56 protein-coding genes and 1 pseudogene (1 of these 57 running past the window's edge) are annotated in these 57,671 nt (G+C 42.7%); 26 read left to right on the top strand and 31 right to left on the bottom strand.

Annotated features, from left to right (window positions below; all coding sequences use genetic code 11):
* The 4 genes from B3D47_RS10360 to dxs form a co-directional block, all read right to left on the bottom strand.
* Nucleotides 1–539 carry the 5' portion of an ABC transporter ATP-binding protein gene (locus B3D47_RS10360; protein ID WP_004809856.1) on the bottom strand. 280 nt of this gene lie to the left of the window's left edge, so the window shows 539 of its 819 coding nt (coding positions 1–539); it begins with the start codon at nt 537–539; the stop codon falls past the left edge of the window.
* A gap of 402 nt (nt 540–941) precedes the next feature.
* Nucleotides 942–2,813 (bottom strand): DEAD/DEAH box helicase, encoded by a 1,872-nt coding sequence (locus B3D47_RS10355; protein ID WP_163170838.1) that lies wholly within the window; start codon nt 2,811–2,813, stop codon nt 942–944.
* A gap of 450 nt (nt 2,814–3,263) precedes the next feature.
* The gene (locus tag B3D47_RS10350) at nt 3,264–4,094 is read right to left on the bottom strand and encodes an inositol monophosphatase family protein (protein WP_004809859.1); all 831 of its coding nucleotides are present in this window, start codon (nt 4,092–4,094) and stop codon (nt 3,264–3,266) included.
* Nucleotides 4,095–4,214: 120 nt separating this feature from the next.
* On the bottom strand, nt 4,215–6,119 hold the full coding sequence (dxs, locus tag B3D47_RS10345) for a 1-deoxy-D-xylulose-5-phosphate synthase (protein WP_286861899.1): 1,905 nt from the start codon (nt 6,117–6,119) through the stop codon (nt 4,215–4,217).
* A gap of 310 nt (nt 6,120–6,429) precedes the next feature.
* On the opposite strand from dxs, the gene ribA reads away from it, so the two are divergent.
* Nucleotides 6,430–7,032, top strand: coding sequence for a GTP cyclohydrolase II (ribA, locus tag B3D47_RS10340; RefSeq protein ID WP_004809863.1), 603 nt, complete (start codon nt 6,430–6,432; stop codon nt 7,030–7,032).
* Nucleotides 7,033–7,170: 138 nt separating this feature from the next.
* Here the strand turns inward: ribA and hemN are convergent, their stop codons facing one another.
* Nucleotides 7,171–8,544 carry an oxygen-independent coproporphyrinogen III oxidase gene (hemN, locus tag B3D47_RS10335; protein ID WP_286861897.1) on the bottom strand — a complete coding sequence of 458 codons (1,374 nt, stop codon included), beginning with the start codon at nt 8,542–8,544 and terminating at the stop codon, nt 7,171–7,173.
* Between the two features lie 238 nt (nt 8,545–8,782).
* Here hemN and hemF point away from each other — a divergent pair, with 238 nt between their 5' ends.
* The 5 genes from hemF (at nt 8,783) to B3D47_RS10310 (ending at nt 13,876) form a co-directional block, all read left to right on the top strand.
* Nucleotides 8,783–9,727, top strand: a complete 945-nt coding sequence (hemF, locus tag B3D47_RS10330) for an oxygen-dependent coproporphyrinogen oxidase (protein WP_286861895.1) — start codon at nt 8,783–8,785, stop codon at nt 9,725–9,727.
* A 282-nt stretch (nt 9,728–10,009) separates the two neighbouring features.
* Entirely contained in the window at nt 10,010–10,216 is a 207-nt protein-coding gene (locus tag B3D47_RS10325) for a hypothetical protein (RefSeq protein WP_286861893.1), read from the top strand.
* Nucleotides 10,217–10,307: 91 nt separating this feature from the next.
* Nucleotides 10,308–11,096, top strand: coding sequence for a shikimate dehydrogenase (aroE, locus tag B3D47_RS10320; RefSeq protein WP_286861891.1), 789 nt, complete (start codon nt 10,308–10,310; stop codon nt 11,094–11,096).
* Between the two features lie 391 nt (nt 11,097–11,487).
* Nucleotides 11,488–13,311 (top strand): acyl-CoA dehydrogenase C-terminal domain-containing protein, encoded by a 1,824-nt coding sequence (locus B3D47_RS10315; RefSeq protein WP_163170833.1) that lies wholly within the window; start codon nt 11,488–11,490, stop codon nt 13,309–13,311.
* Nucleotides 13,312–13,666: 355 nt separating this feature from the next.
* Nucleotides 13,667–13,876, top strand: a complete 210-nt coding sequence (locus tag B3D47_RS10310; RefSeq protein ID WP_004786992.1) for a cold-shock protein — start codon at nt 13,667–13,669, stop codon at nt 13,874–13,876.
* A 334-nt stretch (nt 13,877–14,210) separates the two neighbouring features.
* Here B3D47_RS10310 and B3D47_RS10305 read toward each other — a convergent pair whose 3' ends face one another.
* Nucleotides 14,211–15,173, bottom strand: a complete 963-nt coding sequence (locus tag B3D47_RS10305) for an HNH endonuclease (RefSeq protein WP_286861889.1) — start codon at nt 15,171–15,173, stop codon at nt 14,211–14,213.
* A gap of 120 nt (nt 15,174–15,293) precedes the next feature.
* Nucleotides 15,294–16,448 (bottom strand): radical SAM family heme chaperone HemW, encoded by a 1,155-nt coding sequence (hemW, locus tag B3D47_RS10300; protein ID WP_286861887.1) that lies wholly within the window; start codon nt 16,446–16,448, stop codon nt 15,294–15,296.
* A 124-nt stretch (nt 16,449–16,572) separates the two neighbouring features.
* Here hemW and B3D47_RS10295 point away from each other — a divergent pair, with 124 nt between their 5' ends.
* Complete coding sequence (locus tag B3D47_RS10295; RefSeq protein WP_048881797.1) at nt 16,573–17,031, top strand: DMT family transporter; 459 nt, start codon at nt 16,573–16,575, stop codon at nt 17,029–17,031.
* Nucleotides 17,032–17,071: 40 nt separating this feature from the next.
* On the top strand, nt 17,072–18,430 hold the full coding sequence (locus B3D47_RS10290; protein ID WP_071319835.1) for an MATE family efflux transporter: 1,359 nt from the start codon (nt 17,072–17,074) through the stop codon (nt 18,428–18,430).
* A gap of 238 nt (nt 18,431–18,668) precedes the next feature.
* Here B3D47_RS10290 and B3D47_RS10285 read toward each other — a convergent pair whose 3' ends face one another.
* A complete protein-coding gene (locus B3D47_RS10285; protein WP_005223403.1) occupies nt 18,669–18,878 on the bottom strand; it encodes a DUF1737 domain-containing protein in 210 nt (69 codons plus the stop codon).
* Between the two features lie 255 nt (nt 18,879–19,133).
* On the opposite strand from B3D47_RS10285, the gene B3D47_RS10280 reads away from it, so the two are divergent.
* Nucleotides 19,134–20,432: an ABC1 kinase family protein gene (locus B3D47_RS10280; RefSeq protein ID WP_004809887.1), complete on the top strand. Its 1,299-nt coding sequence runs from the start codon at nt 19,134–19,136 to the stop codon at nt 20,430–20,432.
* A 117-nt stretch (nt 20,433–20,549) separates the two neighbouring features.
* Nucleotides 20,550–20,801, top strand: coding sequence for a type B 50S ribosomal protein L31 (locus tag B3D47_RS10275; RefSeq protein ID WP_004809889.1), 252 nt, complete (start codon nt 20,550–20,552; stop codon nt 20,799–20,801).
* Nucleotides 20,802–20,863: 62 nt separating this feature from the next.
* On the opposite strand, the gene crcB is transcribed toward B3D47_RS10275, so the two are convergent.
* Nucleotides 20,864–21,244 carry a fluoride efflux transporter CrcB gene (crcB, locus tag B3D47_RS10270; protein ID WP_286861883.1) on the bottom strand — a complete coding sequence of 127 codons (381 nt, stop codon included), beginning with the start codon at nt 21,242–21,244 and terminating at the stop codon, nt 20,864–20,866.
* Between the two features lie 167 nt (nt 21,245–21,411).
* Here crcB and B3D47_RS10265 point away from each other — a divergent pair, with 167 nt between their 5' ends.
* Complete coding sequence (locus B3D47_RS10265) at nt 21,412–21,744, top strand: HopJ type III effector protein (protein ID WP_286861881.1); 333 nt, start codon at nt 21,412–21,414, stop codon at nt 21,742–21,744.
* An 80-nt stretch (nt 21,745–21,824) separates the two neighbouring features.
* On the opposite strand, the gene B3D47_RS10260 is transcribed toward B3D47_RS10265, so the two are convergent.
* The gene (locus B3D47_RS10260) at nt 21,825–22,376 is read right to left on the bottom strand and encodes a hypothetical protein (protein ID WP_004809895.1); all 552 of its coding nucleotides are present in this window, start codon (nt 22,374–22,376) and stop codon (nt 21,825–21,827) included.
* 195 nt (nt 22,377–22,571) lie between these two features.
* On the opposite strand from B3D47_RS10260, the gene B3D47_RS10255 reads away from it, so the two are divergent.
* Nucleotides 22,572–23,210, top strand: coding sequence for a class I SAM-dependent methyltransferase (locus tag B3D47_RS10255; protein WP_286861879.1), 639 nt, complete (start codon nt 22,572–22,574; stop codon nt 23,208–23,210).
* A 2-nt stretch (nt 23,211–23,212) separates the two neighbouring features.
* Here B3D47_RS10255 and B3D47_RS10250 read toward each other — a convergent pair whose 3' ends face one another.
* Nucleotides 23,213–23,791: a hypothetical protein gene (locus tag B3D47_RS10250; protein WP_286861877.1), complete on the bottom strand. Its 579-nt coding sequence runs from the start codon at nt 23,789–23,791 to the stop codon at nt 23,213–23,215.
* Nucleotides 23,792–23,802: 11 nt separating this feature from the next.
* A complete protein-coding gene (locus B3D47_RS10245) occupies nt 23,803–24,279 on the bottom strand; it encodes a Holliday junction resolvase-like protein (RefSeq protein ID WP_034592066.1) in 477 nt (158 codons plus the stop codon).
* 123 nt (nt 24,280–24,402) lie between these two features.
* Here B3D47_RS10245 and B3D47_RS10240 point away from each other — a divergent pair, with 123 nt between their 5' ends.
* From B3D47_RS10240 to B3D47_RS10225, 4 genes are all read left to right on the top strand, one after another.
* Entirely contained in the window at nt 24,403–25,047 is a 645-nt protein-coding gene (locus tag B3D47_RS10240; protein WP_004809903.1) for a ParA family protein, read from the top strand.
* 116 nt (nt 25,048–25,163) lie between these two features.
* Nucleotides 25,164–26,303: an AI-2E family transporter gene (locus B3D47_RS10235; protein WP_004896196.1), complete on the top strand. Its 1,140-nt coding sequence runs from the start codon at nt 25,164–25,166 to the stop codon at nt 26,301–26,303.
* A 128-nt stretch (nt 26,304–26,431) separates the two neighbouring features.
* Complete coding sequence (gene sodC, locus B3D47_RS10230; protein WP_004809907.1) at nt 26,432–26,995, top strand: superoxide dismutase family protein; 564 nt, start codon at nt 26,432–26,434, stop codon at nt 26,993–26,995.
* A gap of 213 nt (nt 26,996–27,208) precedes the next feature.
* Complete coding sequence (locus tag B3D47_RS10225; protein ID WP_008303072.1) at nt 27,209–27,505, top strand: DUF3817 domain-containing protein; 297 nt, start codon at nt 27,209–27,211, stop codon at nt 27,503–27,505.
* A gap of 209 nt (nt 27,506–27,714) precedes the next feature.
* Here B3D47_RS10225 and B3D47_RS10220 read toward each other — a convergent pair whose 3' ends face one another.
* The 3 genes from B3D47_RS10220 to B3D47_RS10210 all read right to left on the bottom strand — a co-directional run bounded on the left by B3D47_RS10220 (nt 27,715) and on the right by B3D47_RS10210 (nt 31,125).
* Nucleotides 27,715–28,944 (bottom strand): MFS transporter, encoded by a 1,230-nt coding sequence (locus B3D47_RS10220; RefSeq protein WP_286861872.1) that lies wholly within the window; start codon nt 28,942–28,944, stop codon nt 27,715–27,717.
* Between the two features lie 251 nt (nt 28,945–29,195).
* The gene (locus tag B3D47_RS10215; RefSeq protein WP_004809915.1) at nt 29,196–29,573 is read right to left on the bottom strand and encodes a hypothetical protein; all 378 of its coding nucleotides are present in this window, start codon (nt 29,571–29,573) and stop codon (nt 29,196–29,198) included.
* A gap of 142 nt (nt 29,574–29,715) precedes the next feature.
* A complete protein-coding gene (locus B3D47_RS10210; RefSeq protein ID WP_286861870.1) occupies nt 29,716–31,125 on the bottom strand; it encodes an FAD-binding oxidoreductase in 1,410 nt (469 codons plus the stop codon).
* Nucleotides 31,126–31,479: 354 nt separating this feature from the next.
* On the opposite strand from B3D47_RS10210, the gene serA reads away from it, so the two are divergent.
* The 3 genes from serA (at nt 31,480) to B3D47_RS10195 (ending at nt 34,835) form a co-directional block, all read left to right on the top strand.
* Nucleotides 31,480–32,712: a phosphoglycerate dehydrogenase gene (serA, locus tag B3D47_RS10205; protein WP_004809918.1), complete on the top strand. Its 1,233-nt coding sequence runs from the start codon at nt 31,480–31,482 to the stop codon at nt 32,710–32,712.
* A 123-nt stretch (nt 32,713–32,835) separates the two neighbouring features.
* On the top strand, nt 32,836–33,711 hold the full coding sequence (locus tag B3D47_RS10200; RefSeq protein WP_286861868.1) for an EamA family transporter: 876 nt from the start codon (nt 32,836–32,838) through the stop codon (nt 33,709–33,711).
* A gap of 245 nt (nt 33,712–33,956) precedes the next feature.
* Entirely contained in the window at nt 33,957–34,835 is an 879-nt protein-coding gene (locus B3D47_RS10195) for an EamA family transporter (RefSeq protein WP_286861866.1), read from the top strand.
* 65 nt (nt 34,836–34,900) lie between these two features.
* Here the strand turns inward: B3D47_RS10195 and B3D47_RS10190 are convergent, their stop codons facing one another.
* The 3 genes from B3D47_RS10190 to truB all read right to left on the bottom strand — a co-directional run bounded on the left by B3D47_RS10190 (nt 34,901) and on the right by truB (nt 37,190).
* Nucleotides 34,901–35,368 carry a hemerythrin domain-containing protein gene (locus tag B3D47_RS10190; protein ID WP_004809925.1) on the bottom strand — a complete coding sequence of 156 codons (468 nt, stop codon included), beginning with the start codon at nt 35,366–35,368 and terminating at the stop codon, nt 34,901–34,903.
* 126 nt (nt 35,369–35,494) lie between these two features.
* Nucleotides 35,495–36,262, bottom strand: coding sequence for a sulfite exporter TauE/SafE family protein (locus B3D47_RS10185; protein ID WP_071319822.1), 768 nt, complete (start codon nt 36,260–36,262; stop codon nt 35,495–35,497).
* Between the two features lie 22 nt (nt 36,263–36,284).
* A complete protein-coding gene (gene truB / locus B3D47_RS10180) occupies nt 36,285–37,190 on the bottom strand; it encodes a tRNA pseudouridine(55) synthase TruB (RefSeq protein ID WP_286830965.1) in 906 nt (301 codons plus the stop codon).
* Between the two features lie 156 nt (nt 37,191–37,346).
* Between truB and B3D47_RS10175 the strand changes: the two genes are divergently transcribed.
* From B3D47_RS10175 to B3D47_RS10160, 4 genes and pseudogenes are all read left to right on the top strand, one after another.
* The gene (locus tag B3D47_RS10175) at nt 37,347–38,378 is read left to right on the top strand and encodes a lipase secretion chaperone (protein ID WP_286861864.1); all 1,032 of its coding nucleotides are present in this window, start codon (nt 37,347–37,349) and stop codon (nt 38,376–38,378) included.
* Between the two features lie 396 nt (nt 38,379–38,774).
* Nucleotides 38,775–39,785: a lipase family alpha/beta hydrolase gene (locus tag B3D47_RS10170; protein WP_286861863.1), complete on the top strand. Its 1,011-nt coding sequence runs from the start codon at nt 38,775–38,777 to the stop codon at nt 39,783–39,785.
* Between the two features lie 266 nt (nt 39,786–40,051).
* The gene (locus tag B3D47_RS10165; RefSeq protein WP_286861862.1) at nt 40,052–41,020 is read left to right on the top strand and encodes an esterase/lipase family protein; all 969 of its coding nucleotides are present in this window, start codon (nt 40,052–40,054) and stop codon (nt 41,018–41,020) included.
* A 69-nt stretch (nt 41,021–41,089) separates the two neighbouring features.
* A pseudogene (locus B3D47_RS10160) lies at nt 41,090–42,059 on the top strand (esterase/lipase family protein).
* A gap of 66 nt (nt 42,060–42,125) precedes the next feature.
* Here the strand turns inward: B3D47_RS10160 and rplS are convergent.
* The 12 genes from rplS to ispH form a co-directional block, all read right to left on the bottom strand.
* Nucleotides 42,126–42,497 carry a 50S ribosomal protein L19 gene (gene rplS, locus B3D47_RS10155; protein WP_004787066.1) on the bottom strand — a complete coding sequence of 124 codons (372 nt, stop codon included), beginning with the start codon at nt 42,495–42,497 and terminating at the stop codon, nt 42,126–42,128.
* A 174-nt stretch (nt 42,498–42,671) separates the two neighbouring features.
* Nucleotides 42,672–43,421: a tRNA (guanosine(37)-N1)-methyltransferase TrmD gene (gene trmD / locus B3D47_RS10150; RefSeq protein WP_004896218.1), complete on the bottom strand. Its 750-nt coding sequence runs from the start codon at nt 43,419–43,421 to the stop codon at nt 42,672–42,674.
* A gap of 26 nt (nt 43,422–43,447) precedes the next feature.
* On the bottom strand, nt 43,448–43,996 hold the full coding sequence (gene rimM / locus B3D47_RS10145) for a ribosome maturation factor RimM (RefSeq protein WP_273798414.1): 549 nt from the start codon (nt 43,994–43,996) through the stop codon (nt 43,448–43,450).
* A gap of 18 nt (nt 43,997–44,014) precedes the next feature.
* Nucleotides 44,015–44,272 carry a 30S ribosomal protein S16 gene (gene rpsP / locus B3D47_RS10140; RefSeq protein ID WP_005013161.1) on the bottom strand — a complete coding sequence of 86 codons (258 nt, stop codon included), beginning with the start codon at nt 44,270–44,272 and terminating at the stop codon, nt 44,015–44,017.
* Nucleotides 44,273–44,409: 137 nt separating this feature from the next.
* Nucleotides 44,410–44,817: a type IV pilin protein gene (locus B3D47_RS10135; protein ID WP_286861859.1), complete on the bottom strand. Its 408-nt coding sequence runs from the start codon at nt 44,815–44,817 to the stop codon at nt 44,410–44,412.
* A complete protein-coding gene (locus B3D47_RS10130; protein ID WP_286861857.1) occupies nt 44,817–45,410 on the bottom strand; it encodes a type IV pilin protein in 594 nt (197 codons plus the stop codon). The genes B3D47_RS10135 and B3D47_RS10130 overlap by 1 nt, the downstream gene beginning before the upstream one ends.
* A gap of 9 nt (nt 45,411–45,419) precedes the next feature.
* Nucleotides 45,420–49,382 carry a pilus assembly protein PilC gene (locus B3D47_RS10125; protein ID WP_286861855.1) on the bottom strand — a complete coding sequence of 1,321 codons (3,963 nt, stop codon included), beginning with the start codon at nt 49,380–49,382 and terminating at the stop codon, nt 45,420–45,422.
* Nucleotides 49,383–49,399: 17 nt separating this feature from the next.
* Nucleotides 49,400–50,101 (bottom strand): pilus assembly protein PilX, encoded by a 702-nt coding sequence (locus B3D47_RS10120; protein ID WP_286861853.1) that lies wholly within the window; start codon nt 50,099–50,101, stop codon nt 49,400–49,402.
* Nucleotides 50,101–51,063, bottom strand: coding sequence for a PilW family protein (locus tag B3D47_RS10115; protein ID WP_286861851.1), 963 nt, complete (start codon nt 51,061–51,063; stop codon nt 50,101–50,103). The genes B3D47_RS10120 and B3D47_RS10115 overlap by 1 nt, the downstream gene beginning before the upstream one ends.
* A complete protein-coding gene (pilV, locus tag B3D47_RS10110) occupies nt 51,056–51,538 on the bottom strand; it encodes a type IV pilus modification protein PilV (RefSeq protein ID WP_286861849.1) in 483 nt (160 codons plus the stop codon). Before pilV ends, B3D47_RS10115 begins: the two co-directional genes overlap by 8 nt.
* Nucleotides 51,539–51,555: 17 nt before the next feature.
* Nucleotides 51,556–51,987: a pilus assembly FimT family protein gene (locus B3D47_RS10105; protein WP_286861847.1), complete on the bottom strand. Its 432-nt coding sequence runs from the start codon at nt 51,985–51,987 to the stop codon at nt 51,556–51,558.
* A 158-nt stretch (nt 51,988–52,145) separates the two neighbouring features.
* A complete protein-coding gene (gene ispH, locus B3D47_RS10100; protein ID WP_286861845.1) occupies nt 52,146–53,096 on the bottom strand; it encodes a 4-hydroxy-3-methylbut-2-enyl diphosphate reductase in 951 nt (316 codons plus the stop codon).
* A gap of 134 nt (nt 53,097–53,230) precedes the next feature.
* Between ispH and gmk the strand changes: the two genes are divergently transcribed.
* The 3 genes from gmk to B3D47_RS10085 all read left to right on the top strand — a co-directional run bounded on the left by gmk (nt 53,231) and on the right by B3D47_RS10085 (nt 56,533).
* The gene (gmk, locus tag B3D47_RS10095; RefSeq protein ID WP_004896246.1) at nt 53,231–53,854 is read left to right on the top strand and encodes a guanylate kinase; all 624 of its coding nucleotides are present in this window, start codon (nt 53,231–53,233) and stop codon (nt 53,852–53,854) included.
* A 74-nt stretch (nt 53,855–53,928) separates the two neighbouring features.
* Nucleotides 53,929–54,210: a DNA-directed RNA polymerase subunit omega gene (rpoZ, locus tag B3D47_RS10090; RefSeq protein ID WP_004896248.1), complete on the top strand. Its 282-nt coding sequence runs from the start codon at nt 53,929–53,931 to the stop codon at nt 54,208–54,210.
* A gap of 217 nt (nt 54,211–54,427) precedes the next feature.
* The gene (locus B3D47_RS10085; protein ID WP_286861843.1) at nt 54,428–56,533 is read left to right on the top strand and encodes a RelA/SpoT family protein; all 2,106 of its coding nucleotides are present in this window, start codon (nt 54,428–54,430) and stop codon (nt 56,531–56,533) included.
* A gap of 76 nt (nt 56,534–56,609) precedes the next feature.
* On the opposite strand, the gene B3D47_RS10080 is transcribed toward B3D47_RS10085, so the two are convergent.
* The coding region (locus B3D47_RS10080; protein ID WP_286861841.1) for an RNA-guided endonuclease InsQ/TnpB family protein at nt 56,610–57,671 on the bottom strand (1,062 nt) is incomplete at its 5' end.

Below are 57,671 nucleotides of genomic sequence, written 5' to 3'. Positions count from 1 at the left end.
TCTTGCCCGGCGAATGGTTCGTCATACATGATCAGCTCTGGGTCAAGTGCAATCGCACGTGCTAGAGCCACACGACGGTTCATACCACCAGATAATTCAGAGGGCATCATCTGCTCTGCACCGCGCAGACCGACAGATTCCAGCTTGAGTGCCACGATTTCTGCGATCAAGTGCTCAGGCAATTTGGTATGTGCACGAATCGGGAAAGCGACATTTTCATAAACACTCATATCTGTGAACAAAGCACCGCTCTGGAATAACATGCCCATACGTGCACGTGCAGCAAACAGCTCACTACGTGACATGCGTGCGATATCCTTGCCATCCAGCAACACCTGTCCCTGATCTGGCGTTAGCTGTCCGCCAATAAGACGTAATAATGTAGTTTTACCGGTACCAGAAGGTCCCATAATGGCAGTGATCTGACCACGTCGAATGTTCAGGCTGACATTCTCATAAATCACACGTTCGCCTCGCTTGAAGCTCAAACCTTTCACTTCTATGAGTGATTGAGTCTCAAACGCTGTTTGATTTTTCATAGCTAAGCGTTTTCCTGCATTTTTTCAGCATGCGTACTATAAAGGATTAACTCTCTAAATGTTACCTTTTGATCGGAATGTTACAATGGCAAAAAGGCAATATCTGAATGAAAAAAATGAGAAAGCATGATCTATTTTTATAATTTTATCGTCTGCTTATATGTTCAATAATCATTCAATTATAAAAATTATAGAGAAAGAGAATGATATTAGATAAGATCAGGATCAGCGCAATATAAGGCATAACAACCTCATGGATATAACGAGCCAAGTGTGATATTTGAGGATTAGTTATCATAACCGATTCAAATTCAGGAATGGCACACACTTTACCTAAAACTTTAAAAAAATGCATCCATAAAAAAACCAGCGTTATCGCTGGTTTTTTCTGGCTAGATTCAATTAGTCATTGAATTTGCGACGTGGACGGTCTTCACCGAACGAACGCTCACCACGTGGTTTGTCATCGAAGTTACGGCGTGGACGATCACCACCGAAATCACGTTTAGGACGGTCATCACCAAATGAGCGTGCTGGACGGTCACCGAAGCCACCTTCACGACGTGGCGCCGGACGATCACCGAAATCACGTTTAGGACGATCACCAAAACCACCTTCGCGACGTGGTGCCGGACGATCACCGAAATCACGTTTAGGACGGTCACCGAAAGAGCCTTCACGACGTGGTTTGTAATCTACGCGGTTGCCACGGTTGTCATCAGAACCTTCGAAACGAGGACGGTCGCCAAAATCACGTTTTGGACGGTCATCGAAAGAACGTTGCGGACGGTCACCGAAACCACCTTCACGACGTGGAGCTGGACGATCACCGAAGTCACGTTTAGGACGATCACCGAAACCGCCTTCACGACGTGGACGATCGCTGTTGAAGTCACGACGTGGGCGATCTTCGCCACCGAACGCAGGACGTTCGCCACGAGGTTTGTCATCGAAGCTACGACGTGGACGGTCATCACCTCCATCACGACGTTTGAAGTTACCTTCACCTTCGAAACGACGACCACCGCCGAAGCCACCACGGCCGCCACGACCGCCATCACGACCACGACCACGACCAGCGCCATCACGGCTACCGCGTGCAGGAGGTGGAGATGGCTCAAGACCTTCGATTTCAGATACTTCTAAACGAGCATCCAGGTAGTCTTCAAGCGCACGGATTTTACCGCGTTCACGGTAAGTCGCTAAAGTAATCGCTTTACCAGTACGGCCCGCACGACCTGTACGACCAATACGGTGTACATAGTCCTCGTTCTTCATTGGAAGACCGAAGTTGATGACGTGAGAGATTGTTGGTACGTCTAGACCACGTGCTGCAACATCAGTTGCAACCAAGATTTTTGCACGACCTTCACGGATGCTGCGTAGACGACGGTTACGAACTGTCTGTGGCATTGCACCGTGAAGTGCTACTACTGATAGACCTGCTTCAGCAAGTTCTTCAGCCAGCATATCGGTATCTTCTTGCGTAGAAGCGAATACAACTGCCTGATCAACGTCTTCTTCGTTTAACCAGTGAGTCAGTAATTTTTTCTTGTGCTCAAAGCCATCAGTCCAGTGCAAAGTCTGAGTGATGTCAGTATTCGTAGAGTGACCAGTTTCGATCGCAATACGCTCTGGCTCATTCATCATGCGTTCAGCAAGCGTGATGATACGCGGTGCAAATGTTGCAGAGAACATCAAAGTCTGTTTACGGTTCGCAGCCAAGTCACCGATTGCCTCTAGGTCTTCAGAGAAACCAAGGTCTAACATACGGTCAGCTTCGTCGACGATTAACGCATCAACTTTGTCCAGTTTAATCTGGCGACGGTTAACAAGATCAAGTAAACGACCTGGTGTCGCAACTACAACTTGTGCACCTTTTAATTGTTGGATTTGTTTACCAAATGGCATACCACCCATGATTGCAGCAATACGAACACCTTTCATGTGACGTACAAATGCAATCGCATCCTGACAAACCTGTTGTGCAAGTTCACGTGTTGGTGAAATTACCAGGATATTCGGTTGAGTTACCGCTTTCATGCGTTCTTTGAACGGAACGAAAGTATCTTCAGTTGCAAGGCCATTCAATGTAGGGAGAAGGAAGGCTGCAGTTTTACCAGAACCAGTCTGGCTTGACACTAGAAGGTCTTTACCTTCAAGCGCCGCAGGAATAGATAGTTCCTGTACAGGTGTAGGCGCAGTAAAGCCTAGTGCTTGTAAAGCTTGTTGTAAGGATTCGTGTAGAGGAAAATCAGCAAAAGTTTTGCTCATAGAGTCTTTCACCCGGAAATTGGGTGCTCCATTAAAAATAAAGTCAAATGAACATCGACAAAAAGCGGTACAGCAATATACGCTGAAAATAAGAGATCATTCAGCGGCGATCCGAGTAACGACGATGTGATATAACGCACGCATGATTACGGCATAACCTGAAGGAATCGCTTTAGCGATTGGGGCGCGAGATATCGTCCTCTCTTTGGACCGCACGCGCATACACAATGATAAGAAGAGAAATGTTCAGGTAACGAACAGAAATTAAGTGCGTGCGCGGATTATAGCAGGATTTAAAATAATGTCATTAAGTTTTATTGTTATTTTGTATTAATCTAAAATTAGTTGATATTTTAACCATATTTAGCAGAAAAAAATATTATCCAGTCATAAAAAAGGCATCCCTTAGGATGCCTTTTTTATGTTTTAAACCAAAATATCTAAACCCGATTATTTAGCTGCCTCGCCCCATGCAGGAACAACTGCCTGCATTAAAGGTTTCAGCATTTTCATAGAGCAGGCAATGACCTGACCTTTTTCCATAGATTCGCTGCCACCACGTGCATCAACCACTGTACCGCCCGCTTCTTTCACAATCAGTTCACCAGCAGCGATATCCCAAGGTTTCAAACCAAGTTCAAAGTAACCATCTAAACGACCTGCCGCAACATAAGCCAGATCCAGCGCAGCAGAACCTGCACGGCGGTATTGAGCACCTGCTTCAGTAACGTTTAATAGTGATTCGAAATGGTTTTTCGCATAAGACACCACCTCACCGCCACGTTGAGCGCGGTAAGCATGACCAACTGCCAGGAAAGAATTCTGCAAGTTGTCTTTCACATTTACACGGATACGACGCTGGTTCAGCATCGCGCCACGACCACGACTTGCAGAGAATAGCTCGTCTTTCACAGGGTCATAGATCACACCGTGTTGGGTTACGCCTTTGTGCTGAACAGCAATAGAGATACAGAAATGCGGGAAACCGTTGATGAAGTTCAGTGTACCGTCAAGAGGATCAATCACCCAACACCATTCAGCGTCGTGACCTTTACCTTCTTGCAGACCAAACTCTTCACCAAGGAAGCTGTGGTTTTTATAACTTTTACGCAGCGTATCGATAGTCAGTTGTTCCAGGTAACGGTCAACACGCGTTACAGGACCATCAATGCCTTTTTCTTCGACTTGTAGATCGAGTTTATGACGATTTTGATGCGCTTTTAAAAGCTCTTGACCAACTAATTGAGCCGCACGCGCAGCCATCACCACCATAGGTTCCATTGAACACCCACTACAAATTTGAAGATATTGATAAAGAATAATGCATAAAAGCCCCTACATTTTAGCAAATCTAAGGGCTTTTTGGGAAAAAAATGTGTCTAAAATTTTGAAGACGTTGTTTCAGACTGGCTGGGTAAGTGAAGACCAAGCTTGATTCATTGACTTTTCAATGCCTTGAGCATCAAGTCCTGCCTGTTGCAGCATCTGTGCATGGGTCGCTTGCGCCATAAAGGTATCAGCAAGACCAAGATTTAAAATTGGTTTTACGATCTGCGCTTCAGCCAGATATTCATTGACTGCACTGCCCGCACCTGCCATCACTGCATGTTCTTCGACTGTCACGAACAGAGTGGTACTCTGCGAGATATCATCCAGCATTTGGGTATCCAGTGGTTTAATGAAACGCATATTCACTACACGTACTGCCACATCATGTTTTGCAGCAAAGGCTTGGGCTGCATCGATAGCGGCCTGCACTCGGCTACCAAATGCCAGTACAGAGATATAGTCATCATGCTGACTATTAAAGCTCGCTACGATTTCAGCCTGACCTATTGGTAATTCAACCATATCTTGCTGAATCTCGACACCCAGACCACTCCCACGCGGATAACGTACTGCTGCCGGACCTTTATAGAGATACGCAGTGTGTAGCATCTGGCGACATTCATTTTCGTCTTTTGGCGCCATGATCACCAGGTTTGGAATGGTACGCATATAAGCATAGTCATATGCTCCGGCATGGGTCGGGCCATCTTCACCAACCAGACCAGCACGATCGATAGCAAACGTTACATCCAGATTTTGTAGCGCCACATCATGTACTAACTGGTCATAACCACGTTGTAAAAACGTTGAATAGATCGCTACAACCGGCTTCAAACCTTCGCAAGCCATACCTGCTGCTAGCGTTACCGCATGCTGTTCTGCAATCGCGACATCAAAGAAACGTTCAGGATATTGCTTAGCAAATTCCACCATGCCTGAGCCTTCACACATGGCTGGGGTAATGGCCAGCAAGCGATCATCTTTCGCCGCTTCATCACACAACCACTGACCAAAGACATCAGAATATTTTGGTGCTGGATTTACAGTAGATCCTGCATTTAAACGACTAATCGCATGATATTTAATTTGTTCTGCTTCTGCTGGAGCAAAGCCTTTGCCTTTTTTGGTATAGACATGAATCAGACGTGGACCTTTACGCTTTTTCAGTGCATTAAACACATGCACCAATTGACTCAGATCATGACCATCATAAGGACCAAAATAATCAAAACCAATCGCCTTAAACAGGTTATCGGCAGCATCAGTCGCGGCACAATGCAGACGTGAGTTATACACCCATTCTGGATGCGGCTGAACGAAGGCTTCACCCTCTTCAGTAATATTCACCGACTCACCACGTTCCCACAGTGCAGCGAGATGCTTGGCAAAACCACCAGTGCTGCAGGAAATCGACATGTCATTATCATTCAACACCACCATCAGATCTGCATTGTGTGCGACGGCGTCATTCATGGCTTCAAAGGCCATACCTGCCGTCATTGCACCATCACCAATAATGGACACCACTTCACATGGATTCTTTTGATAGCGACGCGCCAAGGCCATGCCCAAGCCTGCTGAAATCGCAGTGGAAGAATGCCCTACCCCGAAAGTATCAAATTCAGATTCATCACGCGCAGGGAATGCGGCCAAGCCATCTTTAGCACGAATCGTGGTTAATTGCTCACGACGACCAGTTAAGGCTTTATGCGGATATGCCTGATGACCTACATCCCAGATCAGGCGGTCGTCTGGGGTATTGAAGCAATAGTGCAAAGCTACTGTCAGCTCAATCACTCCCAGATTGGCACCAAAATGCCCACCACTTTGTCCTGCAGCATACAAAATGTACTGACGTAACTCATCGGCCACCTGCTCAAGCTGATTTTGCTCAAGTGAACGCAATTGCTCTGGATGATCGATCGCATCAAGCAACGGTGTTACAGGGCGTTGAGTTGGTATTTCTGTATACAGCATAAATGGCAAAGCCTTCAAAAGCCTGGCAAATCCTAAGCTAGGTCTGTCTATGGGGAGTCCCGATCATATAGTCGAATTGTAGCAGCTTCAATTGACTAAAGCTGTTAACGGCGCAATATTAAACAATGAGCTTGATCAGGGTAAAATTTGCAGAATACGATTATCCTGAATAATCTTACTGTTTATCAACTATTATCGTTCGCTTTATACAAAAAAGAAAATGTTCTCCAGAAAATCATCTATGCAACCCTACTAATGTCCAATCATTACGCTATACTTTGAGCAATTTCAGGATTTAACGGGTTCAGCTGTGCCTATCGAGTTTGTCGCAACATCAAGATTACCTACCGCTCATGGTGAATTTAAAATTACTGTTTTTCAAGACCCTAAGACTGGCGAAGAACATGTCGCGTTATCTAAAGGACTGGAAGAATCGAGTGATGAACCCGTGCTGGTACGTGTACATTCTGAGTGTTTGACGGGTGATGCTTTTGCCTCACTGAAATGTGATTGTGGACCGCAACTTCAGGCGACACAAAAGCTGATTAATGAAGTCGGTCGTGGTGTGATTCTATACTTGCGTCAGGAAGGCCGCGGGATTGGTTTGACCAATAAAATCCGGGCCTATGCCCTACAGGATCAAGGTCATGACACTGTAGATGCCAACCTGATGCTGAACCTGCCAGCCGATGCACGCCAATACGATATGTGTAGCATCATGCTGGATCATTTAGGTATAAAAGCTGTACGTTTGATTACCAATAACCCTACAAAAATCAATGCACTTAAAGACTTAGGTATTAATGTGGTGGATCGTGTACCGCTGACGGTTGGTCTAAATCCATTTAATGAACAGTACCTTAAGACCAAGCATGAGCGTATGGCGCATCTGTATCGGAAGGATGATTTTTGATTTTTATTTAATCTCCCCTAACCCCTCTTTGAAAAAGAGGGGGAAACTCCTTCATTTAGTAAGAATCGGAAGCCTCCCTGAGCGAGACTTAAGTATTGCTTTAAGTCGAAGTGCAAGAAAGAGAGGTTTGGTGGGATTTTAAATCGTCATCGAAAAAATCCGGTTCTCCGGCATTTTACGTTTTAATCTCAGGTCAAAAGACATACAGATATTACGTACAAAAGGTTTCCCTTTCTCCAAAATTGTGACTGATGAGTCTGCAATTTTAATTAACTGATCCTGTGACATTTCTTTGAGCTGTTCTAGTACTTCGTCAATTTCAGCAAATTGCATGTGCTCATCTGCCCAAGAAGTGGTGAAACTGCACATCAGATTCAGGATATGCTTACGGATGATTAAATCTTCCTGACTTAATACATGCCCTTTAACTACTGGAATCTCATTCTGTTCCAGACATTCATAATATTCTTCAATAGTTTTTATATTCTGGGCAAAACTGTACCAGCTATCACTGATTGATGAAATCCCCAGTCCAATCATGACTTGGGTTTTAGATGCGGTATACCCCATAAAGTTACGGTGTAAAGAACCCTCCTTAAAAGCCTGATACATGCTGTCACTTTCTAGCGCAAAATGATCCATGCCAATTTCATGGTAACCATGTGCCAGCAGTTTCTTCTTGCCTTCTTCATAGCACTGACGCTTGATTTCATCTTTAGGCACATCGACATCTTTAAAACCACGCTGGCCATTGCCCTTGATCCACGGCACATGCGCATAGCTATATAAGGCTAAACGGTCCGGCATTAAGGTATTGGTTTGACCAATAGTATTGAGGACATCATCCAGGCTCTGAAATGGTAAGCCAAAGACCAGATCATGCGAAATCGAGGTATAACCTATTTCACGCGCCCATTCGGTGACCTGTTTAACATTTTCATAAGGCTGGATACGGTGAATGGCTTTTTGCACAGTTTCATTATAGTCCTGCACGCCATAGCTGACCCGGCGAAAACCTAAGTCATACAAGCCTTGCAAATGTTCATAAGTGGTATTGTTCGGATGGCCTTCAAAACTGAATTCATGCTCAGACGCTATTTCGGCCTTAACCAAGATACCTTTAATCAGTTGAGTTAAGTGCTCAATCGAAAAAAAAGTCGGTGTACCACCACCCAAATGGATTTCCTTGATCATTGGCTTTTCTTCCAATAATTCACAGTACAGATCCCATTCCTTCAGCACCGCCTGAATATAGGGTTGCTCAACTTCATGCCGTTTGGTGACACGTTTATGGCATCCACAGAAAGTGCACAGGCTTTCGCAAAAGGGCAGATGGATATACAGACTGATGCCTTCCGTCTGATTCGATTCAGCAAAAGAGCGCTTTAAAGTCTGTTTCCACTGTTCTAGAGAAAAGTACTGTTCTTCCCAATACGGTACAGTTGGATAACTGGTATAGCGTGGACCTGGAACATTGTATTTTTGAATGAGGGAAGTAGCATGAACCGACATAATATCCACCTATGACCATCGAAAATTCACCCACGCATGGGCCATCTAAAGCTATTGTGTGGGGCTCGGAAAAAGAATTCAACCTAGCATCTCGGTCGGATTTAATACGCTACCCTGCTTTAATTTACTGTAAACACAAAGTCTTTTTAGATCATCAGTATCGGCAAATACATCTTAATTTTTATGCCATTTTATGCTTTGATGTAGAAAGTCTTTCTTTCTCCCCATGAGGGCTTTGATGCAGCATCCAACTTCTGCGGATATTCAACGCGTACGCGAATTCCTCCTCGACTTACAGGCACGCATCTGTGCAGCTCTCGAACAACAAGAACGTGCTGGTGGTGGCTCAGCTGAGTTTATCATTGATGACTGGGAGCGACTTGAAGGTGGTGGTGGCCGTTCACGTGTGCTGCAAAATGGGACAGTGATTGAAAAAGGCGGGGTAATGTTCTCGCACATCAATATTTCTAAACTACCGGCTTCAGCCACTGAACGTCATCCACAAATTGCCGGGGCTAAGGCACAGGCGATGGGCGTCTCACTGGTGATCCATCCTAAAAATCCAAATGTGCCGACCTCACATGCCAATGTGCGCCTATTTGTTGCTGAAAAAGAAGGCCAGGATCCGATCTGGTGGTTTGGCGGTGGTTTCGACCTGACACCGTTCTATCCGAATGATGAAGATGTGCTTTCATGGCATCAGACGGCGCATGATCTATGTGCGCCATTTGGCGAAGAAGTTTATCCACAGCATAAAAAATGGTGTGATGATTATTTCTACTTAAAGCACCGTGATGAACAGCGTGGTGTCGGTGGCCTGTTCTTTGATGACCTAAACCAATGGAATTTTGAAACCTGTTTTAAATACATGCAGGCGGTGGGCAATGGTTACTTAGATGCCATCATTCCGATTTTCCAGCGCAATCAGGAAAAACCTTATAGCGAAGCACAGCGTGAGTTTCAACTGTATCGTCGTGGTCGTTATGTTGAATATAATCTGGTGTATGACCGTGGCACTTTATTTGGCTTACAGACCGGTGGTCGGATCGAATCCATTCTAGTGAGTCTGCCACCACTCACTGGCTGGTCTTATCGTCCGGAATGGGCCGAAGGTTCACCAGAGAAACAACTCACCGATTATTATCTAAAGCCACGAGATTGGCTGCAAGAGTTAAAGAAGTAGGTGTACGCTTAACCAAAATGCTCTCAGTTTGAGGGCATTTTTTATAAAACTGTTCCAATTATTTTTTGCTTACAATACCTCTAACTTTTTTCTCCTTAAAGTTCCCTGTAATTAACTCGTTCCCCAATTTACAAAACTGATTCTTCAAGACTATTAATTTGAACGAAAAATTTTCCTATAAACATTTAGAAACTTTTCTTTATATAAATAAGCAGAAATGTCCTCACTTCGTCACAAGCTCTGCTGTATAGTAAAATCTTAAAAAATATTGAGTAAAAATATATGCAGCTACGACATTTCAAAAGTCATGTGCTGATGATGTGGGTATTTCTGGCCGTTACAGTCAGTGCAATTACTACAACATTCTTAACCAAGGATCTTATCTTGGACAGTCTGGCAATCAGTGTCAGCATTATTATGATTATCGGTATTATCTTAAGTGGTGGCCTGCTTCTGACTGAACGCATTATTAAAACCTGTAATTCCTAAAATAAGCCCCTAGAATTAGACCTTTCAATACTTTAGTCCCTACCTGTTTTCACGTATATTGTTGAGCATTTCAGCACATGGACACTGTGAAATGAGCAAACAATTTGCTGTTGTTGGCAACCCGATTGAACAATCACGTTCTCCAGAATTGCATCATGCATTTGCCGCTAAAACCGGTATTGATCTCACCTATAGTAAACGTCTGGCCCCACTGGATGGCTTTGAGGCCAATATTCAGGACTTCTTTGCCCAAGGCGGTATCGGTATGAATGTCACGGTTCCGTTTAAAGAACAAGCTTATGTACAGTGTCAGGTGCTGACTGAACGCGCTCGTATTGCCGGTGCAGTAAATACACTATGGATGGAAAATGGCGTCCTGCATGGTGATAATACCGATGGTCAAGGTCTGGTTGAAGCTATTCGTGCTTTAGACTGGAACTTGGAAAATACCGATATTCTGATTATTGGCGCTGGTGGTGCGACTCGTGGGGTGATCTATCCACTGGTACAGGCAGGTGTGAAGAAAATTGTTATTGCCAATCGTACCCTCGCCCGTGCCGAACAGCTGATTGCGGATTTAAAAGATGCAGTACCACAAGCTGAACTGCAAGCGATTGCCTTGACTGATCTGGCGGGTGATTTCGATATCATTATCAATGCAACTTCTGCCAGCTTGAGTGGTGATGCCTTAATCCTGCCGGAAGCACTGCAGTTTAAACACGCATATGAAATGGCCTATGGCAAACCATCTACTTTTCTAGATCAAGCCCGTGCGCGTGGTGTTCCTAGCGCTGAAGGTTTTGGCATGCTGGTCGGTCAAGCGATTGAATCTTTCTCGATCTGGAATGGGGTCAAGCCACAGCTCAAAGATTTCCTTTAAGCCCGTTTAAGCTTTTAATATGATTCAAGAGTCTCTACGGAGGCTCTTTTGATTTTCCGACAGAAGGCAATATACAGAGCAATAAGTGGATTTAATGACAGCACTTCTGTTTATTTTCGAACAATAACATTTGTGTACAATTCACCCAAAAAATCACCTAGACAAACAGAATAATTATCTATTAAAGTCGTTTCATGTAAGTCTTTTTTATTTTTCAGCTATTTATTATTAGCCCATATCTTTAACCTGAATCACCCTAATTTTCCTATCTCCTCGATTCGCCTTTCTGACATTTTTATTTGCTTGCCTTATCAATGTATTTTTAGCCGCAATGTGAATAATCAAAGAATCGATACAGATAATCCAAAACTATTAATCAGGATTAAAACGCATGCCAGCATATAAAGCCCCGTTACGTGACATTCGCTTCCTTATGAATGAAGTGCTTGATTACCCTGCACATTACCAGACACTATCAAATGGTGAATATGCCGATGCTGATACCGTGGACATGATTCTGGAAGGTGCAGCAGATTTCTGTGAAAACGTATTGTCTCCATTGAATCAAAGTGGTGATCTGGAAGGCTGTCATTTTGAAAATGGTGAAGTCACTACGCCTAAAGGCTTCAAGGAAGCATACGAACAGTTCGTACAAGGCGGCTGGCAAGGTCTTTCTTATCCTGAAGAATTTGGCGGTCAAAACCTTCCACAATCTTTGAATCTGGTTAAGTCTGAAATGATGGGCACTGCAAACTGGTCATTCCAAATGTATCCAGGTTTAAGTGTCGGCTGTATCAATACCATCATTCAATTTGGTTCAGATGAACAAAAAAATCTATACCTGCCTCACCTGGTGGCAGGTACATGGTCTGGCACCATGTGTTTGACTGAGCCGCAATGTGGTACCGATTTGGGTCAGGTAAAAACTAAAGCTGAACCAAATGCAGATGGCACTTATGCTATTTCAGGTACCAAGATCTTCATCTCGGCGGGTGAACATGATCTGACTGAAAATATCATTCATATTGTACTTGCACGCCTGCCAGATGCACCTGCAGGCACTAAAGGTATTTCCCTGTTCATCGTACCGAAATTCATTCCGGCAGCTGATGGCGGCATTGGTGAACGCAATCCGGTCACTTGTGGTTCGATTGAACACAAAATGGGAATCCGTGCATCTGCAACAGCTGTACTGAACTTTGACAATGCGGTTGGTTACCTGATTGGTGAAAAGAATAAAGGTCTACATGCAATGTTTACCTTTATGAATACGGCACGTATCGGTACTGCAATTCAGGGTATCTGTCATGCAGAATTGTCTTTCCAAGGTGCCCTGCCTTATGCCAAAGAACGTATGTCAATGCGTGCCCTTTCTGGCAAGAAAGATCCAGAAAAAGTAGCTGATGCCATCATTCACCATGCTGATGTTCGCCGTATGTTATTGACGCAAAAAGCAATTGCTGAAGGCGGTCGTGCAATGATTTATCATGCAGCACAAATTGCAGACAAAATGAATGATGCTCTGGTTCGTGGCGATACAGCAGCTTTCGAGGCGCATGATGATCACTTAGGTTTCTATACCCCTATTCTGAAAGGTTTCCTGACTGAACTGGGCTATGAAGCAGCCAATCACGGTATGCAAGTCTTTGGTGGTCATGGCTATATCAAAGAATGGGGCATGGAACAGATCGTACGTGACTCGCGTATCTCTACTCTTTATGAAGGTACAACAGGTGTACAGGCACTAGATCTGATTGGCCGTAAAGTGCTGTTAACTTCTAAAGGCAAAGTGATTCGTGATTACACGGCAGAAATCCTGAAATTCTGTGGTCAGCATGCACGTAACAAATACATGCGTCGTTTTGCTTGGGACTTAACCAAACTTTGCGCACAATGGAATGCCTTGACGGTTCGTATCATGCTGGCTGCACGTAAGGACCGTGATATTGTTTCTTCTGCATCTGTAGATTTCCTGATGTTCTCAGGCTATGTGATGATGGCATACTTCTGGGCACAACAGGCTGCGGTAGCTTCCGCAAAACTGGCTGAGGGCAACGGTACTGAAGTTCCTGAGTTCTATAAGGCAAAAATCAAGACAGCTGATTTCTACTTTGAGCGCATGTTGCCGCGTACTCAAGGTCATGCTGAAGCCATGGTCAACCCATCTAAAACGATGACTTCACTGGCATCTGAGCACTTCAGTTTCGATTACTAAGTTTTCACTGACTTTGAAAGTCAAATAACAAAAAGAGCGCCACGGCGCTCTTTTTGTTAAAGCATATTAAGTCCTTGATTTTTAATTCTGTATAATTTTTCTACAATTTTATTTTGAGTGATATCAACTGCATAAAAAATAATAGTGATATACAGCTTGAATATCTCTGAATTCAGGGTATGATGGTTGCAACTAGAAAAATTCTTGTTTTGGTTAGTCTTCTTTAAGTATCGCAGTTTTAGTCATAAACCTCCGTTTTTATAGATCAAAAGCTCCATCCAGTCTATTTTTCCAAGTTACATCTTAGTCATCCCATAGATTGACTATAAATCAATAAAACTCAATAGGTTATATTATGTCTAATACAGTTACTGGTACAGTAAAGTGGTTCAACGAAACTAAAGGTTTTGGCTTCATTCAACAAGACAACGGTCCAGACGTTTTCGCTCACTTCAGCGAAATCCAAGGTTCAGGTTTCAAAACTTTAGCTGAAGGCCAAAAGGTTTCTTTCAGCGTTGCTCAAGGTCAAAAAGGCCCTACAGCGACTAACATCACTGCAATCTAATCGTTGCTAAGATGAAAAAGAGCACTCATTAGAGTGCTTTTTTTGTGCCATAAATAAATATTTATTTTAGATCAGCCCATTAAAGTTATATTTTTTATAAACCTTATATTTTTATTCAAAATGCTCTGTCCAATTTCTCCATCTGATTACAGTCATGTAAAAAATTACACTAAGTCATAATCATCGCAACAGCTCATATTATAAAATATCGCCTAAGCTTCGTTAATACGAATGACTTGAATGCATAGTCGAAATAGAAGAAAAAGCCTAGGTAATCCATCGGGCTTTTTTATTTTTCAAAAAATCAAAATGATATCGAAGGTTAATTTATTGCTTACTCTAACTTAAAGCTGATATCGGTACTTTGATTATCTAAAAATACATGCTGCCGATGCCAAGCTAAAAAGTTTTGATCGGGCTGATAGCTCTTTGGCACCTGTAATCTCTGCCCCTCATATTGTTTTAAATAAATATATAAAGACTGGTCGTGTAGTGCTTTATTCGCAATACAAACTTTAAACTTTTCATCAATAGTCATAAAACCAGTATCAAAAGCTTTATCTAACAGAGAAGATAGACAAATTCCATTCCGTGGGTTAATTCGTTGCGCATAATTTTCTGACCAAGGAATGATATGTGAAGCTACTAGAAAATCTTTGGTTTTGACCCCTGAAATTGCACATTGATATTGATAATTGAGCTTTACTTTTAAAGCAAATTCTCTTTGTTCAACGCCTCGTATTTTGACATTGGCACGCTTATCTTCAACAAAATAATGAGCAACTTCTTGCTCTACACGAGTTTGGGATGCATTGAATTCATAAGTATTACCTTGCACCCCAATATTCAGCAATCGCCAAAAATCATCAGCATGGATTTCATTCATACCATATTGCTGGAAAAAATATTCCCAAGTTGAGCCACGGGTCTTAAAGCTCCACTGAAAATTTTCCAAATCGGATTGCAGGATGGGATTTTCAAAGGCAATGCCTTGTTCAATAGTGGCATAGACTGGCTTTTGACGAACTTTATCGGGCCCAGATGCATTCGGAACTTCAATCATCTGACCAATGCGGCCAGCACCGTAAATATAGAATTGGTTTTTTATTTCTGAAGCTTTTTGTGGTCGAGGGTAGAGAAAGAAATCACCTGGACGCACTTTATTAAATTTTGCCTTGTCCCAATGATATTCCTCAAAATCCAAGTCACCATACACCAGATGATCACTTTTACTATCCAAAATAAAAAAGCGCGCATCACTTAATTCTACTTTACGGAAATCTAATAAAGAACTCACCCGCCCCCTCGCAATATTGTTATGTTATTCAAATGACTTAATATTTGAATAATCACAAAATTATTGAGAAATTAATAGAGGTAGATGGAATTAAACTTTATTGAATAGAAATCCACCGGCTTATAAAAACTCTTCCAGTACTGAGTTTAAAAATACATGCCCCTGCTCGGTACAAGCCAGACGTTCTGGATCCTCAACCATGAGTTTACGTTGACGCAGTGAAGTTAATAATGCATTCAGACCATCCAGACTAAGGCCAGTACGCTCTGCATACAACTTCGCTGCTACACCGTTATTTAAACGCAAGGCATTCATCATAAATTCAAACGGCATATCTTCAGCTTCAATCCGTTTAAACTGTAAATGCTCTGCTGGCACCTTCGCTAAATAGTCTTTTGGCAAACGGGTTTTCTGGAAACGATAGATCCCATCAGCTTGGGTGACTTTTCCATGCGCCCCTGCCCCAATCGACAAATAATCGCCAAACTGCCAGTAATTCAGGTTATGTGCTGACGGTAACTCTTTACGCCAAGCCGAGACTTCATAATTGATAAAGCCCTGAGCTTTTAAATAAGCCTCACCCTGTTCCTGAATATCTTCCAAGACCTCATCCACAGGTAAAATAGGCTGCGTACGGAAAAATACCGTATTGGGTTCAATGGTAAGTTGATACCAGGAAATATGAGTTGCTCCATTTTCTACAGCTAATTTCAAGTCATTTAAAGCCTGTTCTAAAGTCTGTTCTGGTAATCCATGCATCAGATCAACATTGATACGCTCAAAACCTGCCTCTTTCGCATGGGCAATCGCAGAGATCGCATCTTCATTGTTATGAATACGCCCCAGCTTTTTCAAATGCTCAGTATTAAAGCTTTGTACACCGATCGAAAGGCGGTTAATACCCGCTGCCAGGTAACCAGCAAATGGATCATGCTCTACTGTGCCTGGATTGGCTTCCAAGGTGATTTCACAGCCTTCTTCAAAAGGAAGCAGTGCTTTTAATTGACTAAATAACCACTGATAACCTTGAGCAGAAATGAGAGATGGTGTACCCCCACCAATAAATACACTATGAATCTGACGTCCGTGTGCAAAATCAAGCTGGGTCTTAAAGTCCTCAACCAAGGCATGCAAATATTCCTGCTCAAGATCCAGAGACAGCTTGCCATCTGGTACCGCATGCGAATTAAAATCACAATATGGACATTTACGTACACACCATGGCATATGAATATACAGGGACAAGGGAATAGCGACAGGATTTAAATCAGTCAAGGACAGTGCTCAGAACATCAGATGAATTTTGTTGTATTTTAGCATGACAAAAGTACCCTGCTTATGAATTCTCACCCGCTTTACAGTAGACTCAGTTTAACTTAACAAAAACAAGACCCTGAGAATGAAAATATCTTCCGAGATCCTGCTGTTTATCCCTTTGGCAATGGCAATTGGTATTGCCTTAAGTTTTCAGACTGGTATCAATACCCAGCTACGGGAATATTTATATTCTCCCTTACAAGCTGCCCTTTTCTCCTTTCTGATTGGTACAATATTGCTTGCTGTGTTGGTATTTTTTCAACAGGTGGATAAACCGAGCCTCAGTACATTTACGCAATTGCCCTGGTATTTATGGCTGGGCGGTGTCATCGGTGTCTATGCGATTAGCATGAGCATCTATAGTGCACCTAAGCTTGGGCTACTGACTTTGTCTGCTTTGGTGATTTTTGGACAGTTGGTCTCTTCCATGATCATTGATCATTTTGGCTGGTTCGACAGTGAAAAAATACAACTCAACTGGCAACGTCTTCTGGGTGGCGTGGTGATTTTTATTGGTGTGCTTCTCACTTTACAACGCTAAACCTTATATCTAAGCACATGATGAAAGATGAGTATTTTTTGTGTCGAATGTTTCGTCAGCCACAACCCTAAGCTTTGAATTAAAACGACTGTTCACCCTCATGTTGCCCATTTTGATCACCCAGTTTTCCCAAGCTGGTCTTGGTCTGATTGATACCATTATGGCGGGGCATCTGTCTGCAACTGATCTGGCAGCCATTGCGGTCGGGGTTGGGTTATGGATTCCGGTGATGTTATTATTTAGTGGCATCATGATTGCTACCACTCCTTTAGTGGCTGAAGCTTACGGTGCTCGTACTCCCGAGAAAATCTCAACGATTGCCCGTCAATCCCTTTGGGTGGCTTTAGTACTCGGTGTAATCGCAGGGCTAGTTTTGCAGATTTTGCCTCTGACCCTCCCCTTACTTGGTGTACCTGAAAGCTTGCAGCCTAAGGCTGGCCTGTTCCTGCATGCCATTGGTTTTGGTATGCCAGCCGTGACTATGTATGCAGCACTGCGTGGCTATTCCGAGGCAATCGGTTATCCACGCCCAGTCACTGTAATCAGTCTATTGGCCCTGCTGGCATTAATACCACTCAACTTTATTTTCATGTATGGTTTCGGTCCAATTCCTGCATTGGGCAGCGCTGGTTGTGGTTTTGCTACAGCGATTCTGCAATGGCTGATGCTGATTACGCTCGCGATTTATATTCTAAAAAATAAGTCTTATCAGGCAACCCAACCCTTCACTCACTGGGAAAAAATTAATACTTACTGGCTCAAGCGTATTCTCAAGCTAGGCTTACCGATTGGTCTGGCAATTTTCTTTGAAGTGAGCATTTTCAGTACGGCAGCGATTGTCCTGAGTCCGCTGGGTGAAACTATTGTCGCAGCACATCAAATTGCGATCTCCATTACATCGCAGCTATTTATGATTCCGATGTCTTTAGCAATTGCTTTGACGATCCGTGTTGGAACCTATTATGGCGAGAAAAACTGGGTCGCGATGCGTCAGGTGCAATGGCTGGGTTTAGCCACTGCTACTGTACTTGCCGTATTGACCATGCTGCTGCTGTGGTTCTTTAAGCATGAGATTGTGGCGCTGTATACCTCGGAAATGCAGGTCTCCCAGATCGCAGTGTATCTGGTGCTATTTGCTATTGCCTATCAGCTGATGGATGCCTGGCAGATCAGTGCGGCAGGTTGCTTACGTGGTATGCAAGATACCAAAGGCCCGATGTGGATCACCATGATTGCTTATTGGGTGATTGCCTTCCCGGTCGGTGTCTATCTGTCCAGATTTACGGATATGAGTGCGGCAGGTGTCTGGGTAGGGCTGATTGTCGGTCTGAGTGTGGCCTGTGTACTACTGCTGATGCGCCTTTATGGCAACAATAAACGTTTAATTCAGCAGGCTTAAAAAGAATTAAAAAGGATGAATTCTCAATCCTATATTCAATTAGCTCGCAAGCGACATGGATGTCGCCGTTGATCAGTGGTCTTGTGCCATGCTTTAAAGCAGTGCTTAAAGCGTGCTCAGGATAGAGCATCAGATTAATAAAGGGGTTTTATTACTTTTGCCGCTGTGAAAGTAAAAACTACCTACACAATGAGATAAAAATGCGAATGAAACATTGAGGGCATGATCATTCAAAACTCTAGTTTGTTTCTAAAGCTGCTTTTAAACCCTGTGGAATCTCAGACTCATCTGCTACTTCTTTAATGACGACCTGGCCTACAATCACTTCTGTCCCATTAAAAGTCATGGTTGGTGAACCATACAGTTCATAGCCTTCATTTAATGCCTTGGTGACACGGGCACAAAAATGCACATCATCCTTACCGGTAAAATAACGATAAACTTTCATGGAATAATCTTAGCTTAAATCATGCTGACTATTCTAATCTCATCAATGCATAAAAACTCAGAATTAATGGTTAACCCAATCACTCTAAATAATGAATCAAAGCGGTATTGGCACAGTTTTTGGAAGATTATTGAAGAAATTGTGAAGTATGAGATTGGGCTAGCAACACAACCTCTACAATTAGTTATAGGCATTTACGCCTTTGTCGCCTATGATCAAAGACAGCATTAAAAAGATGATTTTGAGGAATTCCGCATGGCAAAAACGGCTAGCACACCCGGTCGTCGCTTTATGAAACTTGCCGGTATGACAGCAAGTATCGCCAGCAAAACATTATCAAATTCTATTAAAAATTTAACTGCCGACGAAGAGCAGAAAAATGCAGCGCGCAGCAAACTTTTTCAGGATATTGGTGTACAGATTGCCGATACTCTTGGGGAAATGAAAGGCGCAGTGATGAAAGTCGGTCAGATCGCTTCTCAATATAAAGATATTTTTCCGCCTGAAGTCGCACGTGCAATTTCTAAACTGCAACGTCAGGCACCAGCCATGCCGTTTAATGTGATTAAAGCACAGGTTGAAAAAGAGCTTGGCAAACCGCTAGAACAGATCTTCCAGGATTTTGAACCTAAACCTTTTGCAGCTGCCTCGATTGGTCAGGTGCATAAAGCCACCTTGCCGAATGGTCAGCAAGTCGTGGTGAAAGTGCAATATCCGGGTGTGGAGGAAGCTTGTGAAAGCGACCTAAAACAGGTCCGTCTGGCGTTACGTCTGATGGGTGTATTGAAAATTGACCGTAAACTGCAAGATCAGCTGTTTAAGGAAATTCAGCACAGTCTGGACGATGAGCTGAACTATGAAATCGAAGCACAAAATTTAGAGGTTGCTCGTGCTTTCCACGAAACACTGGATAGCAAAATTGTGATTCCACAAGTCTATCCGGATTATTCGTCACGGCATATTCTGACTTTAAGTCTGGAACATGGTGAAAGTATTGAAACTGCCAGTACCTGGCCGGTAGAAATCCGTAATGATCTGGGCCGTCGCCTGTTCCGTGCCATTGGCCAGGAAATTTTCTATCTGCGTCGTTTCCACTGTGACCCGCATCCGGGTAACTTCGCCTTCCGTGAAGATGGCACGGTCATCATTTACGATTTCGGTGGTGTAAAAACTTTATCTACTGAAGTGATTGGTCATTTTAGAGAGTTAGTACATGCAGCTCGGGAACAGAATATTCCGATGATCGAGCAACAGCTAGACTCGCTTAAGTCACTTACAGAACTTGGAAAATTCCCTCAGGAACTGTATGAACAATGGCTGGAAGTACTGTTACGCCCACTAAATGGCTATTATGATTTTGAGGAAAACTCGGCGCACCATGACGGTGTAGAGCTGATCAAGCCATCCTTGAAATATTGGGACGTATTTAAACCTTCTCCAGATACGTTGATGGTAAACCGGACCATTTCAGGACAATACTGGAACCTGATTCATTTGAAAGTTAAAGATGATCTCAGTGATGTATTTGAGGAGCTGGTGCCGAAACGTGCCTAAGCTTTAACAAGAGTTACACCAGGATACACATCGTTACCGGGCTTATATTGAAAACAATATTGTTATATTATAACATAACATTAAATCTAATCATTGTTGTTCAAGCAAGGTAAAAATATGCGTCCAGATATCCATCCAGAGTATCGTGAAGTACTATTTCATGACACCAATGCCGATGTTTATTTCGTTATTGGCAGTACCATGAATTCCAGCCAGACCCGTGAATACGAAGGCAAAACTTACCCTTATGTCACTCTCGACATTTCAAGTGCGTCTCATCCCTTCTATACCGGTGAACAGCGTCAAACCAGTAATGAAGGCCGCGTAGCAAGCTTCAATAAACGTTTTGCACGCTTTAAACGCAGCTAAACCTTAATGTCTCATTTCTAAATCCTCTATTGTCAGGAAATCTCCCTAGTTTCCTGACTTTTTTATACCTGCGCTAAAGCCAGCTGAGTCAGATAGAAACCAATTCCCAGCAGCAGTACGCCGACAATCACACTGGATACGACATAACTGACAGCAATTGTTAGCGCCCCCTGTTTAAGCAGCTGAAAAGTTTCCAGACCAAAACTGGAAAAAGTAGTAAAACCACCCAAGATCCCCACCATAAATAACAGCCGTGCTTCATTCTGTAGAAAGCTGTATTTCTGGCTAAAAGCAAAGAAGATCCCCGCACACAAACAACCGATAATATTGATCCACCAGGTCGGCCAGGGAAATAACATCTGCGGCTTGAAAATCAGCATGCCTGTTGCATAACGCAGTGTCGCCCCGATTGCGCCGCCCATTGCCACCAAAAGCCAGTTCATGTCCTCTCCGTTCTCCTTCAATCCTGAATACGTCATCAGCCCTTATATTGGGCGAGAATAATGAATAACATCATGCACCTAAAATTGCACAATGAACATGGATCTTTGCCAAAAAATTGGTATATTCGACACCATTCATATTTATTTAAGTTCTAGAGGGAAACCCCATGGCTCAGGAATTACTGGCTCAATTGGCTGCTGGCGAAGCAAAATTTGCTGATGTAATTGCATTCATTGATGCACGCTATCAGCACACACCAACAGCTTTTAAAAATGGGCAACAAGCCAATGCAGCTACTGAAAACCAGGGTAGTGCAAAAGTATTCTCTTTTGCTAAATTGAATGGTCTGGATCAGGCGCAAACCTTAAGTCTGTTTGCTGAACACTATGCCGCAGTACTGGCAACGCCTGAAGCGACCGACCACCAGAATATCCGTCAGTTCATGCTCAATGGCTGGGAGGGTATTCAGTTTGAAGGCGAAGCGCTAGCTGCTAAATAAATGCTCAATCAAGCTATAAAAAAACCGCTCCTTTGAGCGGTTTTCTTTTCCTATAAATTGCCATGAATGAACTTTTATCACTAGCTACGTTGTACCTTCTCAATCCACTGAATTGAATTGACACGAAATACTTCACATGCACCATCACCTGTATCAGTCGGAGTCAATGATGAGGTCCACACCAGATCTTTATCTCGCACTTCAACCAGCTCGCCTTTCAAGCGGACCAGATCACCACGTTTGACCTGTTTAATGGCTTTAGCAATCTGCGGATTGGCAGGAATGATATGCATATTGGATACCATCTGCATGGCCTGTGCTTTAGGCACTGGAATACGATCCATTTTCCAGTTCAGATAGCGGTCATACTGGTTTACCGTGATATGCCGGGCAATTTCTGGTTCAGCAAATAGTCCCCAACTTACTGCATAATCAATTGGAGAAAACTTGGCCTGCGGATCATTATTATAAATTTTTGAACCCAAGATCCGGAAATCACCTTTAAACGGCTGCAATACCGAAATTGACTGGCCTTTTGCCACGGGTGGCAAGCCTTTGGCAATATTATGTTCTACGGATGCCTGTGACAGCACCGGTAGCATCAGACCCAGACACAGGGCAATATGCTTCATGCTTTTCAACCTCATCTTGCTTTTATCCCAACCATCTCAGTTCATCTGTTTACCAAATATCTTAGCGCGAACTTATGAAGGAAATAGTTGAAATTGGTAACAATGTGCTATGAATGAGTCGTACTAAAAATTATATTTACCGCGGAATTTTCGGTTAAGCTAAGCGCAATCCAGCAATAAATTGAACCTAAAATCATGCTGTATAAACTTTATCAAAAACACATTTTCCCGCACCTGTTAAATCAAGTCATGCAAACCGCATCACTCATGGATCTGCGCCGTGAACTGCTACTTGGGGTTTCTGGTGAAGTTCTGGAAATCGGTTTCGGTACCGGACTGAATCTACCCTTCTATCAAGGCGTCCATACCGTCTATGCTTTAGAACCTAATCCCGAAATTTTTAAATTAGGCCAAGAGCGGATTCAGGCAGCTCCTTTTGTGGTTGAGCACATTCTTGCCAGTGCTGAAGCATTACCTTTTGATCGTGATCAGCTGGAAAATGTGGTTTCGACCTGGACTCTCTGTAGCATTCCTGATCTGCATCAAAGCCTGAAGGAGATTTACCGGGTACTGATGCCAGGTGGAACTTTGCATGTAGTAGAACATGTACTGAATCGGCAGAATCTGAACGTGCAGCGTTTACAGCATTTATTGACCCCGATTCAGAAGAAAGTCGCGGATGGCTGCCATCTTGATCGGGATATTGAAACTGCTTTACTTGAAGCTGGTTTTGAACTGGATAAAGTAAAATATGTCGATGCCGCTGGTATTCCAAGTATTGGACAGCGTATGTTGCTGGCTCGGGCACGCAAACCTGTTTCAGGCATTAAATAAAATCAATTCACCTGAATAGCATGCACTTTAAGCAACTGACATTGGGCGCGATGTTTCGACCCGATCCCTGCCTGAAAAGCCTGACCTGTAGTACCCGACTGTACAGTGACAATGTCACCCTGAAGATGAACCTGCTCTCCTGATTTCAGACGGCGAATCTGATTGGCAATATTTTCATTGGCGGCAATCAGGCTAAAATGCTGTACATGGGTTTTAATGGCTTCTTGCTCCGCTGTAGTGACCGCACCTTCAATCTGGAAGCAGCGTTTTGGCTGATCGAGCTGCAGTCTGGCCTGCATAGTGGGCAAAGGCTGAGTCGCCAGCAAGACATCAATATTGCTGACATAGGCCAGATCATTAAAACTGCCCACAAAGGGACTGGCCTGATGCAAAACCCGACGGTTTGGTTTGATGAACGATTTATCCAGCACTGTATACGTTGCTGAAACAGGCTGCACCGCTTCTACCTTAAAATTCTTAAGGACGCCGCTTTCTTCCAGATGAGGGATGGCGCGAAAATACTCTGACCAGACCCAGATCCCAAATGCGAATAGTGCTGCGGTGATCAGTAATTTATCCATATGATCTTTTCCTAATCCTCGAATTCTTCAAAATCGATACGGATGGTTTCAAAGCGTACCCGTCCTTCCTGAATTGCCCGGGCAATTGCCTGTTGCCCTTTGCTCAGCCGTGCGCCACCACTCTTGATATCGATCAGCACCACTTCAATATCTTCAGCCAGACCATCACCATCACGGAAGTCGGTATAACCATCGAAAACCACATAATCTACGGGATCACCCAAGAACTTTGCATCACTGGGTAAGTATTGAAATTCAGGCATAATCGGTGCCAACTGTTCGGCCATTTTCCCCTTGAGTACAGCACGGCTGGTATTCACACTACGCTTCTGGGCCGCGGTCAGGGCCTGCTGATGTTCTAGTTCCAGCTCGGCAATGTAGTGTTCATATTCTGCCTTGATGCGGCCATTACGGCTTTGCCCCAGAATGAGTGTGGTCAGCACAATCCCGATACACGCTCCTATTAACATTGCCATCCATATGGACATTCAATCTTCCTTAATTTTCACTTAAGTTATGGTTAGATTCGACTGAAGTCGAGGTTTTCCGCCATCTGCCGATCAAAAAAGAATGATATGCTAGCAATGTACATAAATAAATCACCCCGACTCATGAAAACAATTTTAGTTGCAAATCAGAAAGGTGGTTGTGGCAAGACAATGACTGCCATCAGCCTAGCATCAGCACTGGCCCAAAAAGGTTACAAGGTTGCGCTGGCTGATGCCGATAATCAGAAATCTGCACTGCAATGGCTAAAACATCGCCCTGAAAATGCTGCACCGATTCAGAGTCTGGACTGGCGTAGTACCAAATCTATTGGTGATGCGCCCAAGAAAATCGAATACCTGATCATTGATGCGCCAGGCGCTTTAAATGGTGAGCATGCGGAACAACTGGTCAGTGAAGCACATGCCATTATTATTCCCTTACAGCCTTCATTTTTTGATATCGATTCGACTCGTCGTTTTCTGAAACATCTTCAGGAGATCAAGCGGATTCGTAAAGGTAAAGTGCAGATCCTGCTTCTGGCAAATCGTAACAGGCCGAATGCAGCATCGAATCAGGAAATTCAGCAGTTCTTTGACCGGATTGAACAGCAGCCAGTGGCATGGATTTCTGAACGTGCACCGTATGGACGTCTGGCAATGGAAGGTCTGTCGATTTTCGATAAACCACAAAAAATGTACCGGGAAATGCAGGCACAATGGCAACCTGTATTAAATGCCATTATCGATGATCCAGCCCAATGGTTCTAAACTCGCAGCGTACGATATCTTTTTTTTGATAAAAGAATCCGTATAACTTTGTCAGTGTACATTTGCGCCCGGCTTTTTTTCAGTTAATATGCCTGACAGACCTAAGGAATGAGTCATTGAATTCAGTGCAACAATACGCGCCTACATTACAAAAAGTTTTATTGTTTGGATTATTTTTTATCCTGCTTTATTTGAGTTTTAATGTACTCAAATACTTTATTGTACCTGTAGTTTGGGCAGCCATTATTGCCTATATGACTTGGCCTCTGTATCAATCTATCAAACGCTCTGTCGGTTCAAGACCGAACCTGAGTGCGATTATCATGATGATTATGGTGACGCTGGTGGTCGGTATTCCACTGACATTTGCCATCTTCCTGCTGCAACATGAAGGTCGTAGCCTGTATTACGAATTACAGAAACAGGTCTTTTCTGGTCATCTCAATGTTCCAGACTTTATTCGTAATCTGCCCCTCGTAGGTAAGGAAATTTCCCGTACCTTACGTGATATCAATAACGACCCGAACAGCATTGTTCAGAATATTTCCATCTGGATTCAGGGGCACCTGAACTACGGTAAAGTGGTATTTAATGAAATCAGCAAAAACCTGATTAAGTTAGGTTTTGCGATGCTGTCTTTGTTCTTTTTCTACCGTGATGGCGAAATCATTCTGAAACAGGTCAGCAAAGCCTTAGAAAAAGTGATTGGCCCACGTGTGCATCATTATCTGGATACCATTTCTGATACCACGCGTGCCGTGGTCTATGGTGTCGGACTGACTGCAATTGCACAGGCCCTCCTTGCGGGTGTGAGTTACTTTGTCGCAGGTGTGCCAAACCCGATGGTTCTGACCATTATTACCTTTATTTTTGCCCTGATTCCATTTGGCCCACCTATGGCATATGGTGCAGTATCCCTCTGGCTATTTTCACAAGGTCAAACCATCGAAGCGATTGGCGTGATGGCATGGGGCGTCTGTATCGTCAGCACGGCCGATAACGTGATTCGTCCATTGGTCATTTCCGGCGCAACCCAGATTCCATTCCTGCTGATCATGTTTGGTGTACTTGGTGGTATTGCCAGCTTCGGTCTGATTGGGGTATTTATCGGTCCAGTGATTCTAGCTGTATTACTGGCGATCTGGCGTGAATGGCTGCATGAAAATGGCCAGAATGAACCGCTGATGATGCCGAAAGCCACGCTGGCCTATGATCTGGAAGAAGAAAAGAAAGATCCACCAACATCGTCACTTTAAGTGGTGTTGGCAGCGCTTATATCGCATTACAAAGCTAAAACATTTAAGTGCTTAATCCATATAGAATTGTCATAAATTCTCTGTTTCAATGAGGACACAAAATCAAAATAAGTATGGGATGCCATATCATGTCTGCATTGTTTAAGTCATCAATGTTCAAGTTATCTGCGCTGGGTATCATCAGTGCGGCCCTGTTCACTGGTTGTGCAACCTCTTCGACTCAACCAAGTATCGACAATATGAAAGCGGTTACGGTAAATGCTGTATCTCCACAAGGTGTGGGTCAGTCGATTGGTATGGTTTACCTGGCTGATAGTCCAGCGGGTCTGGTGATTCGTACCAATTTAAGCAACTTACCTGCGGGTGAACGTGGTTTCCATATCCATGAAAATGGTTCATGTGCTCCTGCTGAAAAAGACGGTAAAGTCGGCGCTGCAATTGCTGCGGGCGGTCACCTGAATACCAATCAGGCACCGAATCACGGTACGCCAATGAGTGGTCACCTCGGTGACTTGCCAGCGCTGAAAGTAGCTGCTGATGGTACTGCGAAAGTGACTGTGGTTGCACCACGCTTAAAGCTGGCTGATGTTCAAGGCCGTGCCATCATGGTTCATGCCGGTGGTGATAACTACTCTGATTCACCTAAACCACTTGGCGGTGGCGGTGACCGTATTGCCTGTGGCGTGATCTAATTCATTGACTACAGCAAAGCACCTTCCCGGAGGTGCTTTTTTATATCTTATAAATCATACAGATCATTTTACCAATATAAAAATATAGCTAAAACCAACTATACAACTCTGAATTATTTATTTTAAATACAATTACTTATAATTATAAAGCCTATTTATTCTGCTCTTTATATCGACTACACTCGTAGAGTTTCCAAATATTCTGACTTGCTTATGAACATCAAAACCCTACGCCTTGTTGGTCTGATTGAAGGTATTTCTTTCCTGCTGTTGTTATTTATTGCTATGCCAGTGAAGTACATGATGGACAATCCTGTTTTGGTGAAATATATCGGCATGGGGCATGGCGTGTTATTTATTCTTTTTCTGGTAGTACTGTTTGCGGTATGTGAAAAACAGAAATGGTCACTCAGTATGTTTATTATGGGCCTGATCGCTTCAATTCTGCCATTTGGGCCATTTATCTTTGATATGAAATTGAAGAAGCTAGAACAGCCAGCTAAAGCTTAATTTTGGGATTGCAATCATTATCAAATGGTAATGGACATTCCCACTCCTTTTAGGAGATGAGCAGCACTGCAGCGCAAGGGTGAGGTTATTTTATTAATATTACCCTCTCTCTAACTCTCTCGCAGAGGGAGAGAGAACATTCAATACATTTTATCAAAGGGATATAAAGTAAATACCTTCATTTATATGAAAATTTAAAAAGGAGGAGCTTAAAACTCCCCTCTTTCCTTTCTTTCTGCCATCAGTGTTTTTAAACATGCTCTTGGAATGCCAAACCACAGTGTAATCAGCACAGCACAAGAAATACTATAACCCCAAATAGCATAGGCTTCATAAATCACCCGAACCAGCTCAATCACAACGAAGAAGCTCAGCATCATCAGTACAGATAATGCAGCCGCTACGGTGCCCTTAGACACTTCAGAAGACATCAAAGCAAAACGGTAAATAACCGAAAAACTCAAGCCTTCACCGAAACTGATTAGAGTCATGCCAAGAATCAAGCAGTGTACAAAATAGTCTGGAATAAACAGCCCCATGACGATGACCAATGTCCCAATAAACATCAGCGGGACGGCACGCATGACGGTATGACCTAATGGCATTTTGTCGATGATTTTCAGCAAGACCAGATTACCTGCAATCAGGCCGCCCAAAACTGGAATCTGGGCCAAACCATACTGCATACTGGTCAGGCCCAAATGCTCGACCAGCATGACTGGGGATAATGCAATCCACAGCATTAACGGCATGCAAATGGTAGGCAATGACATGGCTAATGTCACAAAGCGCTTATTCTTCAGTACTTCTTTGAAGTCATCCCAGATATAACTCAGCGGCTGTTTAGCCCGACTGATTTGAGGGTCAGGCATTTTCGCTTTAAGACCAAACCAGCTCAAAAAAGCCAAGAAGGCTATGCCGATAAAGCCCCAATGCCAGGATACATGCTCAATCATAAAGGCACCGAGCACAGGCCCCAACAATGGTGCGAGCAAAGACACATTTGCCATGAGTGCCATGACTTTAATGGCATCACGTTCTTCAAAGGTTTCCTGAATTGCGGCATAGCCTACTGCACCAATCACGGACAGGCCGAAGCCTTGTAAAAAGCGCAGTGCAATAAAGCTTTCAATATTTGGAGCAAACAGAATTGCCAGACAAGTCAGAATAAAGAAAGCGACACCACCGAGTAATACGGTTTTACGACCGAGTCGATCTGATAAGGGCCCAAGCACAGCCGCAATAAATGCCCCACCCAATAAATAAAAAGACATGGACGACGGCGCCCAGGTACTACTCACACCAAATTCTTTGGTAATGGCGAGCATAGCTGGCTGTACCAGGTCATTGCCGATATAGACAGAGAACTCAAACAGTACCAGCGCCAATGGGAACATGATAGTGGCACGGGTGAGTTTTGTCGTTTGAATATTTTGCATGGAAGAGTTGAGGCTCATTTACTCTTTTTAGAATTTTAAAAGAGCTGAATTTGGAAAAATTTAGCGAAGTGTATCAGAGTTTATTGTTTAAAGCTTTTTGGGTTAAGTCTATCTAAATATAACTATTTAATAACTTCTATAAGTTGCGTATTTATAAATTTAAAATAAATTAAGCCATTCTTTAAAAAAAGAAAAAAAGCGCATCCTTAAAATACGCTTTTAACTAAAACCTGTTTAAAGAGCAAATAATATTATGGACACGGCTCTTGCTGGAATTTTTTCTTATCACTTCCCCGCAAGCATTGATAAGCTTTCTGGGTATTGACCAGCTCCCACTGACGACCATCCAGCTTAAAGTGATAAATGGTTTGAATGGCTTTTACCGAATCATCTTTCAGCCCGGTTTCTGTCACTTTCACCTGACCTGCAGTAGGTGACTCTACATTATTAAAGAATTGACGTAGTTCCACTGTTGCAATGTTCTCACGCAGTTCAGGGCGCAATTTTAAAACCTGCTCTAGTGGGGTATCTGGTGACTGTAATTTAAAAATTGTATCCTGCGTCGTTGCACAACCACCTGTTACAGCCACACCCAAAGTCAAAGTTGCCAATAAAATTATTCGTAGCATGGTCTTGTTTCCATTGTTGTCTTTATTATCAAAAACTATGATGCCGGGCTTTCTTTTTGCCGACTATTGAGACAATGTAAGTGCGATTACACAACAATAAAAAAAGCGCACCTTTCGATGCGCTTTTGTAAATTTGACCAGATTAAAGATCGAATAATTTACCCGGGTTCATGATACCTTTCGGATCGAATACTTTTTTCAGGGCTTTCATATATTCGATTTCTTCAGCTGAACGTGAATATTCAAGATATGGCTTTTTGGTCATACCTACACCATGTTCCGCAGAAATTGAACCGTCATATTTTTTCACGGTATCAAATACGTACTTGTTTACGACCTGACATTTGGCAAAGAATTCATCTTTAGACAAATCAGCAGGTTTTAAGATGTTTAGGTGTAAGTTACCGTCACCGATATGACCAAACCAGCAGATCTCAAAGTCAGGATAGTTCTCAGAAACAATCGCATCAATTTCTTTAATAAATGCAGGAACGTGCGTGATCAGAACTGAAATGTCATTTTTGTATGGAATAAACGGCGCGATTGACTCAGAGATGTCTTCACGTAAACGCCACAAGCTTTCCACCTGATCTAGGCTCTGGCTCATCACACCGTCCAGCACCCAACCCTGTTCCATACAGTGTTCAAAGATTTCCATCGCCTTGTCCATAATTGGCTCAAATGGCGCTTCAAACTCAAGCAATACATAGAATGGGCATTCAGTTTCAAATGGACGCTGTACATGTCCATTGGCTAGGACTTTTTGCATTGCCAGTTCACCAAAGAACTCGAACGCTGTTAAATCAATTTTCGCCTGGAAGGCATGCAATAACGGCATGATTGCATCAAAGTCAGGCACGCCCAGTACCATCACTTGCAGGTCTTGTGGTTGACGTTCTAATTTAATTTCTGCTTCAGTCACTAGACCCAGCGTACCTTCACCACCGATGAATAAGTGTTGTAGCGCATAACCGGTCGCGTTCTTGATCATGCCTTTGTTCAAGCGCAGGATATCCCCTTTACCTGTCACGACAGTCAGGCCAAGTACCCAGTTACGGGTCATGCCATATTTGATCACTTTAATGCCGCCAGCATTGGTCCCGATGTTACCGCCAATTTGCGATGAACCCGCAGACGCAAAATCTACCGGGTAGTACATCCCCTGTTCTTCAGCATAGTTTTGCAACTGTTCAGTCACGACACCTGCCTGCACGCGTACCATACGGTCTGCCGGGAAGAATTCCAGAATCTGGTTCATCTTGTCCATGCTGACTACGATCTCGTCATTGGCAGCCACTGCACCTGCAGAAAGACCAGTACGACCACCTGATGGTGTCACTGCAACATTAAATTGGTTCGCCAATTTTACGATGTCTTGAACCTGCTCAGTGGTTGATGGGAAAACGATGACTGACGGGTTTGGATCAAAGTGCTTAGTATGATCGCGACCCCAATTCTGGAGGCTGTCCGTATCGGTTTTAATACGGTTTTCACCCACAATTGCAGTCAATTGGGTCAATAACTCAGGGGTTAAAGCGACTGGAGCATTCATCGTTTGCAGACCTAGCATGAAGTAAACAAGAGAGAGGTCGTCTGTTCATTTGCATATTTTTCAGGCATCAAGGCCTGTATGAAATTCAGACGATACATGACCATTAAAGCATCAAAACGGGCTGCTTTAAAAGCATGGCGCAATATTATAAGCTATTTTTAGGCGATTCCCTGAAAAAATGACAATTTAGCTAATATACCTTTGAAAATGATAGTTTAATTCAACCAGAATCATCATTTTCACCAATATCACTTGCAAAAATACCTGATATTCACGTCACGAAGGAAATGTAAATCAGGTACTTTCCTATGCTATTATACCGCGACTAAATTTGGCCTTTGTAGCGGAGCCGTAATGAGCCAACATCTATCTCTACCTAAAGATAAAATCCGTTTTCTATTGCTAGAAGGCGTTCACCAGAACGCAATCGACACATTGAATGCAGCTGGATATACCAACATCGACTATCGCAAAACGGCGCTTGAGGGTGAAGCACTGAAAGAAGCGATCAAAGATGCGCACTTCATTGGTATCCGTTCCCGTACTCAGCTCACTGAAGAAGTGTTTGAAGCTGCGAACAAACTGATCGCGGTAGGATGTTTCTGTATCGGTACCAACCAGGTAAATCTGGATGCAGCAATGCGTCGTGGTATTCCGGTATTCAACGCACCATATTCAAATACTCGTTCGGTTGCTGAACTTGTACTTGCTGAAGCAATTCTTCTTCTTCGCCGTGTACCTGAAAAATCTACAGATACACATGCAGGCGGCTGGAACAAATCTGCTGTAGGTTCATTCGAAACACGTGGTAAGACTTTAGGTATCGTAGGTTACGGTTCAATCGGCTCACAACTTTCTGTGCTTGCTGAAAGCATGGGTATGAAAGTCATCTACTTCGATACAGTGACTAAATTGCCTTTAGGTAATGCACGTCAGGTCGGTTCATTAGGTGAACTTTTGGCAAATGCTGACGTGGTATCTCTACACGTGCCAGATGTTCCATCTACACGTAACTTCATGACCAAAGACCAGTTCGCGCAAATGAAAGAAGGTTCTATCTTCATTAACGCGGCACGTGGTACCTGTGTTGTGATCGAAGACTTGGCGGATGCACTGAAATCAGGTCACCTTGCAGGTGCCGCGGTTGACGTATTCCCGAAAGAGCCGAAAGCGAACGGTGAAGAATTCGTTTCTCCACTGCGTAACATTCCAAACGTGATTCTGACTCCACACGTGGGCGGTTCTACTATGGAAGCTCAGGCGAATATTGGTCTGGAAGTTGCCGAAAAATTCGTGGCTTATTCTGACAAAGGTATGACACTTTCTGCGGTGAACTTCCCAGAAATTGCGCTTCCATTGACTGAAGGCAAACACCGTCTGCTTCACATCCACAAAAACATCCCGGGTGTTCTGTCTAAGATTAACAATCTGTTTGCTGAACACGGCATCAACATCTCTGGTCAGTCTTTAATGACCAAAGGTGATGTAGGTTACCTCGTAATGGATGTAGATGCGACTGCATCTAAAGAAGCACTTGATACGCTACACGAAGTTGAAGGCACGATTCGCGTACGCGTATTGTTCTAATTCAACTACTGAAAAAACCGTAGGCTTCGGTCTGCGGTTTTTTTATTTTTTAGGGATTTATTTTCCCTGAGTACAGTCCGCTCCTGTGCGCAGTATTCGATTACTTCGAAGCCAAATTTAGTCATGCCAGATTTTAAAATTGCACCGATGGTGCAAGCGCCACTGATTTTGCTGATCGCCATGATCAGCATGCAAAGCAGTGGCTCCTTTGCCAAATATCTGTTTGGCCAGTTTCCAATTCTGACGGTTTCCGCAATGCGCCTATTCTTAGGTGCAGCCGTGTTGGCGTTGATTTTTAAGATCTGGCAAATCAATTTCCGTCAGGTGAAATGGTCAGCGATTATCAGTTATGGCTTAGCTCTGGCTGGCATGAATATGCTGTTCTATCTGGCGATTGATCGCCTGCCACTCGGTATTGCAGTTTCTTTTGAATTTATTGGGCCACTCAGTGTGGCGCTATTTCATGCCCGGCAGAAATTTGATTTTATCTGGGTCGGGCTGGCAATTCTGGGACTGGTGCTGCTGTTTCCCTTTGATCAGGCCGCACAGCCACTTGATCCGATTGGTATTCTATTTGCCTTGAGTGCAGGTGCCTGCTGGGCACTGTATATCGTCGCGGGACAGAAGCCTTCCGGGGTTTCCGGCAACCATACCGTGTGCTTAGGCATGTTTGTCGGTATGCTGGTACTGATGCCAATTGCACTCTTTGCAGGAATGCCAGCTCATACTTTTGAACCAATCAGCCTGATGTACTTTTTAGCTCTGGCAATATTGGCCAGTGCACTGCCCTTTACCCTGGAAATGATTGCACTTAGAAATTTAACCGCTTTGAGTTTTGGAACCTTGATGAGTCTGGAACCTGCAATTGCAGCATTTTCCGGTTTTATCTTTTTAGGTGAAACTTTATTGTGGACCCAATGGCTGGCACTAGGCACTATCATTAGCGCTTCAATTGGCTGTACGGTGACCATGCAAAAGCGCAAAAATAAAAATATTTAAATCATTGATCATTTTCTACTGTAGGAATTTTTAAATTCAAAGTTTTGCGCAGTGATTTTTATACTTTGAATTTAAAATTTTCTGGTCATTTATGGAGCTTAAAAATTTAAATTCATTTGCTTTAAATTTAAGGCAACGGTTCACAAAATATTCTTTCCGCCTACTCATCAAAAATTAACCAGTTTGCTATAATCTGCCTTTCTCCCTGACCTGAATCCTGTGCCTGCCTGGCATATCAAACTCCCATGCCAAACGCCCAACTCCTTGCTGTGTTGTACATGGTTTTATCCATGACTTCATACCAGATCAGTGCATCCTTCGCGAAGCAATTATTTACTGTACTGGACCCGCTGACAGTAACCATTTTGCGTCTATGTTTTGCCGCCATTATTGTCTGTGTGATGTTCCGTTCCTGGAAAATTATCTCGCGACTCCCCTGTCTCAAATGGAAAGATTTACTCTGCTACAGTGCAGCACTGGGCCTGATGAATATCCTGTTTTATATGTCACTGGGCAGACTGCCTCAAGGGATTGCAGTCGGCCTGGAATTTGTAGGACCGCTAGGGCTGGCACTGTTATCGATTAAAAATCGCAGTGATTATATCTGGGTAATTCTGGCAATTTTAGGAATCGCATTGATGGTGCCATGGGGACAAGCTGCCAATCATCAGTTTGACCTGCTGGGTGCTGCCTGTGCATTAGGTGCTGGTCTATGCTGGGCCTTCTATATTTTCTTTGGTCAGCGTGTGGTACAGCAGAATATGGGTATGCATGCCCTGACCATTGCCATCAGTATTTCTGCGCTATGTTTACTTCCATTCGGACTATATCACAATGCTGCAGCAGTCCTCGATACCCAGCATTGGGGCAAAGCCATTACCATTGCAATTCTGGCAACAGCAATTCCCTATGCACTGGATCTGAAAGCACTTAAACAGCTGAACAAGATGAGCTATGGCACCCTGTCCAGCCTTTCTCCTGCGCTGGCAGCCTTAACCGGTTTTATCCTGCTTGGTGAACGTATCGGCGTATTACAATGGATTGCTTTGGCCTGTATTATGCTGGCTTCCGTCGGGGTCACATTGCGTGCTGCACTTCAGGCCAGAAAGGCAAAAACAGCTTAAATATCTCTTAAAAAAGATGGCTGAACAGCCATCTTTTTTTGCAATACAGTTTTTGAATTTAAAACTTAACTTTGTACCAGCATGTCTTTTTTCATGTCTTTATAACGCTGATATTCATTCTTGTACTGCACAGCTAAAGCGGTCTTTTGCTCTTCTCCAAGAATTTTACCTGCCTGCTGAAAGAAGCCATGTTCTTCTTCTTTTAAGTGATGATGAACCTTTTCTGAAAGTCTTTTGGCAATCGCAATCCAGCCCGGATTACTAAATTCGGTTGCAGTCAGCTCTTCAATCATCTCATCCATTTCATGATGTTCTGCTAAGGCATGACGGGTAATATTCAATCCCGAATCAGTCATCATCAATGGAATATAGAAATAGCGGTCTTCTGCAGTTTCATGGGCAAAGAGTTCGTTTTTAAGCTGCTTGAACAACTCACGGCGTTCTGCCGTATCCCCGGAAGTTTGTAATAGTTTTTCAGCGAGATCACGCTGAATTTCATGACTTTCCCTGAGTGCTTCAAAAATGGTGGTCATGTAATTTTTCTCCTGTTTTTGTCATGCCTTTTTGCATCATAAAGAGGAAATGGCAAGGGTTCAGGAGGTTTTATAAGTAGAAATTGTATAAAAAACTTTAATATCGAGAATGGTTTACATCTATTTTTAAATCAAAAACATCTGATAAGCCATCCGGCAGATCAGCAAACTGACCAATATGAGAAACAGAATCCGGATAAAACCACTGCCATATTTAAAGGCCAGTTTCACCCCAACAATCGAGCCTGCAATATTCGCCACCGCCATCATGGCACCGACCATAAACAGCACATGACCTGTTGGAATAAAGAAACTCAGTGCAGCCAGATTCGTAGTGAAATTGGCAATTTTCGAAAGTGCTGACGCATGTAAAAAATCCACGCTCAGATAACGGATAAAGAAAAATATAAAGAAACTGCCCGTGCCCGGACCAAAAATTCCGTCATAAAACCCGATCATCAAGCTACCAATGGCAGCGAACATCAGCATTTTCCGTGTCAATTTTTGCTCGACATGTACCCGGCCGAACTGTTTTTTCATGAAAGTATAGACCGCGATCACGATCAGCATGACCAGCACAAAAGGCTTGAGAATATCGACCGGAATTAGCGTGACGCTGGCCGCGCCAGCAAAAGAACTGATATAGCTACACAAGGCAACCACGCCGAGCAAAGCCCACGGCAATTTCACCTGTCGCAAATAGGAAAGTGCCGCGGAGGCTGTGCCGAAAATGGAAGCCAGCTTATTGGTACCGAACACGGTCGCTGGCTGCAGATACGGTAGGCTGCTCATAATCGCTGGAATCTGGATTAGACCACCACCACCGACGGCGGCATCAATTGCCCCTGCCATAAAGGCAAAGCCAATCAGACTGATGATGATCTCGATGTCCATATCAACTTTCTCTTAATATTTACTAGAGATTTAACACACGCTTCGGCACCAGACGCTTACGATCAGTAATTTCTGCCAGGCCCAGACATTTCTCACCCTCAAATACCAGCACTTGTGGCTCTGCCGGATGGTCAATATTACTTTCCATACCACGGCTAAAATATTCAGCACGGCCTTCTGGCGCTTGAACCTGCGGAAAATGCTGCACGGGCGCATAAGCCGGTAGCAATAAAGCTTCACGCTCTTCTTCGCTCAGGCTTTCCAGATATTCAATGGTATAACTTGGAATGATGTCAAAATGACCCGTTTGCGTACGATGCAAATAAGTCAGATGACCATAAGTACCCAATGCCTTGGCAATATCTTCACCCAGTACACGGATATATGTGCCTTTAGAACAGGTCACGTCCAGCGTGATGCTATTTTCAGTAAAAGATAAAAGTTCGATGGCATAAATGGTAATTGGACGCGCTTCACGCTCAATTTCAATACCTTTACGCGCCAGCTCATACAGTGGACGACCTTCTTTTTTCAGTGCTGAATACATCGGTGGTACTTGCTGGATTTCACCAACAAATTGGGCAATCGTATCCTTGATTAGCTGTTCATTCAGTTCAGGAACAGCTTGTTCAAGCAGGATTTCCCCTTCGACATCACCGGTAGTCGTGCTATGACCTAGAAAAATAGTCGTTTGATAACGCTTGGTTGAATCCAGCAGATAATGCGAAAACTTGGTCGCCTCTCCCAGACAGACTGGCAGTAAACCAGATGCCAGTGGATCCAGCGCACCTGTGTGTCCGGCTTTTTGCGCACGATATAGCCAGCGTACTTTTTGCAGTGCAGCATTTGAGCTGATGCCTAGAGGCTTATTTAACAGGAACACACCGCTGATATGACGACGCTGAATTTTAGGAGATGAAGATTTCATGGCAAAAAATCAGACAATTTTTAAGTTGGCGCAATGGTAAAACCCTGGTCAATGTTTTACAACTTTTCTATGCTATTCAATCTGTATTTATGGCATATTGAGCCGATTCATTTCTTGACAATAATTGAAGAAAAACAAGATAAAGGTGCATAGGACATGCAGAAATATAAAATATGGATCATTATTGCTTTAGTGATCCTGTGTCTGGTCACGCTGTTACTGTGGCTTTCCCCTCAGGATGAAAAGCAGACTTCGAATGAACCAGGTAGCGCTCAGCCAGCCATACTAAATACGGAAGCAAACGCCCTGAATGTCAGTGCCCAGAACAATACTTTTTTTGCCAGCGCCAGCCAGCAGGATACCGAAATCAACTGTCAGATGCAGCTGGATAACAGTAATCGCCTGATCGTGAATGAACAGACCCGCAACTGTTTTGAATATTTCATTACCCAGTACGGTGAAAAAACTATTGAACAGATTCAGCAGGACTTTAAGACCTATATTTCTCAGAACCACAAAGAACCCGCCCTGTCCCAGATTCTGGATCTGTGGGATCGCTATATGCAGTATCGTCAGAGTCTTGGTGAAATAACCCCACCTGCCGGTCTGAATCAGGAAGATCCTGCCTATTACCGCAGTATCTATACCAGCACCCAGAATCTGCGTAAACGATTTTTCTCTAATTATGAAGTTGAAGGGCTGTTTGGCACTGAAGATACTTATCATGAATATACACTGGACCGTATGGCAGTTCTGGCAGATAAGAACTTAAGTGAAGCTGAAAAAGCACAGAAACTGAAAGAACTATTTCAGCAGCTTCCAGAAGATTGGCAGGAAAATCTGGAGCAGCTCAATAAGCTGGAAGATCTACGCAAACTGACCGCAGATATTAAAGCGCGTGGTGGCTCGTCTGCAGAAATCCGCCAGATGCGTTTAAATCTGGTGGGCCCTGAAGCCACACAACGTCTGGAAAATCTGGATAGTAAACGCACGAGCTGGAAGTCCAGTGTGACCAGTTATTTAAATGAGCGTGATAGCATCATGCAAAGCGGCCTGAATGACAGTGCCAAGCAAAAAGCAGTTCAAGAGCTACGTGCGCAGCATTTCAAAAAACCGGAAGAACGTCTACGTGTAGAAACTTTTGAACAGGTACATGATCAGGGAGGTAAGCTACCCTTTGCAGATTAAGCCTGAAAGCCATCACCTGTTGATGGCTTTTTTATCACTGCCATTTGGACAATTTTGTACTTGAACTTCAAGGAGCTACTTCTATGATTGTTTCAAAATATTTTCTTTTACATAAATTTACTTAAGCAAATTATAAATATTTCAAAGACTTTTTATTTAAATACATGTGTATATAAAACATACACTTAAAATTAAACTTCCTTCCGTCAAACATGTCCCCAAATGACATGGTTTTAGACAGCTAAAATGAAAAAATACCGCTACTTACAAAGAAAAATGGCTCAGCCACTCAAGGCTAAGACTGTATTTTATTTTAAAAGGTCTGATGGTGTGGGCTACATCACTCTAGAAAAGCAATGATTGCTTGAATAACGATAAAATTAAAAAGGGACGGTTATGCGTACTTTCAACAAGACAGCACAGTTACTGACTGTGACTTTAGCAGCGGCTTTGGGCTTAAGCTTTGCTGCACAAACCCAGGCAGCGGCAAGTGCCACACAAGTCATCGAAAAGACCAAGTCCGATTATGCCAAAACCAAATATCCGATCTTGATGGTACATGGCTGGCTAGGCTGGTCACGCATTGGTACCGATAGTATCGGACTGGATTACTGGTATCAGATTCTGCCGGATATGGCTCGTAATGGCTCGACCATATTTGCTGCACAATTGTCTCCGGCAAATACCACGATGCACCGCGGTGAACAACTGATTCATCAGGTTGAAGATGTTCTGGCTATTACCGGCAAGAAAAAACTGAACTTGATTGGTCATTCCCATGGTGGGCCGACGGTACTCTATGTTGCAGCGACCCAACCGCAGTATATCGCTTCGATTACCGGCGTGGCAGGCACCTACCACGGTTCCAAAGTCGCAGATGATATCCAGAACAATAGCCTGAGCCGTACTGCCTTCAACATTCTAGGTGATTATATTGTTGGACCTTTGATTGCACTCGGTCAGTTGAAGCCGGAACTGGAAATTGATTTTGATGCCTCCATGAAATCTCTGACCCAGACCGGTTCGAATACCTTTAATGCCACCGTGGCACAGCAAATGGTGAAAGATGGTGTACTGGCTTCGAACGAAAACTGTAATAAAAATTTAAAACAGAAAGACAGCAAAGGTATTCATTACTATTCCTGGACAGGCGTAGCTCAAGCCACCAATGCTCTGGATATTGATACGATCCTGATGCAGTTAGGTCCTTTATCATATGGCAATAAAGACAATGATGGCATGGTGTCACGCTGTAGTGCATTTATGGGCAAGGTCATTAATGACCAGTACAAACTCAATCATACGGACTTGGCCAATATGATGTTTGGTCTAAAAGGGATGTTTGCACCAGATCCGGTTGCTCTCTATCGCCAGCACGCCAACCGGCTCAAATTACAGGGCTTATAACGCGAGTGCCTATATTTCCAGTGAAATATAGGCTTTTTTTCTGATTCTTTTTTATTTGGCTTATCCGTGATCTGAAAGCTGTAATGGAAAAATAATAGATCACTTAAGTTTTTGCTGTGGGTTTCCCGATTGGCTGACCCTTATTTTTTAATCAAGCACCACCTTTATAACCGTAACAGCATAGAAAACTGAGTTCCTGCGATAAGGGAACTTTGCACAACAGGATGAGGATCATCCGGTTAAAACAACAAAGTGAGGAAAATATAATGAAATGTGGAGTGTTAATCACTGGTCTACTGCTGGTGGGTACATGCCTCAGCGCTCAGGCATCCACCCAAGCCAGCCAGGTCACTGCAAAAGCCAGTTCCAGCTATGCGAAAACCAAATATCCAATTGTTTTTGCACATGGCATGGCGGGCTTTATTCGGATCGGTACCGATCAGTTTGGCTTAGATTACTGGTACCAGATTCTGCCAGATCTGGCGCGTAACGGTGCCAATGTCTGGGCAACCCGTGTTTCACCATTCAATTCCTCCGAAATCCGCGGTGAACAACTTCAACATCAAGTTGAAGAAATTCTGGCGATTACCGGTGCAGAAAAAGTCAACTTGATTGGTCATTCTCACGGCGGTCCAACCATTCGCTATGTCGCAGGTGTAGCACCAGCTCTGGTTGCTTCTCTGACTTCAGTCGGCGCACCACATAAAGGTTCCCCTGTTGCAGACCTGATCCTGCAAGCAGAAGGAACAACTGTACAAGGTCCTTTAGTGGGAGGTATCAATCTGGTATCTAAAGCCATTACTTGGGCACAAGGTCTGGATCCAAACAGTTTCCCACATGACTCTCTGGCGGGTGGTAGCAGTCTAACCTTGGCAGGATCTGCGAAATTTAATCAGAAATATCCAATTGGTATGCCAACTACAGCTTGCGGTGAAGGTGCCTATCAACAGAAAGGCATTTACAACTATTCCTTCACAGGTGTTGGCCAAGTCACGAACCTGCTTGATCCTGATTCAGCACTTAAAGTCACTGCCCTGCTCATTGATGGCGGTAAAGAAAATGATGGGCTGGTATCACGCTGTAGCGCCAAGTTCGGTAAAACCATTCGTGATAATTACAACTGGAACCATCTGGATGAAGTGAATATGGTGCTTGGCTTGAAAAACCTGTTTGCTCCAGATCCGGTGGATGTTTACCGTCAACATGCCAACCGGTTAAAACTACAAGGCTTATAAAGCAATTTGTATGATCAGCCCTAGTCAACATGAGTAGGGCTTTTTCATATCTTCTTAAAATGGAACTTTATGAAACTTAATATTGCATTGATGCTATTAGCCATGACATCAACCTTGAATGTTCAAGCCAATATCTCTCATCTCCAACAAGCAGAAACAAAATTTATCATATCAAGCTATGCAAAAACCCAATATCCGATTGTCTTTGCACATGCACTCCTCGGCTTTAATCGCTTAGCAACAGAAAATTTAGCAATGGATTATTGGTATCAAATCCTTCCTGATTTGGCACGAAATGGCTCCACAGCTTTTGCAACACGTATGTCCCCATTTAACTCAAGCGAGTTACGTGGCGAGCAATATGTCGCTCAACTTCAGAAAGTCCTAGCCATTACAGGTGCGAAAAAACTCAATTTAATTGGGCATAGCCATGGTGCACATGCATTACGTTATGCTGCGGGTGTGATGCCTAAGCGAACTGTCTCTGTACTAACGGTAGGCGGTGCCAATCAAGGTACGGTTTTGCATCTGATGTGATGAAAATAGCGAATAGCACAGGCACTGCTGAACTACTAAATGTACTAATTAATACCTTCGGAAATGTACTGCTGTGGGCACAAGGGCTAGATGGACAAACGTTCCCATACAGCGCATTGGCAGCCGGTCATAGCACTTCTATGGAAGGAACGGCTGAATTTAACCAGCGTTTTAATACGGGACTATTCTTAAAGAAATGTGGTGAAGGAAAATATCAAGAGCACTATATTCAATCACCGGTAATCAACCTGCAACCAATGCTTTAGATATAAGTGATGTGGTCATTAAAGCCTTAAATAGATTATCTGTCTATAAAGAAGGTGCCAATGATGGCATCGTATCGATGTGTAGGGCAAAGTTTGGTAAAACTATCTGTGATGATTATCCATGGAATCATTTAGATGAAATTAACCTGATGTTTGGCATCAAAGGGACTTTTGCACCGGATCGTATCAATGTCTACCGCCAACATGCCAACTGTTTAAAACTGCAAGGTTTATAAACCTAAAATTCAGACATAAAAAATGCGCCAAAAGGCGCATTTTTTTGCTTGGAAGCAAGGCTAAAATTAACCTTGTTTACGAGCTGGCAACTTTTCACGAATACGTGCAGCTTTACCAGAAAGTTCACGTAGGTAGTAAAGTTTAGCACGACGAACATCACCACGACGTTTCACTTCAATCTTAGCAACGATTGGAGAGTGAGTTTGGAATACACGCTCAACGCCAACACCGCTAGAAATTTTACGTACTGTGAACGCAGAGTTCAGACCACGGTTTTTCTTAGCGATTACAACGCCTTCAAACGCCTGTAGACGTTCACGGTCGCCTTCTTTTACTTTTACTTGGACAACTACTGTGTCACCTGGTGCAAAAGCTGGGATGTCTTGTTTAAGCTGAGCATTTTCAACAGCTTGAACTAAAGGATGCTTACCGCTCATGGGGTATCTCCAATATTGTGGGTCAGAAGAGGTCTGAGATCCACTGGGGCTAGAGGCTAAAGCGCATAGACCCGATTGACTTTCCCTTTATGCTTGACCGCTTCAATGCATAAAGAGTCTATTTAAGTGTGGCAAAAAAGCGAAGCTTCTTGCCTTTTGCGCTCGGAGAATAAATTAAGATCTATTTCCTTGCAAATCTTTTAGCCATTTTTTTTGTTGCTTTGTCAGTTCGACTTGTTCGACCAATTCAGGTCGACGTTCAAGCGTACGCTGATAACGCTGCAAAAAACGCCATTTTTCAATATTGGCATGATGTCCCGATTTTAAAATGTCTGGCACATCCATACCTTCAAAATGGTCTGGCTTGGTATATTGTGGGCAATCTAGAAGACCATCCACAAATGAGTCTTGCACATGGGATTGTTCATCAGACATGGCACCCGGAAGTCTCCGAATAATACTGTCTAATAAAACCATCGCAGGCAGTTCACCACCCGACAACACGTAATCACCAATCGACCATTCCTGATCAACATATTTCTGGATCAAACGCTCATCGACACCTTCATAACGTCCGCACAATACGATCAGTCCGTCATATTTAACGAAGTCCTGTACCGCAGGTTCATTTAAGGTTTTCCCTTGTGGTGACATATACACCACAGGAACATGAACTGCACCCGCTTGCGCTGCAAGCTCTTTGGCACGATGAATTGCTTTCGCTAATGGCTCAGCCATCATCACCATACCGGGACCACCACCAAATGGACGTTCATCCACCCGTTTGTAATTCCCTTCAGCAAATTCGCGTGGATTGATGCAATGAATTTGCATCAAATCACGTTGTGCTGCGCGCCCGCTAATACCGAAACGTGTAATCGCTTCAAACATTTCAGGAAAAAGCGTAATGACTGCAAAAAACATCGCAGACTCCCGTGTTTCCAAAAATGTTAGTAGTCTACGCCCCAATTGACATAGATACGACCCGCTTCGAGATCAACGCGTTGTACCACATCTTTATGCCATGGAATCATTCGCTCTTCGCCATCAACGCTATCAGCAGTAGCGCGAACTACCATCACGTCGTTGGCACCTGTTTCAAACATTTCGTGGATTTGACCGAGATTGACTTCCTGTTCATCATCATCCAAACCTAATACGATTAAGCCTTTCAAATCTGACCAGTAATACTCGTCCACGCCTGGTTGAGGCAGTTGCGATTTTGAAATCCAGACATTTGCGCCAACCAGTTCGTCCGCCCCAGTGCGGTCAACCACACCTTTCAGCGAAACAACCAAGCCTTTGCCATGTGGTTTCCAACGTTTTACATCTGCTACTTGCCAACCTGCTTTGGTCTCAATGTACCAAGGCAGGTAGTCAAATATGTTGCTCATAGGTTCTGTATTGGAATAGACCCAGAGCCACCCATTCAATCCATATGCTGAACGTAGCTGTCCAATCTGAATACGATCTTCGGGAACATTCTGTGTTGGTGTCATGGGCTAGCTACTACCGTATTAAACAGCAGCTGCAGCTTTCTTAGCTTGAGCAGCTAAAGAAGCAACACGATCAGAAGGCTGCGCGCCTTGAGATACCCAGTGAGCAAAACGGTCAGCGTCTAAACGTAGTTTTTCTGCTTTACCTTGAGCTGTAGGGTTGAAGAAACCGATACGTTCGATGAAACGACCGTCACGTGCATTACGGCTATCAGTCACAATGATTTGATAGAACGGACGTTTTTTAGCACCACCGCGTGCAAGACGAATAACAACCATGATAGAACCTTATAGTTTTTACGGATTATCCATGTACCGACCACCGGAACACTTCAAACCCCTTTCATAGAGGGCAATATTTTACGCGAAGTTTGCCCTGAATGAAAGATCAAAAATTGTTTGGCTACAATTTTGGGTTACTTGCTATCCCAAGGTTCACATACCCCTGATGTTTTCTCCCAACACCTTGTTCCTATACTATCTAAAGTTAAACTTCCATTTCCATCTTGTACTGTACCTATTTTAGGCTCTGCACTTAAACTATAAGTCTGACCACTAGAAGTAAGTGTTATTGTGTATAAAGAATTAGATGCTGGATAATTTTGAGTATTTGTACCGTTTTCTAAGGTAGCAGCAGAATAATTATGGTGAATTACATAATAACTTTGTAATCGTTGGGCGATACGCATCATTTCACTTTGTACTTCTGCACGATTTGTACGGATTTTATATTGAGTATAAGATGGATAAGCAAAAACTGCCAAAATAGCAATAATTGCTACCACGATCATTAACTCTATTAAGGTAAATCCTTTATTATTCATCACCATTTCTCACTTGGATTCCCGCAATCTGTATAATTAGTGACTACATTTTTTGTTCTCGTCATGCAACGCAGTCCGGTACTATTTAACAATAGATCATAATTTCGTGGCTGTTTCGGCTCGCCCCTAATATCTGAAGTTCGTTGAACAGACATGACCCAACTTAACCCATTTACACTTGCAGAATCTGACGTTTCATTACCATTATTATCTTTAGTAATAGTTAAGGGTTTATACCCTGCCCCATTATTAACTAGTGTCAATATATACTTAGCTGTGGTCGACGTTGAACCCAATGGCAATAATAATTGTCCAGTCCCGGCATCATAGTAACTCGCCGTAACGGGATTTCCATCATCATCTGTGCTTCCATAAGTATACAAATAACTTGCATCAAAACCTTTGTAACTAAAGTTTTTTGCTTTAAATCTTTCTAATTCCGCAGATATACGTAATGCTTCTTGCCGGGCAATCGCTAAGTCTTTTCGTTCTATATATTGTTGATACGAAGGTACGGCAATGGCAGCAATAATTGCCACCACCACCACTGTAATCATTAGCTCAATTAATGTGAAGCCATGTGTTTTTTTCATGACTCACCTCTATCGAGTTTCATACCAACGCAACTGTTGGAGTTTAGCAGCCGTATTGAACTGTTGACATTCAGGCTTATTTTTATTTGCAGTTGTCGTACAGTCTAAAGAGGTCGGGCGTGGAACTACCAATTTACTATTACGCCCTCCTAAGTCTTGACCAATACCGCTTCCTAAAATACCTGCTCCTATTTTTACTCGATTTGGAGTATTTGAAACTGTAGTGCTAAATGAACATTTTCCGGTAGGCAAACAGAACTGGTAGATATAAGAATCTCCTTTTACTCCAGCACCACAGTTTCCCCCAATACCAGTTCCATCACGATGATAAACATTCACATAAAGCATTCCATCTAAGGCATATAATTCATTCATCCCCTTATAAACACCAGCTGTAGATGAATAGGTATATTTCCAGCCATTATTACCGTTGATCACAACACCTGTACTGATATTTGTATTTAAAGAAGCAAGCGTCACATTTTGTGTAGTCAAGGTAGGTGAGGCATCATATAAATCTGATTTTACGACATCTTTATCATAGACTACAAAAACGCCATCCACAGCACTTACAGTGGATCCAGCTTGATTCGTACCAGATCCCCCAACTAAAGGTGAACTACGATTACCTGAACTAAAAGCAACTGCAGCAACATATCCATTATCTTCATGAATAGAAATACTAGGCATTTCATAAAAACGTGGGCTTGCTCCCCCTGCTGCATGTTGATCAAATAATCTTACAACTCGAGTCGCAAAATTAGCCTTCGTAGTTGCAGAATTATTCAGATCAACTCGGAATGCCTGCCCCCTTAGATCACCAAAATAAAGATGATCAGCAAGACCATCATTATCACGGTCAATCGTATTAATTTGACTGACCACACTATATTTCATGTTAATTGTAGATGCACTGGCATTAGTAAATGCTTCTGCGCCTTTGGCAGCTGTAGCATAAGCACTGGTCCACCAGAGTAAATCACCAGTATTTGCATCAAACATATATACACCTGCCCCACTACCTGTAGTTGTATTCTGATCATAGGCAGCACATTCATAACCTATATTTTTTGCAACAGTATCTCCACTCGCATTACAAGCGGTAGTTGCACCTTTTGCATCATAACCGCCACCAACGAACATCACCAATTTCTTCGTGTCGCCAAATTTAACATAAGCAATTGTTGGCTTGGACCAGCTTTGCCCCATATAACTGAGGGCATTATTTGTATCTGGCGTTCCAGTAGCAGTCACTGCTGCATCTGGATTGATATGAAATTTTAGGCTTGGAGTATTTATATCTGATAAATCCAAAGCATAATAACTGCGTCCCCCCATACGTAGTCCACCATACACCCACTGTAAACCTTTGAGTGCTATTTCATCGCCATCATCCGATTCCTTTACAGTACGACCAGAATCATTCACAGTTAATGTACCATCTGCTTTAGCTATATACTGACTATATGCTGTCCAAGGTGCATCTATACCGTAAAACAAATTTGCAGCACCACCTGTGGTGCTTGCTTCGGATAAAAACGCTGCTTTCTGATTTTGCATCATTTCATGCGGTACAAATACAAATTTCTCTATACCAGTGTCAGCATCCACTACATGTAATAGGCCTTGAGTGCTACCAAAGAGCAGATAATCATCACGATTAGTAGTGTCTATTTCACCTGCCGAATTAACAGTAATTTTACCCTCTTGAGTAAGTAAAATTGGTGTTGAATGCATTACGGCACCCACTTGTCGCAATTCTTGTTTTGATTGAAGGTTTTCTAAAGTAATCCCAGTTTCAGTTGTGCCTACATCATATCCAAGTACATTTAACCAATAGTTTTTATCAGGATCATTTAGAAATAATGCTGTACTACCTGAGCCAAATAAAGTTGAAAGATTCACTTTTTTAAGAGAATTAGCTTCACTGGCTGTATAAGGTGCAGTAGTACCGGTAATTTGTCTATTCGTATAAATGGTACGACTAGCAAATGGCTCATTTTCAATATTGAGTTTTATCCCTAAAGGCAGGTTAGCTTTTACACCACCGACCCATATACCATTTGCACGGGAATCCATTGAGCCATCCGCTTTAATCAAACGTATAGTCTTACCAGTATCATATAGTTCACCATTATGGATATGATATTTATTCAAGTTACCAGCCCAAAGTCGAAAAGCTTCCTGTGGTTTTGGAATAAAAGAAGCATAGTAACCATAAGGTTGAATACGTAATGGATTTAAAGCATCTTGCGGTAAAGTCGGTGAACCTGTTGCGACTGGGTCAAATTCAGGTTTTACATCATCTAAAAATTTCACCACACTTTGTACAACATCTTGTGTTGATTGTGCAGAATAGAAACCACCATTCCCATAGCCTCCAACACCTGGTAAATCAGGATGCGGCTTAGCTCCCCAGTTACATGCATTTTGGGCATCTACATTTGTGATAAGTGAGCAATTATAATAATCTCTTTGTTCATTGGTACGCACACCCTGACTATTAATATAATCCAAAGTGCGTATAACTCTCTGAGCGACAGGCCTTGCAGCATCAGCAGTTCTATCCACATTGAATACTGACCCAAAACCAACAACCGCAGTTTTGATTTCTAATCCTAAAGGGTTTCGATTGGGTGCAGTAGTAGATGCCCTTTGATTTCTTAGGGCTTTCGCAAACTCACCTACAGCAGGCATGCCATGACCAGCTTGAGTACCATTAGGTAGTGTTCCTGTAGCAGGTACACTAAAGGATGAACCATTTGCGCCTAAAGCAGCTTGCATTAAAGGTACAGGTACAGGTGAGCTATTGGGTTCACCATCTGTTAAGAAATAAATCCCTTGACCATTACATTGTGTGTTTGTCGTAGATAAAGGAGTTTGATAGTTTGTTGCGGTAGAGGAAGACCCGACCTTACTACCAAGCACCGATTTAGAAAATCCGCTATAACCAAGATTAGAGGCGGTTGAAGTATTACTTTGAACTAAACATGTTCTTGATGGAGACCAGTTTAATGCACATTGTTGTGTACTCCAACCATTTGATCCAGTAATTGTACCTTGGTTTCCGTTAAACGAATTACATGAAAATCCAGACCAACCAACACATTTTGAAAATACAGTTCGTCCCCAGATATCTGTTCCAGAACTCACATATTCCTCTCGAAGTCCTGTAATATTGGTCGTGGTATTTGTACCTAACATGTAGGCTGCTACTTCCGCATATGCATTTGCCGTAGGTGTACCATTGGAACCCACTAAATTTGCAACTGCTGTTTTAATCGCTGTACGTTGCGTACTAGTAAGTAACGCTGCTGGAACTAAAATTTTTCCACTTGAACCATCTGCGTTGGTATATACATTATCATTACCACTTTGTGACGAAAATTGCCCGATCCCCATCGCTACCGAATTTGAATCAATTTGGTTACTATCCATTAGGGTAAAAATTGCATCTTTTAATCGAGTTAGACGATCGTAATGTTTTATTTGAGGTCTTTCATTTTTATAATAGTAACGAGGGTTACTACCTGTATCTTCAAAACTATTGTTTGGATCTGGATCATTAATAGGAATTGTACAGGCATCTACATTCGGTGAACCTGATGCACCGCAACTAAACCAAGTACGATTCCAAGACCCTCCCGTTCTTTTATAATAATAAACTCGCTGAGAACTTGAACCTGGGATATCTACACCACAAAAATATTTGGTATAACCAGGTGTCGTTCCCGAAGGTTCATTTCCAGCTGTATAAGTTGTGCCTGATGCAAGCTCACATGCACTTCCCCCAACCTGTGACTCACTCATACTCCCTGAGGTATCCAGCATTAGCGTAATGGTGGTTTTACCACTTGTTGCGTTACTATAAATATCAATATCGCTGGCTTGTGACACACTGCTACATACGGTTAAAGTCATGAGCATCGACACCGTAGCAGAAAGCGTATTTTTATGATTTATTTTATCCATCTTTAAACCCTCTTTCTTTATGGTACCAATTTTGGTTGTCCGCCCACGATATAATCTGCATGCTGCATGTTATAAGGTATATTCAACCCTTCGAAACAAGTACCTACTGCTGAAGCACGCTGCTTAAAGCAACTTTCTATTTGTGTTGCTGTCGCACTAGAAAAGCTAGGTAATACTGAAATGACTGTTGCTCCAATACTATGTGACGTTACTGGAACATTACTTTGCCCAAGGCTTGTGCCTTTTGGTACGTCACTAAATGGTGCAGATGAAGTATTTTTTTTGTTCAAGTATACTTGTGACAATACTGCTGAACGCCCCATTGAAAATTGATTAACTTTACAATAACCATCAACTCCTAGCTTTGTTGTACTAGTGACATTCCCAGCTGCATTTATGCTAATTGCACTTGCTTTAGATAAGGTGAAAAAAGAGTTTTGTGCAGCTCTATAACAAAATACTAGTTCATTATTCGCATTAGCAGATGAATTGAAGTAAGCAAACATGCCATCTAATGCTAACTGTCTTGCTATCTGAGCAGGATTCTCAACATTGAATAATGCAGAATCTGAATTCCTCATTAATAAAGCGTTAACTTGACTGTTTGTTGCAATCTTCAGTCCTAGAATTCCTGATTTGACGGCGATTGTGCTTAACAATGTTACCAATATAATAATAATTAAAACTGTAATAAGCGTAGCACCCTGTTCTTGTTTCATTAGGATGCTCCTAGTGTGTTTCGAATTGCCACAACCTGATTCACCACCTGACGTAAATATTTTTTATTAAGCGTATCTTTGCCAGAACTTCCATCTAAAGTTACATTCGTTCCCGCAAGGTTAAACGTAGACTGAGTGTTTAAACTTGCTTCTGTACCAATTGTTCCTGTGGATCTGGATAATATACCTACCTCTATTGAAATCACTTGCAGATAGTTTTTTGCACAGTTATCTTCAATAATGGGGGTTCCACATGCAGTACGAATAGTATTCATTGCAGCAATGTAATCATTGATGGCCATATAACGGAATTGGTTAGAAGGATTTTTTACTCCTAAACGTATTTTAAAAGCATCTACACGCTGCATAATCTGCTGTGCATTATTATTTAAACCGGTAATAGTGGTACTGCCTGCTTCATAATATCCAGCATCACAATATAAAGAATATGAAGTTGGCTCTCCTGTTACCTGTTGTGGAGTTTGGGCTATGTAATAACGTTGCACTATAGTTTTTGAAGTAGCAGCTGTAACCTCATCTCCTTCACAGTTGACTACACTGCCAGTTACTGGCACATACTGAATAGTTAAACGATCACTTTTTCCTGTGGTATTATCTGTATCTTTACCCTGTAAGCTGACAAATTCAGTTTCCAAATTTGCAATCGTTCGCAATGCACTAGGAAAATTTTCTTTTTTAAAAACAATACCTGAACCTAAAACTATATTATTGACTTTTTGTGCTGAGACAGTGTTTAAATTAGTATGCCGCAAATCATATGCAACCATAGATAAACCAAAATTGGCATTCTGCTGTAATTCACTCATTCCTGATTGCAGATTTAATGAGCGAGAACTACTTAAAAATAATGCCAAACCAGCTGCAATAATAAGTAATCCTAATGTTAGAGCAATCATTAATTCAAGAAGGGTAAAACCAGAGGTATAATGCCGATCAATCATAATTATATACCTCCATGATGATACATTTAGCACTTGGAACATAAGCTGATCCATTAGTACAGTCTGAACTACCTGTACCGTTTGTAGCAGTCGTCCCCCCCCATGCAACATAAATACATTTACGTACCAGAGTAGAGCCCTGACAATTCAATACATTTATACTCATTCCTAAATTACTTGCCTGACTTACCACACGCCTAAAATCATATTTCGCCATTGCTGTAGCACTACAAAAGCTTGTCACACAGTTATCAGTATCATTATTTGCCGCATATCCTGATAATCCATCTCGATTAACTCGCATTCTTTCAGCCAAGTCCATGGCAATATTAGATGCTTGCAAATTCATTCCTGCTTCCACACTTGCTTCCACAGCTCTTAGTTGTAAAGCGACAAATCCTAAAACAGCAATACTTAAAAGCACTAAGGCAACAAGAACCTCAACAAGCCCAACACCTTTTTGACTAGTTCGCATTTTATTATCCCTCTTGGTTAAGTTGGACAACTTGAGGCTGTTTTGTCGTACACAACTGTCCCGCCTTTTTGTACATATACATATGCTTTCAAATTCGTATCTTTTTTATGTCTTAATACAAAACATTGACCATTTGTGGTTATTGTAGATTGACCCAAACGATTAAATGTAACACTAGGATCTCCACTTTCTTTAATCACATATTGGGGCCCCCACTTTTTATAGAAAGTTGTAACACTCGTATCTACAGCAAAAACTCTTTCACCTTGTTTAAAAATTGCTTCGGATCTAGTATCTGCCAATAAATCTATAAATTCTCGGGTATCACTTATTAATTGATTCTTTCTTATTGTTTGAGCAAAAGAAGGCGCCGCTATCATTGCAATAATCGCCAACACTGCAATCGTCACCATAAGTTCTATGAGTGTAAAACCTTTATTTTTTTGCATATCATCCCCAAGGCAACCCTTTACCTCATTAAAAATAGTATCCAATTAAATTACAAAACCCACACAAATAGAGATGAATGGCATAAAAAAACAGATAACTGCAAAAAATAGTTATCTATTTTTTAAAATTATAATTCAGGTGATAAGTACGTTACATTTTAAGCTTGAGTGACTGGAATACGTAACTCTTTAGGCAGGCTAAAAGTGATATTTTCTTCACGTCCATTTAGTTCTTGAGGCACTTCCGCCCCCCAATCTTGTAAACGCTGAATTACTTGCTTAATCAAGATTTCAGGTGCAGATGCTCCAGCAGTGACTCCAATTTGAGATTTATCCACAAACCACTCCTGCTTTAGCTCATCGGCATTATCGACTAGATAAGCAGCTTTACCCATGCGTTCAGCGAGCTCACGTAAGCGGTTTGAATTTGAAGAGTTTGGAGATCCGACTACCAACACAACATCACAACGTTCAGCTAAGTCACGTACAGCATCCTGACGGTTTTGCGTGGCATAGCAAATATCGTCTTTACGTGGGCCTTGAATCAGCGGAAATTTCTGGCGAAGAGCATCAATCACTTTCGCCGTATCGTCAATTGATAAAGTGGTTTGCGTGACAAAAGCTACTTTTTCAGGATTGCGTACCGTTAAAGCAGCGACATCTTCTTCATCTTCAACCAGATAAATCTCACCACCACTTTTTTTGTCATATTGCCCCATGGTGCCTTCAACTTCCGGATGCCCTTCATGACCAATTAAGATCGCTTCAACCCCTTCACGAGCATATTTGGTCACTTCAATATGCACCTTGGTTACCAAGGGGCAAGTGGCATCAAAAACTTTCAGACCACGGCGTTCAGCCTCTTGCTGGACTGCTTTAGAAACACCATGTGCACTAAAAATCACAATATTATCATCGGGAACTTCATCCAGTTCATCAACAAAAATTGCCCCGCGTTGGCGTAAGTCATCTACAACAAATTTATTATGCACGACTTCATGACGCACATAGATCGGTGGATTGAAACATTCTAAGGCACGATTCACGATCGCAATGGCACGATCCACACCGGCACAGAAACCACGCGGGTTGGCTAAAACAATTTCCATAGAATCCTCAATACTCACTCAATTTATGCTGCAACAATTGAAATAAATGTAAAACAATCGACGTACAACTATTTAGTTTAAAGTCGCTCTACTCTAAAATAGAGAAGATATTTTATCATATCAGGAAAAATATCATGTCGGGTCTCTTGTTTGTCGTTTCTGCTGCGTCTGGAACAGGCAAAACATCCCTCGTTAAAGCATTACTTGAACGTGTCAACAATCTTCATGTTTCTGTTTCTCATACGACACGCGGTCAACGACCTGGCGAACTCGATGGTGTGCATTACCACTTCTCTACCAAAGAAGATTTTCTCAATCTGGTCAATGAAGGTGGCTTTATTGAATATGCTGAAGTCTTTGGTAACTATTATGGTACTGCGCAAGCGACTGTAAAAGAACAACTGGCCAAAGGTCATGATGTCCTGCTAGAGATTGACTGGCAGGGTGCACAGCAGGTCCGTCGCTTATTTCCTGAATCCAAACAAATTTTCATTTTACCGCCGAGCCAATTTGACTTGCGTCAACGTCTATCTAACCGCGGTACAGATTCTGTTGACGTGATTGAGCATCGTTTGAGCTGTGCGGTAGAAGATATGCAGCAATATGTGAACTTTGATTATGTCATTATCAATGATGACTTTAATAAAGCGCTGCATGATCTGGAAGCCGTGATTATTGCCAACCGATTGGCACTTCATCAGCAAGCTAATCGTCATGAAAAACTGATTCAGGCTTTAATTACACCAAGCGAAGAGTGATTAAAACTTGAGTCTACAGGCAAAGCCTTTTATACTTCGCAGTCTGTTAAAATATTATTCAAACGAGAATTCTTATGGCACGCGTAACCGTTGAAGATTGTTTAGACCATGTAGACAACCGCTTTGAGCTTGTACTAGTGGCAAGCAAACGCGCGCGTCAATTGGCACGTCAAGGCATTGAACCAACTGTAGAATGGGACAATGACAAGCCAACCGTTGTTGCTCTACGTGAAATTGCAGTAGGTCATGTATCTAAAGACATCCTGAAACAACGTGACCAAGACTACCAGACTTCTAGTCTAGACCTTGCACTTTCAGCAAATAACCTGAATCTGGACGGTTTTTCTTTCCAATAAGAAATCCTTCCTATAAAAAGCCTAGTTCTCAACTAGGCTTTTTTTGTTTTGTGGCTTTTATATTCTGTCTAGAACGGTTATAACATAAGGTCGAGTTATCAAGTTTATGCAGTTTTTCCGTGAATAGAAACGGAATAAATTGACAAACTTTGCGATTTGCTTTTCATTAAAAGTATTCGCACATTTTTAGTAAAGAATTCAGTTTTAAAGGTGTTTTATGCCAGGCCCACAGGTCAGTCAAGCCAAGCAACAGCTTAATATCATCATCGACGCTTATTTGAGTGCCAGTGAAGTCGAGCGTGTGCTTGCCGCCTGTGATTATGCGGATATTGCCCATGATGGCATTACCCGTAAAAGTGGCGAACCCTATATCCTGCATCCGATCGCTGTGAGCAGTATTCTGGCGCATATGCGCTTAGATGCTGAAACCCTTATGGCAGCCTTGCTCCATGATGTGATTGAAGATACAGATTTCAATAAGGACGATATTGCTGAAAAATTCGGCAAGACGGTAGCTGAACTGGTGGATGGCGTAACCAAGCTGAGCCAATCTAGTGATAAGGAATATAATAAAGCCGCTTCTTTCCGGAAAATTCTTCAGGCTACCCTACAGGACCCACGTGTCATTATTGTGAAACTGGCAGACCGTTATCACAACATGACTACCTTAGATGCCTTACGCCCAGATAAACGTGCACGTATTGCCAAAGAAACTTTTGAAATTTTCGTACCGATGGCCCGTCTGGTTGGTATGAATGAGATGGCCGATAATCTGGAACATCTCTGCTACCAGAACCTGGATCTAGACATGTACAATAATGTCCAGACTGCCTTACAGCAAACCAAATCCAAACGCTGTGAATATCAGGCGATCTGGGAAAGAAAACTGAATGAATTACTCCATCAGTATAATATCCAGGGCCGAATCAAAAAGAAAAATAATAATATCGAGTTGCTACGTCACTTTGTTAAGAATGATATTAACCTGCAGGAACTCACTCATAGTCACGCCTTTGAAATCATTTTACAAAGTATTGCTGACTGTGACCGCTTTGCAGAACTCTTGGAAGATAGTTTCCAGGTGTTGAGTTTTGCCGATCATATTCGTCGCCCGTTGCCGGGTGGTAACCAGTCGCTGAGTATGCGTATCAAGGGTGAAAAGACGACACTTTCCCTAACCATTCAAACCGAACTGATGCGTAAGGCAGCACGTTTTGGTGTAGTACTGGGTGAAAATGCACCTCAAGCCTGCCGTTCTGCGATTCAAGCTTCTATGCAGAATCTGAATGTTCTGGTGGATGGTGATTGTGCCAAGACCACTTTTAATGAATTACTGGATTATCTGCATCAGGAAAAAATTTGGGTTTATACTCCTCATGGTCAGCTACATGAATTACCTCAAGGCGCGACCGTAGTGGATTTCGCCTATTCTGCCAGTCTATTTCTAGGTAACCACGCGGTTGGTGCCAAAATTAATGGCGACACCAAACCGCTTTCAACGCCTTTAAGCAGTGGTCAAGTCATTGAAGTGATCACTGATGTACTCGCCTCACCAAATCCAGACTGGCTCAGCTTTATTAATACCCAAAAAGCCCGTCGTGCGATTCAAAACATACTGCGTGATCAGGATATTGACGAGCAGCGTATGGTCGGTGAACAGGCTTTAAATCGTGCTTTAAAATTATTTAATCGTTCTATTCAGGATTTAACTGAAGAGGACTGGGCCAATATTCTGCAATGGCGTCATATTCCGAGTCAGGAACGTCTGTATGAACAGATTGCAGTCGGTGATTTATTACCTCAATTGGTCGCCAATCACCTCTTTGCTCAGGATGCAGAAACTGGCTCCAACTCGACTCGTTTAATTCAGGGCACAGAAGGTGTCGATGTCAAATATGCACACTGCTGCAATCCGGTACTGGGTGATCCGATTCAAGGTCATCTGACCCGCCGTGGTCTGATCGTTCATCGTGCCCGCTGCCATAACTTGCTACATGAACAAAATCTGCATCCAGAAAATATGATGCCATTGCAGTGGACCTCTGAGGACATTGAAGATATCAGCTTTACCGCTTATCTCTGTATTGACTTGTCCATGGATGATGAACAGATTTCCGAACTGATCTATGAATGCCGTAAAGCCAAGTCTGGTGTAGAGTCGGTACGTAGTTACGAAGGTAAGACTTATGTCAACGTAGTCGTACATAACCGTAAGCAGATTGCCCAGCTGATTCGAGACTTGCGTATGCATTACGGCTTCCCGCGAATTATCCGTCTGCCCCAGCCGATAAGCATTTCAGAAACCACATCGAAGGCGAGTTAACCATTTAAAACGATAATGCTTTTGCCCATGGCAATGATCTAATATGATGTATGTTGATGTTGACATCCTCCCCGACCTAAAGGACGGGGATTCCTACTGCTAGACGCTCATGCCCGAGCGCAAGAATGTTTAGAGCTGAGTTTTTATCTCTATCGTGAGCTGTACCGCAGTTCACGCACTTCCATTCTCTTATTCGCAAATCTGTTCTACCTTTCGGACTACTTGCGGTGATCTCACCACAGTACGAACACATTTGGGTGGTATAGGCTTCATTGACTTCCTCAAACAATACTCCTGCGTTCTCGCATTTATACTTGAGCATCGTTTTTAGTGCTGAAAATCCTGTATCTAAAACAGACTTCGCCATTTTAGTTTTTACAAGTTTCTTGGCACTTAAGTCACCTACAACAATAAGTGCATTGTTTTTAATAAGCATGGTGCTTGCTTTGTGCAAATGATCTTTACGACAATTTGCAATCTTAGCGTGTAATGCACGAACACGTTTCTTATTTTTTGCTCGTTGAGCTATACCTAGTTTTTTTTCATACTTTCTATAGAACTTTGGATTTGAAATCACAGTACCATCTGAGCAGGTAGCAATATCTTTTAGACCAAGATCAATACCAATTGCTTTAGTAGAAGTTGGTTTATCTTGTTTAGGTGATTCCACAACAAGACACACATACCAGCGCCCACGACTATCCTCAACGAATGAGCCTGTTTTAACGCTGTATTTGCCTATACCATAACTATCCCATAGGTTAAATTTTTGTTTGCCGTATTGCACATAGCCATCAGCGTAATTTATCCCAGACTTCTTAAATGGTATCCAACCAAGTGAATGTCTTGCTGACTTCTTATTACTCACACGCCATTTTAATTTTGCTTTTTTAAACTGTTTTCTTTTACCAGCATATTCTTCCCTGATTGCATCCACTGTTTGACTATGCAAACCACACAATTTTGAAGTTCCTTTTGTGTATTTAGCCATATCGAATGCTGAGAAAAAGCTACCTGTTCTTTGCAAGTGATTGAAACTCAAATCATTCACATAATTCCAAACAAAGTTCACCTCAGCTGCTAATTGGTCTAGCACCTTGCAATGTTTGTCTTTTATGCGTAATTTAAGTGTTTTCAT

The organism is Acinetobacter sp. UBA3461, from assembly GCF_002381195.1.
Classification (GTDB): domain Bacteria; phylum Pseudomonadota; class Gammaproteobacteria; order Pseudomonadales; family Moraxellaceae; genus Acinetobacter; species Acinetobacter schindleri.
Note: the sequence above shows the minus strand (reverse complement) of the source record. Positions and strands in the feature narration are given on the sequence as shown.

What these genes read in the sequence shown, in the direction of transcription:
- B3D47_RS10355 (WP_163170838.1), bottom strand. Translation starts at nt 2,813, where the DNA reads ATGAGCAAAACTTTTGCTGATTTTCCTCTACACGAATCCTTACAACAA.
- B3D47_RS10350 (WP_004809859.1), bottom strand. Translation starts at nt 4,094, where the DNA reads ATGGAACCTATGGTGGTGATGGCTGCGCGTGCGGCTCAATTAGTTGGT.
- dxs (WP_286861899.1), bottom strand. Translation starts at nt 6,119, where the DNA reads ATGCTGTATACAGAAATACCAACTCAACGCCCTGTAACACCGTTGCTT.
- hemN (WP_286861897.1), bottom strand. Translation starts at nt 8,544, where the DNA reads ATGTCGGTTCATGCTACTTCCCTCATTCAAAAATACAATGTTCCAGGT.
- hemF (WP_286861895.1), top strand. Translation starts at nt 8,783, where the DNA reads ATGCAGCATCCAACTTCTGCGGATATTCAACGCGTACGCGAATTCCTC.
- B3D47_RS10325 (WP_286861893.1), top strand. Translation starts at nt 10,010, where the DNA reads ATGCAGCTACGACATTTCAAAAGTCATGTGCTGATGATGTGGGTATTT.
- aroE (WP_286861891.1), top strand. Translation starts at nt 10,308, where the DNA reads ATGAGCAAACAATTTGCTGTTGTTGGCAACCCGATTGAACAATCACGT.
- B3D47_RS10315 (WP_163170833.1), top strand. Translation starts at nt 11,488, where the DNA reads ATGCCAGCATATAAAGCCCCGTTACGTGACATTCGCTTCCTTATGAAT.
- B3D47_RS10310 (WP_004786992.1), top strand. Translation starts at nt 13,667, where the DNA reads ATGTCTAATACAGTTACTGGTACAGTAAAGTGGTTCAACGAAACTAAA.
- B3D47_RS10295 (WP_048881797.1), top strand. Translation starts at nt 16,573, where the DNA reads ATGAAAATATCTTCCGAGATCCTGCTGTTTATCCCTTTGGCAATGGCA.
- B3D47_RS10285 (WP_005223403.1), bottom strand. Translation starts at nt 18,878, where the DNA reads ATGAAAGTTTATCGTTATTTTACCGGTAAGGATGATGTGCATTTTTGT.
- B3D47_RS10280 (WP_004809887.1), top strand. Translation starts at nt 19,134, where the DNA reads ATGGCAAAAACGGCTAGCACACCCGGTCGTCGCTTTATGAAACTTGCC.
- B3D47_RS10275 (WP_004809889.1), top strand. Translation starts at nt 20,550, where the DNA reads ATGCGTCCAGATATCCATCCAGAGTATCGTGAAGTACTATTTCATGAC.
- crcB (WP_286861883.1), bottom strand. Translation starts at nt 21,244, where the DNA reads ATGAACTGGCTTTTGGTGGCAATGGGCGGCGCAATCGGGGCGACACTG.
- B3D47_RS10265 (WP_286861881.1), top strand. Translation starts at nt 21,412, where the DNA reads ATGGCTCAGGAATTACTGGCTCAATTGGCTGCTGGCGAAGCAAAATTT.
- B3D47_RS10260 (WP_004809895.1), bottom strand. Translation starts at nt 22,376, where the DNA reads ATGAAGCATATTGCCCTGTGTCTGGGTCTGATGCTACCGGTGCTGTCA.
- B3D47_RS10255 (WP_286861879.1), top strand. Translation starts at nt 22,572, where the DNA reads ATGCTGTATAAACTTTATCAAAAACACATTTTCCCGCACCTGTTAAAT.
- B3D47_RS10250 (WP_286861877.1), bottom strand. Translation starts at nt 23,791, where the DNA reads ATGGATAAATTACTGATCACCGCAGCACTATTCGCATTTGGGATCTGG.
- B3D47_RS10245 (WP_034592066.1), bottom strand. Translation starts at nt 24,279, where the DNA reads ATGTCCATATGGATGGCAATGTTAATAGGAGCGTGTATCGGGATTGTG.
- B3D47_RS10240 (WP_004809903.1), top strand. Translation starts at nt 24,403, where the DNA reads ATGAAAACAATTTTAGTTGCAAATCAGAAAGGTGGTTGTGGCAAGACA.
- sodC (WP_004809907.1), top strand. Translation starts at nt 26,432, where the DNA reads ATGTCTGCATTGTTTAAGTCATCAATGTTCAAGTTATCTGCGCTGGGT.
- B3D47_RS10225 (WP_008303072.1), top strand. Translation starts at nt 27,209, where the DNA reads ATGAACATCAAAACCCTACGCCTTGTTGGTCTGATTGAAGGTATTTCT.
- B3D47_RS10220 (WP_286861872.1), bottom strand. Translation starts at nt 28,944, where the DNA reads ATGCAAAATATTCAAACGACAAAACTCACCCGTGCCACTATCATGTTC.
- B3D47_RS10215 (WP_004809915.1), bottom strand. Translation starts at nt 29,573, where the DNA reads ATGCTACGAATAATTTTATTGGCAACTTTGACTTTGGGTGTGGCTGTA.
- B3D47_RS10210 (WP_286861870.1), bottom strand. Translation starts at nt 31,125, where the DNA reads ATGAATGCTCCAGTCGCTTTAACCCCTGAGTTATTGACCCAATTGACT.
- serA (WP_004809918.1), top strand. Translation starts at nt 31,480, where the DNA reads ATGAGCCAACATCTATCTCTACCTAAAGATAAAATCCGTTTTCTATTG.
- B3D47_RS10200 (WP_286861868.1), top strand. Translation starts at nt 32,836, where the DNA reads ATGCCAGATTTTAAAATTGCACCGATGGTGCAAGCGCCACTGATTTTG.
- B3D47_RS10195 (WP_286861866.1), top strand. Translation starts at nt 33,957, where the DNA reads ATGCCAAACGCCCAACTCCTTGCTGTGTTGTACATGGTTTTATCCATG.
- B3D47_RS10190 (WP_004809925.1), bottom strand. Translation starts at nt 35,368, where the DNA reads ATGACCACCATTTTTGAAGCACTCAGGGAAAGTCATGAAATTCAGCGT.
- B3D47_RS10185 (WP_071319822.1), bottom strand. Translation starts at nt 36,262, where the DNA reads ATGGACATCGAGATCATCATCAGTCTGATTGGCTTTGCCTTTATGGCA.
- truB (WP_286830965.1), bottom strand. Translation starts at nt 37,190, where the DNA reads ATGAAATCTTCATCTCCTAAAATTCAGCGTCGTCATATCAGCGGTGTG.
- B3D47_RS10175 (WP_286861864.1), top strand. Translation starts at nt 37,347, where the DNA reads ATGCAGAAATATAAAATATGGATCATTATTGCTTTAGTGATCCTGTGT.
- B3D47_RS10170 (WP_286861863.1), top strand. Translation starts at nt 38,775, where the DNA reads ATGCGTACTTTCAACAAGACAGCACAGTTACTGACTGTGACTTTAGCA.
- B3D47_RS10165 (WP_286861862.1), top strand. Translation starts at nt 40,052, where the DNA reads ATGAAATGTGGAGTGTTAATCACTGGTCTACTGCTGGTGGGTACATGC.
- rplS (WP_004787066.1), bottom strand. Translation starts at nt 42,497, where the DNA reads ATGAGCGGTAAGCATCCTTTAGTTCAAGCTGTTGAAAATGCTCAGCTT.
- trmD (WP_004896218.1), bottom strand. Translation starts at nt 43,421, where the DNA reads ATGTTTTTTGCAGTCATTACGCTTTTTCCTGAAATGTTTGAAGCGATT.
- rimM (WP_273798414.1), bottom strand. Translation starts at nt 43,996, where the DNA reads ATGACACCAACACAGAATGTTCCCGAAGATCGTATTCAGATTGGACAG.
- rpsP (WP_005013161.1), bottom strand. Translation starts at nt 44,272, where the DNA reads ATGGTTGTTATTCGTCTTGCACGCGGTGGTGCTAAAAAACGTCCGTTC.
- B3D47_RS10135 (WP_286861859.1), bottom strand. Translation starts at nt 44,817, where the DNA reads ATGAATAATAAAGGATTTACCTTAATAGAGTTAATGATCGTGGTAGCA.
- B3D47_RS10130 (WP_286861857.1), bottom strand. Translation starts at nt 45,410, where the DNA reads ATGAAAAAAACACATGGCTTCACATTAATTGAGCTAATGATTACAGTG.
- B3D47_RS10125 (WP_286861855.1), bottom strand. Translation starts at nt 49,382, where the DNA reads ATGGATAAAATAAATCATAAAAATACGCTTTCTGCTACGGTGTCGATG.
- B3D47_RS10120 (WP_286861853.1), bottom strand. Translation starts at nt 50,101, where the DNA reads ATGAAACAAGAACAGGGTGCTACGCTTATTACAGTTTTAATTATTATT.
- B3D47_RS10115 (WP_286861851.1), bottom strand. Translation starts at nt 51,063, where the DNA reads ATGATTGATCGGCATTATACCTCTGGTTTTACCCTTCTTGAATTAATG.
- pilV (WP_286861849.1), bottom strand. Translation starts at nt 51,538, where the DNA reads ATGCGAACTAGTCAAAAAGGTGTTGGGCTTGTTGAGGTTCTTGTTGCC.
- B3D47_RS10105 (WP_286861847.1), bottom strand. Translation starts at nt 51,987, where the DNA reads ATGCAAAAAAATAAAGGTTTTACACTCATAGAACTTATGGTGACGATT.
- ispH (WP_286861845.1), bottom strand. Translation starts at nt 53,096, where the DNA reads ATGGAAATTGTTTTAGCCAACCCGCGTGGTTTCTGTGCCGGTGTGGAT.
- gmk (WP_004896246.1), top strand. Translation starts at nt 53,231, where the DNA reads ATGTCGGGTCTCTTGTTTGTCGTTTCTGCTGCGTCTGGAACAGGCAAA.
- rpoZ (WP_004896248.1), top strand. Translation starts at nt 53,929, where the DNA reads ATGGCACGCGTAACCGTTGAAGATTGTTTAGACCATGTAGACAACCGC.
- B3D47_RS10085 (WP_286861843.1), top strand. Translation starts at nt 54,428, where the DNA reads ATGCCAGGCCCACAGGTCAGTCAAGCCAAGCAACAGCTTAATATCATC.